This window comes from Pseudomonas libanensis (assembly GCF_001439685.1).
Lineage (GTDB): Bacteria > Pseudomonadota > Gammaproteobacteria > Pseudomonadales > Pseudomonadaceae > Aquipseudomonas > Aquipseudomonas libanensis.
This window is the reverse complement of sequence record NZ_JYLH01000026.1, coordinates 1-40,480: the sequence shown is the minus strand read 5'-3', so window position 1 is coordinate 40,480 and position 40,480 is coordinate 1. Positions and strand designations below refer to the sequence as shown.

Annotated in this window: 44 protein-coding genes and 3 pseudogenes; 27 read left to right on the top strand and 20 right to left on the bottom strand. The window is 57.5% G+C overall.

From position 1 onward, the window contains the following. Positions 1 to 513: 513 nt before the first annotated feature. The 4 genes from TU73_RS27045 (at position 514) to gbdR (ending at position 5,743) form a co-directional block, all read left to right on the top strand. Positions 514 to 2,244 carry an OPT family oligopeptide transporter gene (locus tag TU73_RS27045; protein ID WP_057014726.1) on the top strand — a complete coding sequence of 577 codons (1,731 nt, stop codon included), beginning with the start codon at positions 514 to 516 and terminating at the stop codon, positions 2,242 to 2,244. Between the two features lie 105 nt (positions 2,245 to 2,349). Further along, entirely contained in the window at positions 2,350 to 3,150 is an 801-nt protein-coding gene (locus TU73_RS27040; protein ID WP_231984776.1) for a BPL-N domain-containing protein, read from the top strand. 78 nt (positions 3,151 to 3,228) lie between these two features. Beyond that, positions 3,229 to 4,635 (top strand): amino acid permease, encoded by a 1,407-nt coding sequence (locus TU73_RS27035; protein ID WP_057014725.1) that lies wholly within the window; start codon positions 3,229 to 3,231, stop codon positions 4,633 to 4,635. Positions 4,636 to 4,657: 22 nt separating this feature from the next. Then, positions 4,658 to 5,743, top strand: a complete 1,086-nt coding sequence (gbdR, locus tag TU73_RS27030) for a choline metabolism transcriptional regulator GbdR (RefSeq protein ID WP_057014724.1) — start codon at positions 4,658 to 4,660, stop codon at positions 5,741 to 5,743. A 98-nt stretch (positions 5,744 to 5,841) separates the two neighbouring features. On the opposite strand, the gene TU73_RS27025 is transcribed toward gbdR, so the two are convergent. Both TU73_RS27025 and TU73_RS27020 read right to left on the bottom strand, forming a co-directional pair. Beyond that, positions 5,842 to 6,210 (bottom strand): cupin domain-containing protein, encoded by a 369-nt coding sequence (locus tag TU73_RS27025; protein ID WP_057014723.1) that lies wholly within the window; start codon positions 6,208 to 6,210, stop codon positions 5,842 to 5,844. 74 nt (positions 6,211 to 6,284) lie between these two features. Beyond that, positions 6,285 to 8,051: a S8/S53 family peptidase gene (locus TU73_RS27020; protein WP_057014722.1), complete on the bottom strand. Its 1,767-nt coding sequence runs from the start codon at positions 8,049 to 8,051 to the stop codon at positions 6,285 to 6,287. A 133-nt stretch (positions 8,052 to 8,184) separates the two neighbouring features. Here TU73_RS27020 and TU73_RS27015 point away from each other — a divergent pair, with 133 nt between their 5' ends. Both TU73_RS27015 and TU73_RS27010 read left to right on the top strand, forming a co-directional pair. Beyond that, on the top strand, positions 8,185 to 9,645 hold the full coding sequence (locus tag TU73_RS27015) for an MFS transporter (RefSeq protein WP_057014728.1): 1,461 nt from the start codon (positions 8,185 to 8,187) through the stop codon (positions 9,643 to 9,645). Positions 9,646 to 9,742: 97 nt separating this feature from the next. Further along, the gene (locus TU73_RS27010; protein WP_057014721.1) at positions 9,743 to 10,462 is read left to right on the top strand and encodes a class I SAM-dependent methyltransferase; all 720 of its coding nucleotides are present in this window, start codon (positions 9,743 to 9,745) and stop codon (positions 10,460 to 10,462) included. A 10-nt stretch (positions 10,463 to 10,472) separates the two neighbouring features. Here TU73_RS27010 and TU73_RS27005 read toward each other — a convergent pair whose 3' ends face one another. The 4 genes from TU73_RS27005 to TU73_RS26990 are packed head-to-tail and all read right to left on the bottom strand — an operon-like array spanning position 10,473 to position 12,031. Continuing rightward, positions 10,473 to 10,838 (bottom strand): hypothetical protein, encoded by a 366-nt coding sequence (locus tag TU73_RS27005; RefSeq protein WP_057014720.1) that lies wholly within the window; start codon positions 10,836 to 10,838, stop codon positions 10,473 to 10,475. Between the two features lie 16 nt (positions 10,839 to 10,854). Beyond that, the gene (locus TU73_RS27000) at positions 10,855 to 11,154 is read right to left on the bottom strand and encodes an META domain-containing protein (RefSeq protein ID WP_057014719.1); all 300 of its coding nucleotides are present in this window, start codon (positions 11,152 to 11,154) and stop codon (positions 10,855 to 10,857) included. A gap of 46 nt (positions 11,155 to 11,200) precedes the next feature. Beyond that, positions 11,201 to 11,455 (bottom strand): hypothetical protein, encoded by a 255-nt coding sequence (locus TU73_RS26995; protein WP_057014718.1) that lies wholly within the window; start codon positions 11,453 to 11,455, stop codon positions 11,201 to 11,203. Positions 11,456 to 11,488: 33 nt separating this feature from the next. Further along, on the bottom strand, positions 11,489 to 12,031 hold the full coding sequence (locus tag TU73_RS26990) for a GNAT family N-acetyltransferase (RefSeq protein ID WP_057014717.1): 543 nt from the start codon (positions 12,029 to 12,031) through the stop codon (positions 11,489 to 11,491). Between the two features lie 161 nt (positions 12,032 to 12,192). On the opposite strand from TU73_RS26990, the gene TU73_RS26985 reads away from it, so the two are divergent. Continuing rightward, positions 12,193 to 12,426, top strand: a complete 234-nt coding sequence (locus TU73_RS26985; RefSeq protein ID WP_057014716.1) for a hypothetical protein — start codon at positions 12,193 to 12,195, stop codon at positions 12,424 to 12,426. Positions 12,427 to 12,542: 116 nt separating this feature from the next. On the opposite strand, the gene TU73_RS26980 is transcribed toward TU73_RS26985, so the two are convergent. After that, on the bottom strand, positions 12,543 to 12,887 hold the full coding sequence (locus TU73_RS26980) for a winged helix-turn-helix transcriptional regulator (RefSeq protein ID WP_057014715.1): 345 nt from the start codon (positions 12,885 to 12,887) through the stop codon (positions 12,543 to 12,545). Positions 12,888 to 13,029: 142 nt separating this feature from the next. On the opposite strand from TU73_RS26980, the gene TU73_RS26975 reads away from it, so the two are divergent. Continuing rightward, complete coding sequence (locus tag TU73_RS26975; RefSeq protein ID WP_057014714.1) at positions 13,030 to 14,013, top strand: NADPH:quinone reductase; 984 nt, start codon at positions 13,030 to 13,032, stop codon at positions 14,011 to 14,013. Positions 14,014 to 14,139: 126 nt separating this feature from the next. Here TU73_RS26975 and TU73_RS26970 read toward each other — a convergent pair whose 3' ends face one another. Together TU73_RS26970 and TU73_RS26965 are read right to left on the bottom strand one after the other, a co-directional pair. Then, entirely contained in the window at positions 14,140 to 14,943 is an 804-nt protein-coding gene (locus TU73_RS26970; protein WP_057014713.1) for an NAD(P)H-dependent oxidoreductase, read from the bottom strand. Continuing rightward, entirely contained in the window at positions 14,940 to 15,866 is a 927-nt protein-coding gene (locus tag TU73_RS26965) for a DMT family transporter (RefSeq protein ID WP_231984838.1), read from the bottom strand. Before TU73_RS26965 ends, TU73_RS26970 begins: the two co-directional genes overlap by 4 nt. A 180-nt stretch (positions 15,867 to 16,046) precedes the next feature. Here TU73_RS26965 and TU73_RS26960 point away from each other — a divergent pair, with 180 nt between their 5' ends. Then, on the top strand, positions 16,047 to 16,970 hold the full coding sequence (locus TU73_RS26960; protein WP_057014711.1) for a LysR substrate-binding domain-containing protein: 924 nt from the start codon (positions 16,047 to 16,049) through the stop codon (positions 16,968 to 16,970). Between the two features lie 105 nt (positions 16,971 to 17,075). Here TU73_RS26960 and TU73_RS26955 read toward each other — a convergent pair whose 3' ends face one another. After that, positions 17,076 to 17,771 (bottom strand): DUF1963 domain-containing protein, encoded by a 696-nt coding sequence (locus TU73_RS26955; protein ID WP_057014710.1) that lies wholly within the window; start codon positions 17,769 to 17,771, stop codon positions 17,076 to 17,078. A gap of 583 nt (positions 17,772 to 18,354) precedes the next feature. On the opposite strand from TU73_RS26955, the gene TU73_RS26950 reads away from it, so the two are divergent. The 4 genes from TU73_RS26950 to fabI all read left to right on the top strand — a co-directional run bounded on the left by TU73_RS26950 (position 18,355) and on the right by fabI (position 22,352). Continuing rightward, a complete protein-coding gene (locus TU73_RS26950) occupies positions 18,355 to 19,887 on the top strand; it encodes a hypothetical protein (protein ID WP_057014709.1) in 1,533 nt (510 codons plus the stop codon). A gap of 180 nt (positions 19,888 to 20,067) precedes the next feature. After that, positions 20,068 to 20,535, top strand: a complete 468-nt coding sequence (locus TU73_RS26945) for a hypothetical protein (protein WP_057014708.1) — start codon at positions 20,068 to 20,070, stop codon at positions 20,533 to 20,535. Further along, the gene (locus TU73_RS26940) at positions 20,532 to 20,927 is read left to right on the top strand and encodes a DUF6678 family protein (protein ID WP_057014707.1); all 396 of its coding nucleotides are present in this window, start codon (positions 20,532 to 20,534) and stop codon (positions 20,925 to 20,927) included. The genes TU73_RS26945 and TU73_RS26940 overlap by 4 nt, the downstream gene beginning before the upstream one ends. A 630-nt stretch (positions 20,928 to 21,557) precedes the next feature. Beyond that, the gene (fabI, locus tag TU73_RS26935) at positions 21,558 to 22,352 is read left to right on the top strand and encodes an enoyl-ACP reductase FabI (protein ID WP_057014706.1); all 795 of its coding nucleotides are present in this window, start codon (positions 21,558 to 21,560) and stop codon (positions 22,350 to 22,352) included. Between the two features lie 168 nt (positions 22,353 to 22,520). On the opposite strand, the gene TU73_RS26930 is transcribed toward fabI, so the two are convergent. The 3 genes from TU73_RS26930 to TU73_RS26925 form a co-directional block, all read right to left on the bottom strand. Further along, entirely contained in the window at positions 22,521 to 23,336 is an 816-nt protein-coding gene (locus tag TU73_RS26930) for a hypothetical protein (RefSeq protein WP_057014705.1), read from the bottom strand. 69 nt (positions 23,337 to 23,405) lie between these two features. Then, a complete protein-coding gene (locus TU73_RS28820) occupies positions 23,406 to 23,900 on the bottom strand; it encodes a hypothetical protein (protein ID WP_231984778.1) in 495 nt (164 codons plus the stop codon). Between the two features lie 397 nt (positions 23,901 to 24,297). Next, the gene (locus TU73_RS26925; protein WP_057014704.1) at positions 24,298 to 24,780 is read right to left on the bottom strand and encodes a GNAT family N-acetyltransferase; all 483 of its coding nucleotides are present in this window, start codon (positions 24,778 to 24,780) and stop codon (positions 24,298 to 24,300) included. A 417-nt stretch (positions 24,781 to 25,197) separates the two neighbouring features. Here TU73_RS26925 and TU73_RS28810 point away from each other — a divergent pair, with 417 nt between their 5' ends. The 4 genes from TU73_RS28810 (at position 25,198) to TU73_RS26915 (ending at position 27,574) form a co-directional block, all read left to right on the top strand. Continuing rightward, positions 25,198 to 25,599 (top strand): GFA family protein, encoded by a 402-nt coding sequence (locus tag TU73_RS28810; RefSeq protein ID WP_082642681.1) that lies wholly within the window; start codon positions 25,198 to 25,200, stop codon positions 25,597 to 25,599. Between the two features lie 277 nt (positions 25,600 to 25,876). Next, on the top strand, positions 25,877 to 26,518 hold the full coding sequence (locus TU73_RS26920; protein WP_057014703.1) for a hypothetical protein: 642 nt from the start codon (positions 25,877 to 25,879) through the stop codon (positions 26,516 to 26,518). A 229-nt stretch (positions 26,519 to 26,747) separates the two neighbouring features. Further along, positions 26,748 to 26,894, top strand: coding sequence for a hypothetical protein (locus tag TU73_RS29080; protein ID WP_156382957.1), 147 nt, complete (start codon positions 26,748 to 26,750; stop codon positions 26,892 to 26,894). After that, on the top strand, positions 26,840 to 27,574 hold the full coding sequence (locus tag TU73_RS26915; protein WP_342342198.1) for a GNAT family N-acetyltransferase: 735 nt from the start codon (positions 26,840 to 26,842) through the stop codon (positions 27,572 to 27,574). Before TU73_RS29080 ends, TU73_RS26915 begins: the two co-directional genes overlap by 55 nt. Positions 27,575 to 27,772: 198 nt before the next feature. Here TU73_RS26915 and TU73_RS29075 read toward each other — a convergent pair whose 3' ends face one another. The 3 genes from TU73_RS29075 to TU73_RS26905 are packed head-to-tail and all read right to left on the bottom strand — an operon-like array spanning position 27,773 to position 29,379. Continuing rightward, positions 27,773 to 27,946, bottom strand: coding sequence for a hypothetical protein (locus TU73_RS29075; protein WP_156421261.1), 174 nt, complete (start codon positions 27,944 to 27,946; stop codon positions 27,773 to 27,775). Positions 27,947 to 27,993: 47 nt separating this feature from the next. Continuing rightward, on the bottom strand, positions 27,994 to 28,629 hold the full coding sequence (locus TU73_RS26910; RefSeq protein WP_057014701.1) for a hypothetical protein: 636 nt from the start codon (positions 28,627 to 28,629) through the stop codon (positions 27,994 to 27,996). Between the two features lie 12 nt (positions 28,630 to 28,641). Continuing rightward, positions 28,642 to 29,379, bottom strand: coding sequence for a HupE/UreJ family protein (locus TU73_RS26905; protein WP_057014700.1), 738 nt, complete (start codon positions 29,377 to 29,379; stop codon positions 28,642 to 28,644). A 513-nt stretch (positions 29,380 to 29,892) separates the two neighbouring features. Between TU73_RS26905 and TU73_RS26900 the strand changes: the two genes are divergently transcribed. The 4 genes and pseudogenes from TU73_RS26900 to TU73_RS28800 all read left to right on the top strand — a co-directional run. Then, on the top strand, positions 29,893 to 30,186 hold the full coding sequence (locus TU73_RS26900) for a metal-sensing transcriptional repressor (protein WP_057014699.1): 294 nt from the start codon (positions 29,893 to 29,895) through the stop codon (positions 30,184 to 30,186). Between the two features lie 7 nt (positions 30,187 to 30,193). Then, positions 30,194 to 31,330, top strand: coding sequence for a nickel/cobalt efflux protein RcnA (locus TU73_RS26895; RefSeq protein WP_057014698.1), 1,137 nt, complete (start codon positions 30,194 to 30,196; stop codon positions 31,328 to 31,330). 12 nt (positions 31,331 to 31,342) lie between these two features. Further along, positions 31,343 to 31,549 (top strand): annotated as a pseudogene (locus TU73_RS29455) (YqaA family protein); the annotation flags it as partial. 113 nt (positions 31,550 to 31,662) lie between these two features. Next, a pseudogene (locus tag TU73_RS28800) lies at positions 31,663 to 31,842 on the top strand (TraX family protein); the annotation flags it as partial. A 40-nt stretch (positions 31,843 to 31,882) separates the two neighbouring features. Here TU73_RS28800 and TU73_RS26885 read toward each other — a convergent pair. From TU73_RS26885 to TU73_RS26875, 3 genes and pseudogenes are all read right to left on the bottom strand, one after another. Then, positions 31,883 to 32,848 (bottom strand): annotated as a pseudogene (locus TU73_RS26885) (MFS transporter); the annotation flags it as partial. 533 nt (positions 32,849 to 33,381) lie between these two features. After that, positions 33,382 to 34,101: an SDR family NAD(P)-dependent oxidoreductase gene (locus tag TU73_RS26880; protein ID WP_057014697.1), complete on the bottom strand. Its 720-nt coding sequence runs from the start codon at positions 34,099 to 34,101 to the stop codon at positions 33,382 to 33,384. A gap of 254 nt (positions 34,102 to 34,355) precedes the next feature. Next, positions 34,356 to 34,589, bottom strand: a complete 234-nt coding sequence (locus TU73_RS26875; protein ID WP_057014696.1) for a DUF6124 family protein — start codon at positions 34,587 to 34,589, stop codon at positions 34,356 to 34,358. A gap of 493 nt (positions 34,590 to 35,082) precedes the next feature. Here TU73_RS26875 and TU73_RS26870 point away from each other — a divergent pair, with 493 nt between their 5' ends. The 3 genes from TU73_RS26870 to TU73_RS26860 all read left to right on the top strand — a co-directional run bounded on the left by TU73_RS26870 (position 35,083) and on the right by TU73_RS26860 (position 37,073). Then, a complete protein-coding gene (locus TU73_RS26870) occupies positions 35,083 to 35,685 on the top strand; it encodes a hypothetical protein (protein WP_057014695.1) in 603 nt (200 codons plus the stop codon). A 65-nt stretch (positions 35,686 to 35,750) separates the two neighbouring features. After that, a complete protein-coding gene (locus tag TU73_RS26865; protein ID WP_057014694.1) occupies positions 35,751 to 36,272 on the top strand; it encodes a DUF2846 domain-containing protein in 522 nt (173 codons plus the stop codon). A gap of 228 nt (positions 36,273 to 36,500) precedes the next feature. Next, positions 36,501 to 37,073 carry a nucleotidyltransferase family protein gene (locus tag TU73_RS26860; RefSeq protein WP_057014693.1) on the top strand — a complete coding sequence of 191 codons (573 nt, stop codon included), beginning with the start codon at positions 36,501 to 36,503 and terminating at the stop codon, positions 37,071 to 37,073. Here the strand turns inward: TU73_RS26860 and chrA are convergent. Next, on the bottom strand, positions 37,062 to 38,261 hold the full coding sequence (gene chrA, locus TU73_RS26855) for a chromate efflux transporter (protein WP_057014727.1): 1,200 nt from the start codon (positions 38,259 to 38,261) through the stop codon (positions 37,062 to 37,064). The two genes, TU73_RS26860 and chrA, sit on opposite strands and share 12 nt — an antisense overlap. Before the next feature lie 173 nt (positions 38,262 to 38,434). Between chrA and tspO the strand changes: the two genes are divergently transcribed. From tspO to TU73_RS26840, 3 genes are read left to right on the top strand one after another with little or no spacing between them, the layout of a single operon-like run. After that, positions 38,435 to 38,875 carry a tryptophan-rich sensory protein TspO gene (gene tspO, locus TU73_RS26850; protein ID WP_057014692.1) on the top strand — a complete coding sequence of 147 codons (441 nt, stop codon included), beginning with the start codon at positions 38,435 to 38,437 and terminating at the stop codon, positions 38,873 to 38,875. After that, positions 38,875 to 39,804 (top strand): alpha/beta hydrolase fold domain-containing protein, encoded by a 930-nt coding sequence (locus TU73_RS26845; RefSeq protein ID WP_057014691.1) that lies wholly within the window; start codon positions 38,875 to 38,877, stop codon positions 39,802 to 39,804. Before tspO ends, TU73_RS26845 begins: the two co-directional genes overlap by 1 nt. Further along, complete coding sequence (locus TU73_RS26840) at positions 39,794 to 40,285, top strand: GNAT family N-acetyltransferase (protein WP_057014690.1); 492 nt, start codon at positions 39,794 to 39,796, stop codon at positions 40,283 to 40,285. Before TU73_RS26845 ends, TU73_RS26840 begins: the two co-directional genes overlap by 11 nt. The last annotated feature ends 195 nt before the right edge of the window (positions 40,286 to 40,480 follow it).

Sequence of the window (40,480 nt, the reverse complement as noted above, 5' to 3'; positions counted from 1 at the left end):
GAAGCAGCATCTTGAGCAATGCGGCTTTACGTTCGGGTGAATAGTACTTCACAAGCTGTCTCTTTCCGCCCTCGGTATGCTTTTGGGGGTAAACCAGGAGAGGCGACAACTATCCTGACACCGGGGGCCCCACCACTCGGCACCTCGCCGAGGCTCGGTGTGCCCGTAATCCGACAGGGATTTGGGGGGCCGCCGCCACGCGCCATCCATGGCGCGGGGCGGCTAAACCGGCATCCCTGCCGGTTTACCCCCCAAATCCCTGTCGAATTCCGGCCAGCGTGGTTTAACGGGGCGCCTAAGATCAAGATCAAAAGCAGATCAAGATCAAGAGCGGCTCGCTTCGCATCGTGGTTACTGATAGTTGCTACGTCAGAGTTGTGTAGATACCCATGGCTATCGGGGGCAAGCCCCCTCCCACATTTACATCCTTAGACCCAGGTACGGCAGGTGAACCTTCGAGTCTCCCAGCGCTCACTTAAAAGGCGGCACTGGTTTTTCTCGAAAGGAATCTGCATGCACTCCACCTCGGCAACCGCCCCCGTAGAACGCGAACTGAGCCTGCGGGCGGTCATCACCGGGATCTTACTGGGGATCCTGCTGACCCCCTCCAATGTTTACGCAGGCTTGAAGATCGGCTGGTCGTTCAATATGTCGATCATCGCCCTGCTGATCGGCTACGGAATCTGGCAGGGCCTGGTCCGGCGTTCCGGCGAGCACCTGCCGTGGACCCTGCACGAAAGCAATATCAACCAGACCGTAGCCTCGGCCGCCGCGTCGATCATCTCCGGTGGGCTGGTCGCGCCCATCCCGGCTTATACCTTGCTCACAGGCAACCAACTGGCCGCGCTGCCGATGATCGCCTGGGTGTTTTCGGTGAGCTTCCTGGGGATCTGGATCGCGTGGTACCTGCGGCCTTCATTGCTCAATGACAAGGCACTGAAATTTCCCGAAGGTATGGCCACCCTGGAGACCCTGCTGCACATCTACAACCACGGCCGCGAAGCCGCAACGCGCTTGAAAGTGCTGCTCGGCGCGGCGTTGTTGTCGGGGCTGGTCAAGTGGGTGGATACCTTTATGTGGGCCTTCCCGCGTTGGTCGCCAAGTGCCCAGTTGGAGCGCCTGACCTTCACCGCAGACCCTTCGCTGCTGTTGCTGGGGTTTGGCGGCATTATCGGCATTCGCGTGGGCCTGACCCTGCTGCTCGGCGCTTTGCTGGCATGGGGTGGGCTGGGCCCGTGGCTGTTGGCGAACGGGCTGGTGAGCCTGCCAGCCGGCAGCAGCGGCCCGCAGTTTGCGGTGTTGGTGGAATGGCTGTTGTGGCCGGGGGTGAGCCTGATGGTGTGTTCCACCCTGGCGTCCCTGGCGATTCGCCTGTGGGCATTGCACCGCTCAACCCGGGCCGCTGGCGGTACGCCGTGGACGGTTCCCAAACCTGGGCCTGCCGCCGGCTTTGCCCTGGCGATCGTGCTGGTGGTGAGCCTGCAGGCGTTGCTGTTCGGCATCAACCTGGGGATGGCGCTGCTGACCATTCCCCTTGCGATCTGCCTGGCCGCTGTGGCGGCGCGGGTAGTGGGGGCCACTGGCATTCCACCGATTGGCGCCATCGGGCAACTGTCCCAGCTCAGTTTTGGTATCGTTGCGCCCGGCCAGGTGCCGATCAACCTGATGAGCGCCAACACCGCCGGCGGTTCGGCGGGGCAATGCACCGACTTGATGAATGACTTCAAAGTGGGCAAGGCGATTGGCGCCACACCGCACAAGCAAGTGATTGCCCAGATCCTGGGGATTTTCGTCGGCAGCATCGTCGGCGTGTTCGCTTACCTGGCGTTGATTCCCGACCCTCAAGCCATGCTGCTCACCGAAGAGTGGCCGGCCCCAGCGGTCGCCACCTGGAAAGCCGTGGCCCAGACCCTGACCCATGGCCTGGATTCATTGTCGCCGAGCATCCGCTGGGCCATCGGCATTGCCAGCCTGTTCGGCGTACTGCTGGGCCTGCTCGACAGCATGCTACCGGCCCATCGCGCTCGCTATCTGCCGAGCGCGGCAGCCTTGGGCCTGGCCTTTGTCCTGCCCGCCTCGGTGTCGCTGATGATGGCCCTGGGCGCGGTGATCACCTGGGCGGTGAGTTGTCGCTGGCCGAGCGTGACGCAACGCTTCGCGATCACAGCGGCGGCGGGGCTGATCGCCGGTGAGAGCATTACCGGCGTGGGCGCGTCGTTGTGGCAGATGCTGGGAAATGGATGAATGGCCCACGTGAATTTACAACTCTTCACCACTTCAAAAGGCTCACGGTTATAGGCTTGGCGCTGCGACGTCTGGATCAAACCAACTGACCGTTGAGCCTACCCCATGAAACTGCCCGCCATCGCTGCCACGTTGCTCGCCTTCGCTACGCTGCATCCGTTACCCGTACACGGCGCAACTCCCATCACCCATGTCGCCATCTACCGTGGCCCTGCGGGTTGCGCGGACTGCTCGGAAAACGTGAAAACCGCCTTGCAGCGTCTCAACCCGAATTACCAGATCGACTTCGTCGGCGCCGACGAACCCATCGACATCACCCCACACACCCTGGCCCGCTACGACCTCTACGTACAACCCGGCGGCGGCCAGGACATCCCCGGCGCCCTCGACAGTCTCGGTGATGAGCGTGCCGAGGCCATCCGCGACTATGTCGCCAAGGGTGACCGCTACCTCGGTCTGTGCATGGGGGCCTACCTGGCAGATGACGATAACCTCGGGCTCATCCCGCAGTCACTCGACACCGAAGCCGGCCGCCCCGGTTTTGAAGTGACCGGTATCGACGACGCTGCTGTGCGGGTGACGTGGGACGGCCAGGCTGATCATGTGTTCTATCAGGACGGCCCGTACTTTCCCAAGGCCAGTGCCGCCGCGCCCTACAAGACCCTCGCCACTTACCGCAATGGCGATGTAGCAGCGGCGCGCTATGCCTACCAGAAAGGCGTTGTGGTGCTGAGCGGGCCGCATCCGGAAGCCGGCCAGGAGTGGTTCGAGAATGCCGATATCCCACTGGACAAGATGCCGCGTGGGGAGCTGTTTGGCTCGCTCATACGCAGCGTTCAAGAGTTAGGCGTGACGCTCGGTAAACCCGTGCACCGCCATGACCAATGTCGATATCAGACTCGATGATGGCGTAACCAGGCTACTTGTACCGGGCCCCGCGCACTTAAGGTGAGGGTCATTGGCCGCCTGAGCACAACAAAAACAATGATTAGCCTGACTCCCAACGATTCCAACGGTCAGCTGGCGCAAGGCTTCAAGCCCCGCCACGTGACCATGTTGTCCATCGCCGGCATTATCGGCGCGGGGCTGTTTGTCGGCTCCGGACACGCCATCGCCGCCGCCGGGCCGGCGGTGTTGCTGGCGTATCTGTTCTCCGGCCTGCTGGTGGTGCTGGTGATGCGTATGCTCGGGGAAATGGCGGTGGCACGCCCCGACACCGGCTCGTTTTCCACCTACGCCGACCAGGCCATCGGCCGTTGGGCCGGGTTCACCATCGGTTGGTTGTACTGGTGGTTTTGGGTGCTGGTGATCCCCATTGAAGCGCTGGCCGCCGGGCATGTGCTCAACCAGTGGTTCCCCCAGATCGATGCCTGGCTGTTCGCCTTGCTCTCGATCATCCTGCTGGTGATCACCAACCTGTTCAGCGTCGCCAAATACGGCGAGTTCGAGTTCTGGTTCGCGATGGCCAAAGTGATTGCCATCGTCGGCTTTATTGGCCTGGGTTTCAGCGTGCTGATGGGCTGGATCCCGGATCGTGAAGCCAGCGGCTTGAGTCGCTTGATGGAGGAGCACGGTGGTTTTGCCCCCAACGGCCTGTCGGCGGTGGTGGGCGCGTTCATCACCATCATGTTCAGTTTCATCGGCACCGAAGCGGTGACCATCGCCGCAGCGGAATCGAGCAACCCGGCGCAGAACATCGCCAAGGCCACACGCTCGGTGATCTGGCGCATCGGTGTGTTCTACCTGTTGTCGATCTCCATCGTTATTTCCGTGGTGCCCTGGAACGACCCGCTGCTGGCGTCCGTGGGCTCCTATCAGCGCGCACTGGAGCTGATGAATATCCCCAATGCCAAGTTCATGGTCGACGTGGTGGTGTTGATTGCGGTGGCCAGTTGCATGAACTCCTCGATCTACATTTCCTCGCGCATGCTGTTCTCCCTGGGCAAACGCGGCGATGCGCCACGCGCGCTGAAAATCACCTCGGCGGCGGGTGTGCCCAGGGCGGCGGTGATCGCCAGCACTATCATCGGCGCGGGCATCACGCTGCTGAGCTATTTCATGCCGGCGGGGTTGTTCCAATTCTTGCTCGCCAGCTCCGGGGCCATTGCGTTGTTGGTGTACCTGGTGATCGCGATCTCGCAACTGCGCATGCGTCGGTTGCTGCTTCGACAGAACATCGAGTTGACCTTCCGCATGTGGCTGTTTCCCTGGCTGACTTACCTGGTGATCGTGTTCATCTGCCTGGCGTTGGGGGTGATGATGGTGACGCCGGAACATCGCACCGAAGTGTCTTCGACCATTGGCCTGGCGTTGGTGATTTCCTTCATCGGCCTGGTCACGGCGCGCCAGCACAATCGGGCGACCAAGCCGGTTGCGCTGGAACAGTCCTGAACCCGCGTGGAGAATCGCCGTGATGGACGCTGACGCGCCGGTTTGCCAGACCATCGGCTTTTTGCTGCTGGACCAATTCACGCTGATATCGCTGTCGTGTGCGGTCGAGCCGCTGCGCATGGCCAACCAATTGGCCGGCGAAGAACTCTACCGTTGGCAGACCCTGAGCCTCGACGGCCGGCCGGTGTGGGCCAGCGATGGCGTGTCGGTCACACCGGACGCGTGTGCGTTGGATCAACGTGGCTTCGACGCGGTGATCGTGTGCGGTGGCATCGGCATTCAGCAGGTTATCAGCCCTGCCCACATTGCCTGGCTGCGCAGCCAGGCGCGCTTGTATTGCAAGCGCCTCGGTGCGGTGTGCACCGGCAGTTGGGCGCTGGCCCAGGCGGGTTTGCTCGACGGTTTCCAGTGCAGCGTGCATTGGGAGCTGATGGCGTCGATGCAGGAGGCGTTCAGCCGCGTGCGGGTCAGCTCCAGCGTCTTCACCCTCGATGGCAACCGCTTTACCAGCTCCGGCGGCACCGCCCCGCTGGATATGATGCTGCACCTGATCGGCCGCGACCACGGGCATGAGCTATCGGCGGCGATTTCGCAGATGTTCGTGTACGAGCGCATTCGCAATGAACGCGACCACCAACGCGTACCGCTCAAACACCTGCTTGGCACCCAACAGCCGAAGCTGCAGGAAGTGGTGGCCTTGATGGAAGCCAACCTGGAAGAGCCCATCGACCTCGACGACCTGGCGGCCTATGTGCAAGTGTCCCGCCGCCAGTTGGAGCGCATGTTCCAGAAGTACCTGTACTGCACGCCGTCGCGCTACTACCTCAAGCTGCGCCTGACCCGTGCGCGCCAATTACTGATGCAGACGCCGATTTCGATCGTCGAGCTGGCGGTGATCTGTGGCTTCGTGTCCACGCCGCACTTCTCCAAGTGCTACCGGGATTTTTTCGGCGTGGCGCCCAGTGACGAACGCTTGGACATGCGCCTGCACCCGCCCGCCGCAGTGCGGCCGGTGACGCCATCCCCAGTACCGGAACGGCCCAAGAACACGTTGGAGCAAGCGCGCGACGAGCCGACATTTGCGAGTGTGCAGGTTCTAAGGCGATAAGGCGGCGGTGATAGGTATAGACACAACCTCGGGTACGCCCCTCCCACAGAGCCCAGCGGCCTACTCAAAGTTATCTAGATACCCATGCGCCTCAACGCTCAAATCCACTGGTCATTCAAAGCCGTACGCTCACCACCCTCATGCCCGGTATTCAGGACGCCCCTGGGCTCGATCATCATCAGCTTGGCTTCTCCCTCGGCTGCCGTTCTGTGCTCAATGCCGCGCGGCACCACATACAACTCACCCGGCGCCACGTACACAGGGCCTTCCGGAAGGTCGATGCGCAGCGTGCCTTCGAGCACCAGGAAGGCCTCGTCGGTTTCCGGGTGCGAGTGCCAGATGAATTCGCCTTCGATGCGCACCACCTTGAACTGGTAGTCGTTCATTTCGGCGACCACCCTTGGGCTCCATTGCTGGTCGATGAGCGAGGCCTTTTGTGCGAGATTTACAGGCTGTGATTGAGTCATGCGGGATCTTCCTGTCGATGAGAAGGCCAGACTACCCAGGCAAGCGGTCAGCAGGCTTGTACGATCCTGCAACCTCAGCGCACCCGCGTACGACTCTGCACCGCCAGGTCCAACGCCTTTTGCATATCCAGCCGTGCCGAACGACCCACGTCCTTGTCATTGAGTTGGTAGCTGCGCTCTGACGGCAGGATGGGCGCGGTGAGGTCCTGGGCATCGCTGCGTTCGAAATCATGCTTGTCGCCAATCGCCATGGCGCTGCGGCGTAGCAGCATGCGCAGTTGTTCGGGTTCCAGTTGCGGGTTGATCGACAGCATCGCTGCCAGCAGGCCTGCGACCATCGGTGTGGCGTAGGAGGTGCCGCAATGCACCGCGCCTTCCTCGTCGGCCGTGGCAGTGGCAGTGGAGGCATGGGCGCAGGCGGCGGCGGTGATGTCCACGCGCATGTCGACATTCGAAGAGCTGCGTGTGACGGCGTAAGCCGGGTCTTTAACGGCAATGCCGGTGCGCTGGTTGCGCTGGTGTGCGCCGACCACCAGCAATTGTTCGGTGATGAAGGAGGAGGGCAGGCGGTAGTCGTCACTGCCCGAAAACGCCGAGCCATTGCCGGCGGAGTTCACCACGATCACGTCGGGATGCTCCTTGCGCAGCCACAGGAAAAACTCTTCGAGCAATTCTTCATAGCCGCTCATGGCGATGCCCGAGCGCACCAGGGAATCGACGTCGTTGCCATTGACGTCCTTGGTGCCGACGCGATGAATGCCCCAGCTCCAATTGAGCACGCGCACGCCGTCTTCCACCAGGTTGACTGACGCGGCGATGTTGGCGGTAATGCCGGCATCAGAGTTGCGGTCGACAATCACCTCGAAGCCGCCGCTGGCCTTGTCCAACCCGCGCAGAAAGCCGCTATTGCCGCCATTATTCCAGCCTGCCGCGAGTATGCCGGCGACCGTGGTGCCATGGCTGTCCGGCGCCTGCGTATCGCGGGCATACACGCAGGTGCGCTTGGGCGAGCAGGGGCCGAGGTAGTCGACAAAATCCGCGGTGTCGAAATCCACCCCGCGTTCGATCACGCCGATGCGCACCGGTTGCGGCGCTATAGGCGTGTGCCGCCCGGGGATGCGTCGCTGGTAGTAAGCCACGGCGTCAAGAAAGCGGTTGGCGGCCCACTCGTCAGAGTCTGGCGCCGGCTTGTTTGGCTTTTCAGGGCGGGCCTGTTCGGCTTCTTCGGCTGCGGACTCTTCGATGACCACCGCATCCACGCTGGTCTCGCTGCCCAGGCGCAGCACCAGTGCATCGCGTTGCACCAGGTCCTTGGCCGGCAGGCGCAGTTGGTAGACGTTCAGCGGCGCAATGCTGCCCACTACGGTTGCGCCGTACTTGCGCGCCAGGCGCTCGGCTTCCTGGCGACCTTCGTGGTCTTCTTCAATCAATACGCTGACCAGGTCGACATAGGTGGTCAACCCATCCATGTTCCTGGCGACTTCACTTGGCCCGGCGGCGACCACCTGGCTGTGGCGCAGGCTTAGCCATGCGGCGTTGCTGGCGCGCGGGCCGTCTTCCAGCCACAGCGGGCCGCTCTGGTAGGCGGCGCTGTCCAGGTGCAGGCGTAACTGGTTGCCGTCGTGCTGGACGGCCTTCGCTGGCAATGCCTGGCCCGCCAGTTTCAGCCGCGGGGTGGCAGCGCCGAGGCCGCGCACGGTCAGGCACCAGTGCTGCTGACGGTTGTCCAGCAGGTCGCCACACCGCGTGAGGTTTTCCAGGCGCAATGGCTCCTGGGCTGCGGCATACGAGCTGGCAGTCAAGGTGAACAAGCTGAGGAGGGCGGCGCAGCGTAACGACATGAGCAGGGTTCCTTGCCTTTATGGCCTGCTGTTCCGACTGTATCAGGGCCTGCTTCGTTCAGCCTGCGCAACTGAACTCCCACTGCGCGGGCTGACTCATAACGAAGGAGCAGTGCACAGGATGGATGTGGCAATGACCCGACAACAGGCACTCAAAAGCGAAATGGGCACGGTCTTCGAAACCGACCTGCCCGCACGTCTCGATCGCCTGCCCTGGGGCCGCTTCCACACTTTGCTGGTGTTTGCCCTGGGCATCACCTGGCTGCTCGACGGCCTGGAAGTGACCCTGGCCGGCTCGGTCTCTGGCGCCTTGAAGAACAGCCCCGAGCTGCGCATGAGCAACTTCGATATCGGCCTGGCCGGCGGCGTCTACATCGCCGGCGCCGTGCTTGGGGCCCTGCTGTTTGGCTGGCTCACCGACCGCCTGGGCCGGCGCAAGCTGTTCTTTATCACCCTGTGGCTGTACATCGGCGCCACCGCCGCCACGGCATTTTCCTTCAGCCTGGAAACTTTCCTGCTGTTCCGCTTCCTGACCGGCATGGGCATCGGTGGCGAGTACACCGCGATCAACTCGACCATCCAGGAATTCACCCCGGCGCGCTTTCGTGGCTGGGTCGACCTCACCATCAACGGCACGTTCTGGCTCGGCGCGGCCCTCGGTGCCGGCGGCGCGATTGTGCTGCTCGACCCTCAAGTGGTCGGCGGCGACCTTGGCTGGCGCCTGTGCTTCGGCATCGGCGCCGCCCTGGGCTTGATCATCCTGGTGATGCGCCTGTGGCTGCCGGAGAGCCCGCGTTGGCTGATGATCCATGGCCGGCACGACGAAGCCCGGCGCATCGTCGAAGGCATCGAAGCGCGCCTGCGTGACACCGGCCACACGCTGCCCGCCGTCACTGGCCCGGCGCTACGCCTGCATGCCCGCGACCACACGCCCCTGGGCGAGATCTTCCACACTCTGTTCGTCAGCTACCGTCGCCGCGCCCTGGTCGGCATGACCCTGCTCACCGCCCAGGCGTTCTTCTACAACGCGATCTTCTTCACTTACGCCCTGGTGCTCACGGACTTCTACCAAGTCCCTGCCGAAAAAGTCGGCTGGTACGTGCTGCCACTGGCCCTCGGCAACTTCTGCGGCCCGCTGCTGCTGGGGCGCTTGTTCGACGTGATCGGCCGCCGCGTGATGATCAGCATGACCTACGCCATCTCCGGCGTGCTGTTGGCGTTGAGCGGCTACGCGTTCCAACAAGGCTGGTTCGATGTGACCCAGCAGGCGCTGGCATGGATGGTGATCTTCTTCTTCGCCTCGGCGGCGGCGAGCTCGGCGTATTTGACCGTGGCGGAAACCTTCCCGCTGGAGATACGCGCACTGGCGATTGCGGTGTTTTATGCCTTCGGCACCGGGCTGGGCGGGATTATCGGCCCGACGTTGTTCGGGCAACTCATACAGACCCAGCAACGCGGGAGTTTGCTGATTGGGTATTTGATCGGCGCAGGGTTGATGTGCGCGGCGGCGCTGGTGCAGGCGGTGTGGGGCGTGGCGGCGGAACGCAAGGCGCTGGAAACGGTGGCGCGGCCGTTGTCACAGGCTGAGGATTGAGGAGTGTATTCCCCATGGGAATGCAGCACATAAAATTAATGAATTTTTCTTATCTCTGTGGGTGACGTAAGTTGCTTCAAGGCCACGGAGAACCGCCTTGAACTCGACCCCATCCAACCCTGCTGAAAAATTCGATACCTCAAGAGCCAGTGAATACGCACGCCAGAGCCGTATCGCCCTGGCGGGGTATGACGCTTGCCAGGATCTGGCAGCCTGCATGCTGGCGGCAAGCCTTGGCGATGCGCCCTCGGCCAACATACTCGTGGTTGGCGCGGGCGGTACGGGGCAGGAGATCATTGCCATGGCCGGGCTCGAGCCGGGCTGGCGCTTCATGGCCGTTGATCCCTCCCAGCCGATGCTGGAAGCGGCAAGGCAGCAGTTGCAAGTAAACCACTTGCTTGAAAGAACCACCTTGCATCTTGGGCCGCTCGAAGACCTGCCAGCAGATGCGTCATACGACGCCGCCACCTTGATCGGTGTACTCCACCATCTGGAGGGGGATGAGGCCAAGCGCCAGATTCTGCAATCGATCCGGGCGCATCTCAAACCGGGCGCACCGCTGATTGTCGCGGGCAATCAATATGCTTATGCCAGCCAACCGTTACTGCTGGCGGCCTGGGGGCAACGGTGGCGCCAGCATGGAGCCAGCGGGGACGAAGTAAAGGCCAAGCTCGGCAAAATCCTCCAAGGCGCCGACCCTCCACATTCCGAAGCGGCGGTTCAGAAACTGTTGCACGATGCCGGGTTTGGCGACGCGACGCGTTTCTTCAGCAGCCTTTTCTGGGGGGCCTGGTTGACGTGTAAAACGGGGGAGTGAAAGGCCGATTTCAGATCGCCCGCACATTGGCCAATCGCCGGCGCCAATCGCCGCCATGCTGATGGTGGCATTCTTCTTCGGAGTCGAAACTGACGCAACGGGCCATGTGCGTGACCTGCACGCCTGCGTCATTCAGCGCGACGGTGGTCAGCTCGTGCATGCGTGCGTCAGCCCCGGTGGAGAGCGCGTGCTCCTTGCTCGCACGGCTGTCGAACACCCAGGTCACGCGCAGGCTTTGGGGGAAGGCGCGGTAGTCGACGGTGTGGGTCAACCAGTCGAAGCCCGGGATTTCAGCTTTCGCGATTTCGCAGGCTTCGGTCAGGGTTGCGATGAGACGACGTTCAATCCGTGCGTGATCGCGTGAGGCAGGCGGCATAAAGGCTCCAACGGGCTTATGGTTTGTCGCCCTCGCAAATGGCTTTCAGGCCCAGAACGGTGGTAGGGGTCGGGCCCAGATGAGAGGTTGTGCTCACCAGCATATTGGCGCCGGCGTCACCTTCCAAGCGATAAGGTTTGCCATTGCAGACCTTTGCGGCTTTCTGGTTGATATTTTCCAGCAGGCCTTCCCTGGAGTTGAAGATGCTGCCATGGCTGCTGATCATGTATTCACCCGGGGCAACTTCATTGGCGCCGGTGAATGTGCAGCCGCTCAAGGCCAGGGTGATGCATCCAAGCGAGAGTAATTTTTTCAAGTCCGGGAATCCTGGGAGTGGGTTGGGGCGTCAGGCGATAGGCTGATCAGAGCGAGGGTTGTTGCAACGAGGGGCGCAAACGTTGCCACTCATTCCAGCAATCCTCGGCAACGATGTCCGGGTAACCCCGCTCTTGTTCCATCGCCAGCGCGGTGGAGAAGGTTACCGCAATGCAGGTGGCTTGGTCGCGGATATCGCAAACTTCGACTTCGCTGAGGGGGGCGCCTTTTTTCGATTCGGCGGCTGTCAGCACGGCGGCGAGGGCGGGGACAAAAACCAGGCAGAGGGGCTCAGTGGGCATCGGCTTTTTTCCTGAGTGGGGTGGGTGGCGCGCTTATTGTTCAGGGTTGATCAGTGATCTCAGCGTATGGTCCTCCCAGGCGCCAGCAATTTTCAAATAGGCTCGCGCATAACCTTCCTTTTCAAACCCCAGCGATTCCAGAAGGCGTTCACTTCGCACATTGCGGGGTAAATGATTGGCCATGATCCGGTGAAGGCCCAGTTGCTCAAAACAGTGGCGGTTGGTGGCTTGAAGGGTCTTTTTCATCAGACCGCGACCCTGGGCAGATTCCGCCAGCGAGAAGCCGAGATGACAGGCCTGAAAAACCCCCTTTACGATGTTCGAGTAGTTACACCGCGCTAGAACCTCTCCGCTCTCGGACTCAAGCAAAAGGAAAAACAGAGCGTTGCCAGCTTGCATACTGTTTACCTGCTGCTCGACCCTGGCCCTGGCGCTGCCCGTAGTGAAATATTCCTCGTCCCTGAGCGGCTCCCAGGGTTGCAGATGCCTGCGGTTGACGCGTTCGTAACGGCTGATCCTCTCGAAATCGTCGCATGACAATGGCCGAAGGCAGTAGCCCTCAACGCAATACTCCATAAACCCCTCCAGATTTATCAATGCCCCGACACTGATTGCGTAGCCGCGAAGAATAGCGCCGCTGCGTGTAAAGCGACCCCTTTTAAGGCAAACAGGTCTACCATGCCAACCCCGGCAGTGGTTCCACTCGCTCCCGAACTCAATTTTTCAAGGTAGCGATAATGTCCATCGACCAGATCTCCCTCCCCAAAGGCGTCGGCCCTCATGCCGCCAAGCTGCTTGACGCTATTACTGGCGCCTCCACCCATGAAGAACTTAACCGTGCTGGCGGAAAAGCCGAGGGTTTTGTGCTGGGTTTGGAGTCCACCAAGGCGATCAAAAGCCAAATTGCCGAGTCGCTGTATGTGGCTTATGACGATGCGGCGAGCAATCGGGCCAGTGAGCTGAAAGGCTAATGCAAGTCAGTCCATGGCTGCGGTAATGAGGGCGTCCTTGTTGGGCGAATAACCAAAGACAGCCTGGACTGCCTAAGCACACAACGTATAAACCCTAATGCCATTGCTCGCAGCGCTTATCCATCCTCTTTGCGGGTCTTGCTCTCCAGGTAGTGTTCGCCCCAGGACTTCATCGCTTCCAGTATCGGAGTCAGTGTGCTTCCGAGCGCCGTCAGCGTGTACTCCACCCGTGGAGGCACTTCGGCAAATACTTCACGGCTGACAATGCCGCTTGCCTCAAGCTCGCGCAGCTGCAACGTCAACGAGCGCTGCGTGACCCCACCGATCAGCTTTTTCAGTTCGCCGAAACGCTTGGTTCCGCTCAGCAGGTAGTGAATGATCAACGGCTTCCATTTGCCGCCCGCGATGTGGACGGTGATTTCGACCGTGCATCGGTATTGATCGAGCTTGTCACGCGCCATGACGCTGCCTCAGGCCAGATAAAGACTCAATAGTATATTTTTTACCCTTATGTATAAAGAGTGTGCCTACTTGTAAAAAATATACTGGATTTCGATAATCGTGCCTTACGCAAGCATGCCTTCCACGCCGGAGAACAGATCCATGAAAGCCGCTTTTTATGAGCGTCAAGGCCCTGCACATGAGGTGTTTTGCGTCGCCGAAATCCCTGATCCCCAGCCCGGCCCCGGAGAAGTCCGAGTGCGGGTGCACGTGTCGGGACTGAACCCAACCGACCTCAAGGCCCGCACCGGGTTCTCCTGCGCGATGCCGTTCTCGCGGATCATTCCGCACCAGGACGGCGCGGGCGTCATTGACGCCGTGGGCGATCCGCAAGAGGCTGGTCGGGTAGGCCAGCGGGTATGGATCTATGAAGCGCAATACGGCAGGCCGACAGGAACCGCGGCCGGCTATGTCGTGGTGCCGTCGGCGCAGGCTGTGCCACTGCCTGATAACGTATCTTTCGAGGTCGGCGCATCACTCGGCATCCCGGCCTTGACTGCTCATCGTTGTCTGTTCGCCGATGGCGACATCCGGGGTAGGAATGTACTGGTGCAAGGCGGAGCCGGCGTGGTCGGCACTGCCGCCATCCTCCTGGCAAAGTGGGCGGGCGCGTGGGTAGCGGCCACCGTCAGGAATGAAGAGCAGGCCGCCGTCGCTCGGGCGGCGGGGGCGGATCTAGTGTTGGACCGTCTAAATGAAGATGTTGCCGCGGTAGTCAAGGCACGCACGGGCAACATGGGTGTGGACCGCATCGTCGACGTTAACGTGAAGACGAACCTGGATATAGACATTGCATGCCTGGCGCCTGGGGGTGTCATCAGTTCCTACGCGATGACACATGCCACCGATGCGCTCACGTTGCCGCTGTTAAGCGCGATGGTGCATGGATGCGTGCTGCGCTTCGTGTTTATTTATTCGGTACCGCTGGCGGCGAAAATCGACGCGATCAGGGACATCAACGCTTGCCTGGCCAGTGGCAACTATGTACCCCATATCGGGATGAGTGTGCCGCTGGAGAGGATCGCCGACGCGCACCTCGCTCTTGAATCGGCATCCGTTATAGGCAAGGTACTCGTCGCTTTGTGAGCGCGGTCTGAAAATCGGGGCCAGACCACAATTTTATAACCGTGGTCTGTCCCCGCTCTCTCCATTTAAAACAAAGGTGGTCTGACCCCGTTTTTCCCGTTTTCAATGGTTTCTCTCCTGTCAGAGTTAGACTTTGGACTTGGAATGCCCTGAGAAATGGGATGCAGCCTGTTCAAAACTTTGTTCTGCACGTGGATTCCACTGCACGCCAGAGCGGGCTTCAATCTCAGGTTTCAGCTGCTGGTTGTCGTCATAGTCTTCGCGGGGGTGAAAAAATAGCGGCTGTACCGCGTCCAAGCTTCGTAAGTAATCGGCATATGAGCTCAGATATTGCTGCCGTTCGTCATCGCTGAGCTGCGCCGGCATCCACGCAGCAAACGGGGGAAGAACTGTGAAACCTGTATAAGCCAGGATGCCGTTATGGATGGGCCAAAGTACGTGATGCAAGTCGCCATCAATGCCAGCAGGTGTATAAAGACTGCTGGCGGTGCCTGTGGTCAGACAGAGCATGGCCCTCTTTCCTTTGAGTAGGCCTGATCCATACTTGTGCCCCGATGAGTACGCGAACCCGCGACTTAACACCCGGTCTACCCAGCCTTTCAGAATGGCCGGCATCGAAAACCACCACACAGGAAACTGAAAGATCACCAAGTCAGCCCACATGACCTTCGATTGCTCAGCCTTGACGTCGTAGGTCTGAGAATTGTTTGCGAACGCATGTTCCTGCTCGCGGGAAAGATCGAGATAGTCAGGATTCGCGCGACTATCCGGAAAGTCACCCACGCCCAGCTCAGCCTTCCAATTCATCCCGTAAAGATCGCTCACCTGAACCTGCTGACCGAGTTCGCGCAGCGTTTCGACAGCTACGTCCTTTAACGCAGCGTTGAAAGACCTTGGTTCTGGATGCGCTAACACTATTAACGTCTTCATAACTGCATCTTCTCCTTGGGATTTTTGGGTGTCGGGTAACTTCTTTCGTCTCCAGTCTGTTCAACCGCTTTGCTGAGATTCACCACGAGCAGGCCGACAATGGTCAAGCCTGCGCCCAGCAGAAATCCGAAGCTCGTCTGCTCTGCGAGCCACAGATATCCCATCAGTACGCCAAACAGCGGACTCATGAAAGCCAGCACTCCAAGGCGTGCAGCGAGATAGCGACGAAGCATCCAAAACCAGATCAAGTAGCTTGCCACCGACACAATTAGCGTCTGGAAAACCAGGCTGGCGACTGCGCCGGATGAAAAAGTCATCGAGCTTTGGCCTGCCAGCAGGCTCAAAGGCAGTAGAAAGAGAAAGGCACCTGCCAGTTGGTAAAACAGGGTCTGGGTTGCCGGCGCTTCACTAAGGCGAGTGGTACGCACCGCCACCGTCGTAAATCCCCAAGTAGCGCCCGCACACAAGCCCAGCAGGTCGCCCAGAAGGCTACTTGCGTTCGTGCTCTGAATGGCTGTCCCATCGCGTGGCATGAGAAAGGTGATGGCAATCCCTGCGAACGCTAGAGACATACCAAACCACTGAATCGCACTAAGACGTTCCTCCGGCAAGCGTATGTGAAGACCAATGGCGGCGAATAAGGGAGCCGTATAAAGGAAAACCGCCATATGCGAAGCACTTGTCCAGCGTAACCCTTGCGCGACGAACAGAAATTCACCAGCGAACAGAATGGCCACGACCAACCCGGAGCGGCACCAGACGCCTGATAACCACATTTCCCTCATGATCCATTTTCCGATCATCCAGACCAGGGCTGCAGCGACTCCGGAGCGAACAGCGACCTGCATGATAGGAGCTATGTCGCCCGCAACCGCCTTCATTGCCACTTGCTGGGCACCCCAAATGAGGCAGAGCAGCACCATCACCACAGTGGCAGCCCCGTCTGCTGACTTCCTCACTTATCGGCACCTTTTATCGTTGATGATTTATCGTCAAACCACGTTACCCGGACAATCGGCATTGGCTTTTCCTTTGAGAATCGAGATTAGTTCTGCGCTGTGGCGAAATTCGATTGTGGGAAAGTACGCAAGCCGCTACAAATCATGTGTTTTCGATCTATAGAAGAGAAAAACTACGTCATGAGAGCTGACACGCCCCTAAGGGCTATAGCTTGCTTCGACGCGGTTATGCGCACTGGCAGCGTCAATGCTGCTGCAAGCCAGTTGTTCGTAACGCCGGGAGCAGTAGGGCAACAGATCCGCAAACTGGAAGGTTGGCTAGGCACGCCATTGTTCGTACGCAGTGTGCGGAGGCTGCAACCAACGGCGCAAGCACGGAGCTACTGGGAGCAGGTGAAGCCGGCTCTTCGCCAGCTGGAGACAGCCAACCTAGCCGTCCGTGGTCTTAGAGACAGGCAGGTACGGTTAAGCCTGCCGCCGGCGTTCGCTGGCTCCTGGTTCGCAAAGCGGATGCCGTTGTTCACGGAGCGTCATCCAGAGGTGCACCTGCACCTGAGCGCATCCACCGATACCGTGGATTTTAATGACGCTACCTACGACCTGGCGGTGCGACATTTCGATGGATTTGGCGGTGATGTGAACGCAGAACTGCTATTGCCCGACGAGGTAAGGGTCTATTCCAGCCCGGCTTATCGCGAACGGCTCCAGTTGCATAGCCTTAATTGTCTGCCGGGAGCAACGTTGCTCTATACGACGTCTCATGCTCACTGGTCTCAATGGCTATCGTCGGTCGGTATGTCCCTCGATAGCTTCTCGAGCAGCCTCAAGTTCGATCAGTCTGAGCTGGCAATCGACGCGGCGCGCCGCGATCAAGGTTTGGTGCTCACCAGCCCTTGGCTGGTTGAGGAAGATGTACAAAGGGGCCTTCTCGTACCTGTCTTTGACTCTGTACTAAAGACGGGCAAGGGCTACTATTTGGTGCAGGCCAAAGATGTGGTGTTGGGTGAGGCAGCCCAGTTGTTGCGCCGGTGGCTTTGCGACGTAGCGCAGCGAGTTCAACAAAATTGATACTTGAAGCCGGTGCTTTTTATTTAACGTGAACGGCAGCATGGAAAAGGGGACGGATTTATTTCAAGGAGATGTCCCCTTTTCGTGCATTGAGCTCTCTAAACCTCAGTAAAAGTCATAATAAAGCGCCCATTCGCCGGTTTGGATGTGCTTCCAGAACATGAGGCTGCCGCTGTCGATCACATTCAGGCCAATCTTTGCGTCTGACGAAATTTGGAAAACAAATTCAAAACCTTCACCAGGATCCACCCCCGACTGGCAGAACGACGGGTAGCCGCCGATCTTGTGTTCGTAGGTGTGAGTGATCAGGTCGTAATAGCTCTGTATCTCGCCCGCACGTTCCAGTTTGAGTATTGCTTGTTCAACATCCGTCGGCACGCCACCGCCATCCCACAGCGGAAAGTCCTGCGGCACTGCCTGGGCTTTGAGCGGGAAGGCTTTGAGAAATGAGCCCTCCACCGGCAGCGCTTTGCGTATTAACACATCCTGCGGACCATATTCGCGGATCACCCAGTTATTGCCCATGGGCTCAAAATGCTCAGGAAACGGATTTGAGATAAAAACCGTCAGGACACGAATCCCTTTCAGTAGCGGGCTGGTGAAGGGAAGGGCGGGCAGGTAAAACTGTGCATAGGGGAGCAGCTGTTGCCCTGCCTGATTGGTGGGCACGCCTTCGTCGGGGCGGAACAGGAAGACGTTGCCCAGCCAGCTTTCTTCGTCGGTGCCAAGAGGACGAAAGCCGCCGGCACTGAATTTTATGGCGGGGCGTGCCAGGCGTTGCTTGATTTCTGAAGTGTTCATGGAAATGGTGCGTTTCCTTTTTTGTTATCCAGCGTAAACGCTATAGCAGGTGGCCTTGTATGCCGTTCTCGGGCGACTAGTGGACCTAGTGTAGATCTTCGTAACCGGCAGAAAACTGCCAAAAGCACACATTCGCTGCGGTCTATAGCCTTACCGGATTCGCGCCCATTGTATGTAGTTGTGTTTATTTTTGGAGCAAGGAGCACACCATGCCGTTCAACAATATGACCTTCCAAAGAACGGTTAGCCGCATCTGAGATTTAATTAGGCGAGGTGCGAGACTACCCCTCTTTCCCACTGTATTCGCTTTGGGGCGATTGCGACCGTTGGCAATCGGCAGCCTTCGCCCGTAAGAACCGACGGGAGAGTACACGCTAGTTATTTTCTAGTCCTGAGCCTGTTCGCCGAGGCATGCGAGTACCTTTCATCGTGCCTGTTAGCCACTTTGCTGCTGTCGAAAACGGAAAGTAATGCAGGTACTAGGTAGTGGCCCTGTGCTACTTTTATCGAAGGCCGCGCTTCACTTTGATAAAGCTGCCTTACTCCCCTGCTTCTACCTGCGATATTGGAACGGTGACACGCAATGGATGCCAGCATTCAGAAGATTGAACTCTACAGCCACACCCTCGAAACACCGCAGAGCAAGCTTGATACAAATCAGGTCAGGCAAGCATTTTCGACGATTGCCTCGACGTGGTCGCAGAAAATCAATGCCGGCTTTTACGATTTGTTTACTAACCTGGATGGCCTTTATGAAGACGGCGACGATCTGGCAGACAAGATCCGCGTCCAGGCAATAGGGCAAGGTATCAAACTCACCGTGGCCCACGGGATTTACGATATCGACGAAGAGCGCTTCTACGACGCGTTCATGCAGCGCTACGATTCATGGGATGAAGACTTCGGCGTATTGGCCGAGCAATACGAAGCCATTGTCGAGCGTTCAGCCGAGGTGGATGCGCATCGCACCAATCGTCGCCGTGGTCGTCGCCAATGGGTAGGTTATGGTTCAGAGAAGGCGGTATACGATGCCGACGCAAAAAACCTGATGTCCAATATTGGTCATGGGGTATTCAACCTGATGGCCAAAGGGGTCAGCGCACTCGGCGACTCGTTCAAGAAAGACGAAATTTTCAAGAGACCGGCAACGGTCAAGGCTTTCGCAGACGGTGCCAGCAATATCGTTAATGCGGCTTACCTTGCGACCCTCGACGCCATCAATGCCGATTCGCCCGGTAAGTTGCACAGCTATTCAAAGGACGAGATCAGAAAGTCCCAGGCGATTACCGAGAATATTGAAAAAGGCCTGATCCCCGAAGATGCCGTGCTGTTGTCCGCGGTCAAGGCGATCAGTGTTTATCCCTACAACGAGCGGATCTATCCGATCCTGCTACGGAAGTTTGGCGGTGATCAAGGGCGACTCGATGGGGTTGTGGAGTACTTCGGCATGGGCGGCCTGCTCAAGGAAAAGCAAGCGTTGATCCAGGAGCAACTGCGCCAGTGCGACCTCAGCACGGTGGAAAGTTTCAGTGCCAGTCGCCCGGCCATCGAGCGCTATGCGCAATTCATCAATTATGAACGTTTCGATGAACACTGTGAGCGAGTGATCGAGAAAATCGTGGCACGCGAGGCTCAGGCAAGCGCGCTGTCAACCGTTACGCCCGCGCTTTCAGTCGCAGCGACACACACCGGCTGCGCTTCGACCGTGGCGACCGCCGCACAAGGTTTCACGTCCAACGCAGATCACAAATTCTACGTGGCGCCGGACTTGCCGACGAAGAAGATCCTAGCTTTTGAATCCAAGAATGCGCTGAATATTGCCAAGGACGAAGTGGTGTTCTTCTTCGACGAGACGGTGTTCGGCTCTGGCGACAAGGGCGTATTGGTTGATCTCGAGTTCGTGTATGTGCGCCTGCAATTCAAGGAATCGCACCGCGTAGCACTTGCCGATATCGCCGACGTTACCATCAGCGGTCTGATGAATAAAAAGCTGACGTTGGTCAAGCGTGACGGAACCAAGGTGGATGTGGTTCTGACCCAAAGCAACAAGGGGGCAACCAGCCTAAGCGAAGCCCTTGTGGGGCTGGTACGGTTGAGAGGGGCGACCAGGAACTGATCTACCAAGCCAATGATCTCTTTTGGCCTGATACTTTCCGACTCTTGGGAAAAGGGGACGAATTTATTTCTAGGAAAATAAATCTGTCCTCTTTTCGGTCAAACTATTGCTACCCATGAGCGCATTAAAAATAGGCACAATAGCTCGCCAGGCTTGCTCTATTAACAGACGGATTCGTTCATGCATCACCGCATCCACGCCGCTTACCATCAAGCGGCCTTCTCCCGCAGCAGTTGCGCGTGGTTGACCATTGACGATGTGGCCATCGAGCAATGGTTGGCCTCCCACCTGAATGACGCCAGTGTCGCCCTGCTTGGGCTTTCCTTAATGTGGTTAATGGATGAGGAAGAAGATGCCCTCGCCAGGCGTCGCTTCATTCCCGGCGAGGACGGCAGCTCCACCCTTGTACCACTGCTGGTGTGCAGCGATGATATGGACTTCGACTGCACCGTGCTGATGGTCGAACAGGTTATCGACGGCGACACCGTGCATTGGCGGCGTTTCGGCTGGAGCGCTTCCGGCAAGCTGGAAGTGGGTATTTCTACTCGCTGGAACGCGGAAAACCAGCCGGGAAGCTTTTCCCTGGAGGAGTTCCGCGCAGCGCTGGAGACGTTCGACAAACTGCAGAAGGAACCGCCAAGTCAATGAGGAGCACGGATTTTAAGCAGCAACTTCCCGAGCCCGACGATGCTGCTAAAGTGAAGCTTCACAAGCTGTTGGCTGCCGGCACAATTTTGTCAGTGATGAATAAGACCAAATGGGCCGAGCTGATCGAGGCAATGCTTCGCTCACCGCAAATGCAACCAGAATTCAGACTGCACAGTGTTTTAGCGCCGAGCGGCTATTGCACAGACTGGGATGGCGATTGGCATTACCACGTCCATCCGGTAGCGGAAATCGAGTGGATCGAACTCAGAGCGGTTTCGCTCGATTGGTTGCTGTCCACACTGAGAAAACACAACCTTGCGTTTTCGATCGAAGGCCAAACGCCTCGTGTATGGGGCTACACCAGACTTGGCATGCAGCCTGTTTGGTGCTGAACTCAAGCGTTTTTAACGACGGCTTTCGGCCCAAGAGAGACTCACCACGAACAAGCCGGATTGGTCCCAGTAAACTGCGTACTTACCCAAGGCCACCCCTGTGGTTCGGCGCCCGCTGTTGCTCGATTATGATCGGCTATTTTTCGGAGCCGCTGTACGCGTCATACTTGGAAACCGTGCCTGCGCAATGTGCGTATGGAAACGAGTAAGTGGTTGGAGCCTTTAGAATCTTCTTCGAGGGCTAGCGCTCTTTTGGTCGAGCTCTGCCTGTCATGATGGGGCTTTCGGCCAAAAGGAGCCAGTCGGATGCCTCCAGGAAATCAGGGCCGATTCACTTCGTCGAAGTATTCGCAACCCGTCTTCATGACGAACTTTCACCCGTTGAACTGCCGTCGCGTGTAACTCTGTGAGCGTTTCCCGCGTCACATCAGCGTTGCAGCGCCCACCGCTCTGCGCTCCGAGGCTCCCTGATTTGGGATGCCAAGCACAGAGCACGGCAACCCGCCCACTGCTCCTCGAGTCTCGGTGGTTAAGTCACGGTGGGATTTCAAACGCAAAAAATGGCGTTGTTTAGAGCCTATTAAATGCGCACGACACATTATTGGAAAGTTAGACATCAAGGAGCTACACATGGGGTTTCTCACAGGCAAACGCGTTCTGATCGTCGGTGTAGCCAGTAAACTGTCAATAGCCTCCGGTATCGCGTCAGCCATGCATCGCGAGGGCGCCGAGCTTGCCTTCACCTACCAGAATGAAAAACTCAGAAGTCGAGTGGAAGAGTTCGCGACTGAATGGGGTTCAAGCCCTGAGCTGTGCTTCCCCTGCGATGTCGCCAGCGATGAGGACATCGCAGGGGTGTTTGAAAAGCTGGGACTCCAATGGGATGCACTGGATTGCATTGTCCATTCTGTAGGCTTCGCGCCAGGTGACCAACTGGATGGAGACTTCACAGAGGTCACCACACGTGACGGCTTCCGCATCGCCCACGACATCAGCGCATACAGTTTCGTAGCCTTGGCGAAAGCCGGTCGCTCAATGATGCAGGGCCGTAACGGTAGTCTTCTGACTTTGTCCTACTTGGGCGCAGAGCGAACTATGCCGAACTACAACGTCATGGGTATGGCCAAGGCTAGCCTGGAGGCAGGTGTGCGCTATCTGGCGGGTAGTCTTGGTCCGGACGGTACTCGGGTCAACGCAGTGTCGGCAGGCCCCATTCGTACCCTTGCAGCCACCGGTATAAAGAACTTCCGCAAGATGCTGGCAGCCAACGAAGCGCAAACTCCATTGCGACGGAATGTGACTATCGAAGAGGTCGGCAATGCTGGTGCCTTCCTTTGCTCCGACCTGGCATCTGGTATCAGCGGTGAAATCTTGTACGTGGACGGCGGTTTTAATACGACCGCTATGGGGAATGTAGACGATTAATCCAGCTGGGCGCCGTGGGGCGTTAGCGGATGTTGGCTTGATTGCTGCGTCTGAAATGGCAGCAATCGGCCATTAGCCGACATTCACGAAAGACGGCTTTCGACCCAGAGTGTGTAAAAACGCTTCGTCATTGATCCGTGCAGTGACACATTGGTTGCTTTGGACTGGTCAGACCGTCGAAAGAGCAATCGCTTTTTCTAAGATGGCCTGCAACATCTGCTCCGGTGATTGTGCCTTGTTGAAGACGCTCGATGACAATTTATCAGAGTCGTTTTCAGTCGACTGCCTGAGAAGGGCGAGCGGCCCCGATTGTTCTAACTGCTCTTGGTAAAGACTTTTTATACTGTCCCTAAAACCATCAGGGTATGCCGCTTTCTCGACCGCTGGAAGATCATCGAAATAGTCCATGATGCCTTTGAAGATTTCACTGTTGTCACCGCCGTTCGTTATATTGGCGTACAACTTGGAAAAATAGGTTTCATCCTGCTTACTAAGTTCCCCATAGGCGGCATATCGTTCTGCATCCGTATAGGTTCCTGAATCATCATAAACAATATTGCTTAGCCCGTTTCGGGCCATACCCTCAAATGGGTTTGGAAGTTTTTCCGGGGGGGCTTTAGAAAGCCCAATTGCGTAATCCAGTGACTGCTGACCTAACACCAAACGGGCAGGGTCGTCTGTTTTGGGAAGTAGGTCCTCATTATTAAGATTCCCGCCAGCAATCCGCTGCCCGAAACTGTACATATCGCTCTGACCTTTTGCATATTGTCCTTTTAAATCCCTATTGGACATAGAGGCTTGTTTATCATCAGCGCTACTTAATGCGTACAGTGCCCGTGCAGAATCGGAGATTGTGACGGTCTCCGTCGTCTTGAGGGGGGCATCCCCTGAAGGTAAATTTACAGGGTTGGACGAAGGAGGCTTCTCTTGTGTAGAAACCTTTGCCTGTGTGCTTGCTTGATACGATTTAATCGAAATATCCATGGTGATACTCCATGCGCTGGAGATAGATCGAGCGCTATCTCCAGCTAGGGTGCCTATACAAATGTCGGATTATTTGATTTCAAATTCGACAGTGTAGTTATAGGGAGGCGCCGATTGAATTGCTGTGATATTGGCGTTGCAAGTAGCCTTATCGGAACCAGTACTAGTGCCCATTTTAGTCCAGCTAGGGGTTTTAGTTGTTGGATTGACTTGGTGGCTTGCTGCAAAACGACATTTCTTATTGCCTGACGTATAGACGAATCGCATTCCTGAAACCGTATCCGCCACACTGGTCAGGGCAAATGTTGTCGTTGCAGACGGCAGAATCGTACTTGGGGTGGGGGCTACACTCCCTGAAAAGTACTCGAAAGTGTAGGCGGCTGGACCGGTCGTAGAGTTCTTCACCTTCACGGTGACGATTATGCCTGCCTGGGCAGATGCAATCATAGAAGCGAATAGAGTTGCTGCCCCGAACAGTTTAGCGAATCTCATAAATATCCCTTTAATTTGATAATCACTATGACTCTTGTCCTTGCGCGTCGTCTTGTATAGAAAAGACAGCAAGACTCAACCTCTATAACGGCAGGTGACCAGAATTCTTTAAGCCAAGGGTTGCCGTTTTTGACACGTCGGATGAATAAGGATTTCGCAACCTGCAGGAACTAACACATGTCCAGCCTGCAACCCTTCAATTTCAATAGCTTGCGCAGTGGTCCTGGTTGCCGCTACCGGCTATCACCATAGTGGTGAGGAACTGCGCAGCGAGAGTCCTTACTACTGCCGCTGACCCTGCCAGCAAATCTTCCGTTCACCCCAAAGGCGGGTCAGGACTATGAACTGATTCTGTTGGACGGTGACCAGTGCCTGGTCGCGTTGCAGCGCTTGAACCCGGCTGGCCAAGCTGAAAACGAGCCTGTTGAAAAGGCAGAGCTTTGCGTACGTTGAGGTGCATCATATCCAGCTAGCAAGCTGGGCCAATCGCCGGAATATGCTGACGAACATAATAATTGTCGAATTCACTGCTTTCGATGAACTGAAAGCCATGGCGGGTATAAAAGCGATTCGAAGCGCTTTCTTTGAGAGCACCCACTTTAATAGGAAGCGCAGCCGCATCCGCCTCTTTGAAAATCTGAGCGAGAACAGCAGACCCTACCCCTGATCCCTGCGCGCTCGGCCTTACATACAAATGATCGAGCAAGAGTTCATTGTGGTGATGTTTGACCACTACGAAACCCACCCTCTCTCCAGATGCCTTGATGTAGCGTGTGTTGCGAGCTTCAAAGCCGCTAAGAAACCGCTCCCGCGCACGGACCGGATCAAATCGCCCAACACGCTCCAGACTCTCGCGCATGGCCTCAATTCGAATGGCTACCAGATTATCCAAGTCGCTTTGTTGAGCGGGGACCAAAATGATGGGGGAATTTTGATTGGGTGCGACGGGCATATGGTGTGCTCCAACTACCATCCTGGGGGCTCAGTATAGAGAGCCTGATGCTGATGAAGCGACCCGCATGGTATGTTCACGGCATATATGGAGTAACGGTCCCAGGAAGGAAATTGCAATGCCAGTAGACACCCACCCAATCCGCATTCTCTCGCAACGCCTTAGCATTGAACCCTTCTGCGAGCAGGACGCTGCTGAGTCCCTTGTCTCACACCGTCTCTGACGCGCTACATGTCCTGGGAGGCGGGTAGCGGAAAAATATGATTCGGTTGTGTACCAGATACCGATGGTTTAACTCTGGGTATAGGGTTTGCCGATTGCTGCCCTTTACGAACGGCAGAAATCGGCCGGAAGTGGCTGGTCGACTGATTAAAGTGGGTCGGTTACGCTGACGTTTTTCGCATAATTGGAAAGCGTATGTCAGAGGTGTACCAAGGAAGCTGCTTATGCGCAGCCGTCAGTTACGAGCTATCCACCACGCCGAAAGCAGTAAGCCATTGTCATTGCCGCCAGTGCCGCAAAAGTCACGGGGCAGCATTCGCTTCGTACGGCAGCGTTCCCCGTAAGGCACTACGGATACTTTTCGGCGCCAACAGCATCAAAACCTATACATCTTCAGAGACGGTGTTACGCGAATTCTGCGCGCACTGTGGCTCGACATTGTTCTGGTCACGATCTCAAGGCGAATTTGCCGACTGGGTTTCGATAGCACTGGGCACGCTCGACACGCCCTTCATGCCTGGAAAGCAAAAACACGTTCATGTCGACTCCGCAGTTCACTGGTACATGCCATCCAAATCATGCTCCCGGATTGGCTGAATGCTTCGAGTCATTTTCAGTTGGTCATGACAGGCAGAAAACGGCCAAAAGCGGACAGGTACGCAGGGTGGGCAGCTCTTCCTTGACGCCTGGCGGCGTCTACAGAAGAAGGGACGATTCAGTTCATCATCAGCCTGATTTAAAAGGCAGTTCGCCGAGAGAAGTTTCGTGTGCCTTGATTCCCGAATGTGGATGAATAAGACTCCATCCATTATCTGAGGTCGAACCAACGACCGAAGTTGCCGAAGTGGGATTACTTTCGAGCAAGGGGCCGGCGATGCAGCAAAAAACGTTCGAAATAGTGCGAACAGATAAAATCCACGAAATTGTTTCGCCAACCGTAGAGTCACTTTTACAGCCGTTAGGGTTCGAAGTTCAGGGCCCGTTATCCTGGCTTCGTAGCGTCAATGCTCCCATTCGCCAACTCTTTCGACTTGAGCAGTGGAAAGGCGGGGCACTAGCGCCGTCATGGGCTCTGTCACTGGACTTCGTTCCCCATCTTTCCGGCAATGAAATCAAATGGCATAGGACGTCAAAATCAGCACGACCTGATCTGACTTTCGATGTGCGAGATCGAGCGTTTGATATCTCATACAGCTACGGACCTGATGTCATAGCAACCAGCGCACCCAATATCCTCCGGGCCGCCATTCCAAAAGCTGAATCGTTTTGGAACGAGGCTCGTTCGATAGACGACCTGCCTGGTGCTTTCGAGCGGGTTAAGCAGCATTTGTCGACTGGTGGCCTGGGTTTCTACAACTACATACAACATCCTCTAGCATACGCGTTTGTATTGGCCATGAACGGCAAGCCCGACACAGCCGAAGAAGAGTTTCAACGCTATTCACAGCGTCTTTCAGAGGCAGCTCGAAAAAAACTCCGCAAGCTATTCATTGATGCAGGAGGTCACCTTGCCTAAGCGAGTACGACTTTTTCAACCGGGAAAGGGGACGGATTTATTTCTAGGAAATCTGTTCCCTATTCGCCATGGCTGAAAAGAAAATCGACGCCGCTTTCGCCCAGCTCCGCGATCAACCCGACGATGTGTAGGAAAAATCTGAACCAGATTTAAGCGCTGTGTGGACGGGCGACCTGCCGCGTAGCACGTACTATGCTCAAGGCGAGCAATGTCGCTCAAGGAGAACCTCATGAAACTACATATCGTTCTTTTTTCTGCTTTGCTGGCTTTAGGCTTCGGCACCAATGCGCTAGCCGTAGGCAAAAATCCTTTCAATGAGCCATGTCGTGCAGACGACGGCTGCACTATCCCGTACATTCATTGGGAACAGGGGTAAGTACCGCCGGGCAACGCAGTATTTACTGTGTTGCCCGGCTCATGACGGAAAAGGGGGCGGATTTATGTCTAGGGAAAATAAATCTGTCCCCTTTTCGGTCCAAGCGACCCGCATGGTATTTTCACGGGATAAATGGAGTAACGGACCCCAGGAAGGAAATTGCAATGCCAGTAGACCCCCACCCAATCCGCATTCTCTCGCAACGCCTTAGCATTGAGCCCTTCTGCGAGCAGGACGCTGCTGACTCCTTCCCTTGTATCACTGCGTCTCTGACTCGCTACATGTCCTGGGAACCGCCTGCCTCTCCAGAGGAGTACGCGCAAGTCTGGAGGCAGTGGCTGCCTGCGATAGCGGATGGTAGCGATATCGTGTTCACGATCAGGGAGCTGGCGAATGCCCGTTTTACCGGCTTGGTCGGGCTGCACCGTACCGGCAGTGAAGCACCGGAGTTGGGCATCTGGATCCGTGAAGATAAACACGGGTTGGGCTTTGGTGGTGAAGCGGTGCGGGCGGTTGTTCAGTGGGCTAGCCAGCGGGTGGCGGCAAAGCACTTCATCTATCCTGTTGCGACGCAGAACCGTGCGAGTCGACGTATTGCCGAAGCGTTGGGGGGAGTCGTCATTGAGAGGCGGATGGCGGAGAAATATGATTCGGTTGTGTACCGGATACCGGTGATTTAAGCCGGTTTATTATGTTAGTTGGATGCCTTCTCTTGGTCGAGGGAGGTCTCTCGTGACAGGCAGGTATCGGCCAATAGCAGGCGGTCGATTTCGTCTGCTAGCGACCCAAAGCAGTCATTTGTTCGCAAGATTTGAAGCCGGTATTTCTCGGCGTGCATAAAAAACGAGGCCGCAAATTCGGCCTCGTTTTTTTGGAGGTTACTCGTGTGAATGTCCGTGCTCAGCGCTCTCGGAAGTTGCGCCTTTCTCACCAACGCCGCAGGCCGTCATCAGGCCAGGAAGCAGATCAGGAGCATCGAGCGAATCAGCGTGGTTGGGGTTTTCATGGGAAGGCTCTTCAAAAAATGGATGAGATAAATTATCTGCGGCCATGCTGATTGCCGAACTTTCGGCAGTAGGACAGCCCTCGCTGCTTCGGATTACCGTTTGACGGCCAAGTAATCGCCGGTCGTTTTTAGTGCGATGGTCACGTCGTTATTGCTGCGGTTACGCCAAAACCAGCCGTGGGTGCCGTCAAAAATGGCGGTGAATTCACCTTTGTCATTTTTGACCTGCTTGCCCTTGTTGTAGCTATGGAAATAACCCTTCTCACCGTTGTAGGGTTCGCCATGGGTATCGAAGTTCACAGGCCCGCCAACCGCAGTCCATTCATAGCTGACAGACTTGCCCTTCAAGACTTCGAGCTTTATTTCCGTCCCTTCACCTGGCTTGAGCGTGACGCTCAGTTGATTCGTTTTCAAAGCTGAAGTGAGTGTGGGCGCCAGCTGAGCAACAGGTTCCACAATAGGCTGGACTTGCGCAACCTGAGGAGCTGGAGCAACTGGTTGAGGTGGTGCGGCGTCCGCTAAAGCTTCCTGGGCAAGGATGATTTTAAGTTCGCCCATCTGGGTCAGTCCCAGCGCACGGCCCACACCGGTAGGATCAACGGCATATTCCGAAGGCATAACCACGGTCACCAGCAAGCCGACCGCAGTCAGTAGGGCAATAACAGTGGAGCGCACCAGTTTGCGAGTGCTTGGCAGTTCATTAACAGTGGGAAGTGGAGTATTGAACATGGTCAGAATTCCTTACGCGGAGAGAAACAGGCCGGTGAACTGGTAACCCATCAGCAGGAAACCGGCACTCATCATGGCGACGTTGGCGGTATAGGCGTGGCGCCAGAAACTGCCGGTGCGCCGCCAATACCCCATCAGAATGAGAATCGTGCTGAGGGCGAGCAACTGGCCGATCTCAACACCCACGTTGAAGGCGACCAGATTCGGAATCAGGCCATCAGGTGAGATCTCGTACTCCTGGATCTTCGTCGCCAGACCAAAACCGTGGAGCAAGCCGAAGATCAGCGTGGCCACTTTGGTGTTGGGTTGGAAACCGAACCAGCGCTGGAATGCGCCCAGGTTGTCGAGCGCCTTGTACACCACCGAGAAGCCGATGATGGCGTCGATGATGTACGAGCTGACGCTGACCTCTGTAAGTACGCCAAGCAGCAGCGTGACCGAATGGCCTACAGCGAACAGCGTGACATACAGCCCCACGTCTTTCAGGCGATAGAGGAAGAAGATCACCCCGAACAAAAACAGCAGGTGGTCGTATCCGGTCATCATGTGCTTGGCGCCCATGTAAATGAAGGGCAGCAACATAACGCCGGAGCTTTCCTGAATGAAGCCCTTGTCGCCTTCTGCAACAGCGTGAGCCATCGCCTCGGGCATCCCCAGGAAAAGTGCAGCGACAAGTAAAAACAACAGCAATACGGGGCGGTGCAAAGGCGCAGTAAACGCGCCGATGCCGCTCATCGAGTACGAATGCATATATCAATCCTACGTTGCAGAGATCGAAGGCCGCAGTGCGACCAAGGTCAAGATGCGAACGAAGGACGGGGTGGACGCTCGATCAAGAATATCGGCGGCAGGGGAATAGAGTCTCGAAGTGCATCGACCCGGATGGATAACATCGGGGATGTCGCCAGCATCAACGCGGCTGTAAGTTGCGGTGTTTCGTGCTGGTGATCAGGGGTCAATGGCGAATGGTAGTGATCTGAAAGACTCGAGTAGCTGGATGAAGCCTCTTCGCCGTGGGAGTGATGGGCGTCTTGCGTGATCTCCCAGGCTGGCTGTTTTGACGCCACTGATAACGAATAGGTATGCCCGGCCCAAGCCACCAACATGGCGAGAGCAAGCGCGATTACCACCGTAGTTGTCAGTGTTCTGCTGAACATGGCGTTAGGGTTTCAACTCGGTTTATAGGGCTTTTACGCGTTTGACCGCATCCCCCTAGGGGGGATAGGATGCCAGCGTAATTCATTGAGGCCTGAGGCTCAAGTCATGAGTGAGCAAGAACACAGCCATCCCCACACCCACCAAAGTCATGAGGCGATCATCAAACGTCTCAAACGGGCGGACGGGCATTTACGCGGCATCATCACCATGATCGAAGAGGGTCGTGAGTGCGTGGACATCGCCCAGCAGCTGCATGCGGTTGAAAAAGCAGTGTGCCAAGCCAAACGTACGCTCATCCAGGATCACATTGATCATTGCCTGGAAGATACCGTTTCGGCGCTAGGCAATGGCGAGCGCGCACCGCTGGAAGCCTTCAAGCAAATCACCAAGTACCTCTAGGTCTGACATGCCCAATTTCGCTGAACTGCTGCAACAAGGCGGGGCTCACGCCTGGCTGTATTTCCCGAGCGCTATCTTGCTTGGTGCTTTGCATGGCCTTGAGCCCGGACATTCAAAAACCATGATGGCGGCGTTCATCGTGGCCATCCGTGGCTCGGTCAAACAGGCTGTTTTGTTGGGACTGGCCGCGACGCTGTCGCACACCGCAGTGGTCTGGTTGGTCGCCATCGGTGGCATGTACTTGGGCAAAGGCTTGGACGCCCAAACCACCGAGCCGTATTTCCAGCTCGCATCTGCTGCACTGATCATCATGATTGCGCTATGGATGCTCTGGCGTACCTGGCGCGGTGAGCAGATGTTCAAGTTCGAGCAAGGTGATGATCACCACCACGGCGAGCACGACCATGGTCATCATGATGAGACCCATCGAATCGATACTGGTCATGGCCGTGTCGAACTGTCGATTTTCGAAGAAGGCATGCCACCGCACTGGCGCCTGAAGACACTGACCGGACACGCCTGGGCAGCCTCAGATGTTCGCCTGATGACGACGCGTCAGGACGGTAGCACCCAATCGTTCTCTTTCGTTGAGCGCGAAGGCTTCCTGGAATCGACGGTCGATATTCCGGAACCACATGAGTTCAGTGCTCGCTTGAGTCTTGGGCATGCAGGTCACTCCCATGATTACGATCTCCAGTATCAGGAACACGATCACGGGCATGCTCATTCCGAATTGGAAGGCTTAGAGTTGTCGATTGATGGCTACCAGGATGCGCATGAACGTGCGCATGCCAACGATATCCGCAAGCGCTTCACCAATCGCGAGGTCACCACGGGCCAGATCGTTATGTTCGGCCTGACTGGCGGTCTGATTCCTTGTCCGGCAGCCATTACCGTTCTGTTGCTATGTCTTCAGGTTAAAGAAGTCGCGCTGGGAGGCATGCTTGTCCTGTGTTTCAGCATAGGATTGGCGCTCACCTTGGTCACTGTAGGTGCTGCGGCGGCAATTGGTGCTAAGCAGGCCTCCAACCTTTGGCCTTGGCTGGGCACCGTGGCTCGTCGTGCTCCGTACCTGTCCAGCGTGCTGATCATTGGTGTTGGTCTGTACGTGGGCTTCCATGGCTGGATCGGCCTGAACGCCTGAGGCAAGTTTTTCGTGTTTGAACTCACAAGCTACATTGGGCTGTTCGTGGCGGCATTCGGTGCCGCCATGTTATTGCCGATGCACTCTGAAGCCGTGCGGGTCGGGATGCTGCTCTCCGACCGGTACGTCGTTTCTACGCTCTTGGCAGTCGCCACTTTTGGCAACGTGCTTGGCTCCGAACTGAACTGGCTTCTGGGCCGTTCTGTTGACCTCCGTCACACTTGGGTGGGCATGACGATGCCTACTATCCCGCTTTCCCCACTCAAGAGCCGAAGCAGTAGCCTGGACCTGATCAAATGGCTAGCGATGTTGACCATGGTTATCGATCACTAGCGCTGGACTTGGAAGTCTATTCATTGCTGGCTTTGAGCACCGCGTTCGCTGCGCCGCTGATCGGACTCTGGCTACTGCGTCAGACCTTCACCTTCAAGGTCTGGCCGGTGCGGCAATGGGGATATTGGTTCTATCCGGGCCACCTCGCCGCTTTGCAAGCGCTACGGTTGCTGGTCTGAATACCGGTCACCAGCTTTAGCAAATCTTAGGAGCTCACGATCATCTGTTGGGCCATCGGCGATGCTGATCATCGATCACGTATGGATGTTCGTGATCCACACCGTCCTGGCCGTCGACGTGCGCGTGATCGCCAGGCAGATTCTCATGGGTGTGTTTGATCGACTCCTGGTCATGAACTGGGCGCCAGATCACGATGCTGACCAGTAGTGCACTGCCTGCCACCACGGCGAGGCCAACAAACGACGCCGTGAGGCTGATGTTGGCTCCCAGCCATCCCGCCAGTGGATAAGTAATCAACCAGCAAGCGTGGGACAGCGCAAATTGGGCGGCAAACAACGCCGGGCGATCTTCTGCATGTGCCGAGCGACGCAACAGGCGACCGCTCGGAGTCTGGGCCAGCGAATAGCCCACCCCGAGCACCATCCACAGCGGCAGCAGGAAGTTGTAGGTGGTCAGGTTGATACCGACGGCCAAGCCTGCGACCAGTATTCCTCCACCAAACAACATGGCCGTTCGGTCTTTGATATTTTTCAGCAGGCGAGGCAAGACCAGGGCCGAGATCATGGAACCACCACCAAACGCAGCCAGAGCCAATGCCGTTGAGCTTTGGGGCAGAGCGAAGCGCGACTGAACCAGTACCACGGTGTTGACGATGACCATGGCACTGGCGGCCGCTACCGTCAGGTTGAGAGCCAGCAACCCTCGCAGGCGGGGCGTCGCTAGGAATATGCGCAGGCCACGGGTAGTTCGTTCATAGATGCTGCGTCGTGGTACTTGCTTCGCCTTTGGCAACAACACCGTGGCAACTAGGGCGGCAGAAGCGAGGAAGCCGATGACCGTGCCGGCGAAAAGGTTGTGGAAGCTGATCACGGTCAGCAGTGCGGCAGCGAGCATTGGGCTCGCAACACTTTCAAGATCGTAGGCCAGGCGCGATAACGACAGCGCACGCGTGTAGTCGTCTTCATCAGGCAGGATGTCTGGAATGGTCGCTTGGAACGTTGGAGAAGGAAAAAAGGGGTCAGACCACATTTAAAACAAAGGTGATCTGACCACGTTTTTCCCCCGTTGTGTACCGGATAGCGGTGGTTTAGCTCTGGGTATCAGGTTTGCGATTGCTGTCCTTCGCGAACGGCAGGAATCGGCCAAAAGCTGACGCTCAGCAACAACAATATCGTGGTCTGACCCTGATTGCTCTGTCTTCATTAAGCGTTTCCAATCATGTAAAAGTGCACGCTAACTTAGATTGAGGTTTTGTGAAAGGCAGGCTGGAGCCTGCGCTAATGCAATCTGACCTTCACCGTAAACTCTGGTTGCCATGCCTTGAGAATGGCTCAAACCGACGGTCCGCGCCTGGCCGAAGGCTGCTGCTCACTAGCTACTGTTTTCGACCTGTCGAGGTCGTTGATGAGGCCCGAACTTAGCCAAACACCGTTCTGCCAACAGGGTTTTGCAACATTGGTGTGACAGTGTAAGCATCAATATAGACGTAAGCCGAGCGTAGTTTTTTGTCATCTTCTGGCTTAGGGATTGGCCCGTCATCAGAAGCGCTCATCGAATATCGCGGGCAAAGTGAGCTCCTTGACGAAGCTTGCTGAAGACAGGCTCAAGGCCATGCGGACTACCTGTACGACGTCATGCACGGGAATTGAGTTGCCTTCACCGCGTTGCTCGGCAATCACCCTCGGGGTGCTCATTGGATCTTCGGTATTCAGATAGCCCAAGTTTAAACAGGTCACTCCCAGGCGTTGCTGCCTGTACCCTTCGCGTAGTGCATCGGCAATACCACGCAACGCGAACTTGGAGGCTCCAAAGGTGACTTCTGGTCGTCCACTTTGCGGCAAGCCAGAAGTCGAGCCGGTCAATATGATCCTTGGGTTAGCACTTCTGAGCAGAACTGGAAGCAGCCGCTTTATCAGCACTATCGTCGAAGTGATATTACAGCTGACGATAGCCTCCACTTGGTCGTCGTTGTCAGCCAGGAAGTTGTATGCGGGATCAAAGGCAAACTCTTCCCATATTCCTAAATTGTAGATCAGCGTATCAAGCCCGCCATCCACTACGGCCTGCTCGATTATCTGAGCAGCCTGTGCGGGTTCACCAAGGTCTGCTTCCACCCAACGCACAACGATACCGGCGTTATGTGTAAGGTTTTTGGGACGGGTGCGAGAGACACCAATCAAGGTGTCCCCATGCTCGCCCAATCCGTCAATCAGGGCTCTGCCCAACCCCTTGCTTGCCCCGACTACCATGGTTTTCATTATTGTCTCCTTGACCTAAATGCTGACCGCGGGGCGTGTATGCAAGCAGACGATTCATGGCTTAGCAACAAAGAGACTGTTTCCTGATATTCGTAGGAAAACGCTGATGATCATTTTGGTAGGGCGGAAGCGGATGTAGAGCGACCGTCCGCTAATGGCCGAAAGCGGCCATCAAGCACTAAATCACCGAGTCGTTGCATGTGGCTTACGACGACGCGGCGAGTCATCGGTCTAATAAGTTGAAGAACTGATCATCAGCCAGGGCAGGGCACTTCGCGGTCAAGAAGTCTGGCGGTGAGGAGTACGCCCAGTTCGCTCAGTTGGTGTATGGCCAGGGCGACGTCGCGATGTTTGCCGTTGAGGTCTTCGGACAGGTCGAGCAGCAGGGTGCTGACGCTGGTGAAGGTTTCGTAGCTGTTGGTGATGAGGCTTTCGTTGCTGGCGTTGGGGGCAACGTTGAAGAGGGCATTTGAATCTGCTTTTGACATGAGTAGACATCCTGAGTGATGCCACCCCTTTCCGCTACTAAACAGTGGGTGGCAGCTGTACGCAGGTTAGTAGACCGGTGGATATCTAAAGCCGGCGCGCCCGAAGACGCCCTACGCACAGCCACCATCAAGCACAGACGCGCTGTCTGACTGATGAAACTCATGCACTAATAGATACCCAAGCTCAGGCTACTAAACCCGATCACTGAACAATTCAGCGACCGAACCACCTTAGAGACGGCCACCCCAGCGCACAAGCCGGCGGATTCTGACGCACGCGTAGGCAATGGAGCAAGCCGCGGTGAGGGAATCGGATTTTGCCTTCAGGCGGTGCCCTGCGGCGAGGGGTGGGCCAAGAGTGGGTTGTTATCAACGTGCGGGTAGCTGGACAATAGGCCCGGCCGAGCCAACAACGAAGCACCAGGCGTGCGAACTTTCGGTTCGCACGGCTGGGCTCTACAAACTGCAAGATTACTGATCGGAAAGAAGACCAATGCTAGGGAAAGTCAGCAGTAAACATCTCGTCTGGGGCGCGGTCGCGCTCTGCGCAACCCTTCTGTCCGGGTGCGCTACGTCACGCTACGACGGCAAGCACGCACCGGACCCGAGTAAGGCGATCATCGTGGGTTCGATTGGTGAGAGTTTTCCGATGATGCAGCCCCATGGGCTGGTGGTTGAAATCGACCAACAGGGCGCACCCGGCACCGCAATACGGCTGACGACGCTGGGCAATGAAGATGATCAGCCGTCACCCTCTGTGCTGGGCCATTACTTCATGTATGAAGTGCCGCCGGGTGAGTATGAGTACACGCAGTGGCATTACGTGTATTACGCGGGAAAATCGATGCCGCGCCCTGTGCCTGCGGTTTTCTCGGTGAAGGCCGGGGAAACCCTCTATATCGGCGATCTGCGCGTCGATGCACTGCGCTTTTGCCTGTCCAACGTGGACAACGCCGAGGACACGGTGCAGGCGCTCAAGCGCAAGTACCCGATGCTCAAGGACCGCAACATCGTGAATCTGACGCCGAAGAGCGGTTTTGCGCCTTGGCCGAGTTCTGATGCCGCTGACTTCGGTAAAGGGCTGTGCACGATCTGAATCCGGTATCGGTGACAGTCATCGAACCCGACGCCCATTGATCCACGTTCAAGGAATTTCATGCCATGAAGCGCTGTACGCTACTCTGGGTCGGCCTGTTCGCAGCCCTGGCCTCACTGACCGGCTGCATCAGCGGTCCAGACCTCAAAGGCCAACCGTTCTTCACGTCACCGGCAGAGCCCCGTGCGGATGAGGCCACGGTGTACTTCTATCGCACGGCGGCCAGCATCGGTAACGGGGTGGCCCCGACCATTCAGGTCGATGGCCGCACTGTCGGCAGCTTGCCTTCCGGTAGTTTTTTCAAGGCCGGCATTCCCGCCGGCAAACACAGCGTTGCCTCCACCTCGCCACCGATCATCAGCGGTATGGTGAACAAGCGTTTCGATATCAACGTCGAGAATGGCAAGGTGTATTACATCGCAGACCAACTCAGCATCTCTGACTACACGGATGGGCAGACCTTGGGTGAAGTCGACGGCCGTCGTTTCAGCGGAACAATGTTTTACTCGCGCTACGCGCTTGTGCCTGCCGAAGAAGCGCTGCGTTCTATCAAGTGGTGCCAGGAGTTGCCGGCCACCGCACGGTAATCACGCGTCCCACTTCATCAACAGCCAGCTTGCCGAGTCTTTGTACGTGGCTTAGGACGGCGCGGCGAGTGGCCGAGCTATTGAGTGAAGGGGGAATCATCAGCCCGAGCAGGGCGCTTCGCGGTCCAGGAGCCTGGCGTACCGTTTGCGTTTTTCGCGAGCAGGCTCGCTCCTACAGGAGTGACATGTTGGGGTGGTATGGTTGCGCCAGACTATGGAGGACTGAACATGACATTGACTGTCGACACCTTGCTCGAATTGGCCATGGCTAACCCGATCAATGCCCAAATCACAGCGCGCCTGCCGGACCTTGGCGTGCAGCAGTGCATGCTCACGGCGGGTTGCCTGTTCCAGGCGGTGTGGAATCATCAGGCGAATCTGCCGGCTGATCAGGGCGTGAAGGACTACGATGTTTTTTACTTCGACACGGATCTGTCCTACGAGGCGGAGGACGCGGTGATTCGTGCGGCGCAGGGGCTGTTCCAGGACCTGGGGGTGAATGTGGAGCTCAGGAATCAGGCGCGGGTGCACCTTTGGTACCCTGAGCGATTCGGCCGGCCCTATCCGCAATTGCACTCGGCCAGGCAGGGGGTCGATCGTTACTTGGTGGCGGGCACTTGCATCGCGTTGGATATCACCACCGGCGCGGTGTATGCGCCTTATGGGCTGGAGGATGTGGAGGAGGGCGTGCTGCGCATCAACCCACTGCATCCCGAACCGCAACTGTTTTTGCACAAGGCCAGAAGTTATCAGGCGCGCTGGCCCTGGCTCAGGATCGTCGAGCCAGGCTTAGCCGATTAAGCCGCCCACCACACCGCAACCTATCACCACCAGCCAGGGCGGCAGTTTCCAGACCATCAGCGCGACCAATGCGAGCACGGCCAGGGCAAAGTCATACCCGCTGAAAATCGCGCTGGTCCACACCGGCCGGTACAGCGCCGCCAGCAACAGCCCAACCACCGCCGCATTCACCCCGGCCAGTGCCGCCTGGGTGCGCGGGCTTGTGCGCAGGCTGGCCCAGAAGGGCAAGGCACCGCAGATCAGCAGGAACGACGGAGCGAAGATCGCCAGCAGGGCGACCATGCCGCCGAGCCAACCGCTGGGGGCGTGGGTCATCGAGGCGCCGAGGAAGGCGGCGAAGGTGAACAGCGGGCCGGGCACGGCTTGGGTGGCGCCATAGCCGGCGAGGAACACGTCATTGCTCACCCACTGCGGCGGCACCACTTCGGCTTGCAGCAGCGGCAGCACCACGTGACCGCCGCCGAACACCAGGGCGCCGGTGCGGTAGAAGGCGTCCACCAGGGCGAGGACGGGGTTGGGCAGCCCGTCGGCCAGGATTGGCAAGCCCACCAATAGCACCACGAACAGCACCAGCCACATGGCCCCGGCGCGGCGGCTGATGGCGATGGGCAGGCTGTCGGGCTCGGTATGGGTTTGGGGCTTGAACAGCAGCAGGCCGGCCACGCCTGCGGCTGCGATCACCCCGACCTGGCTCCAGGCGGACGGCGCCAGCAGTACGATGCATGCGGCGATCAGCATCAGCGTGAGCTTCACGGCCCCTCGGCATAGGTTGCGCGCCATGCCCCATACGGCCTGGGCGACGACGGCCACGGCGACGACTTTGAGGCCATGCAAGGCGCCACCGGGGATGGCGGTGCCGTAATGCGAGAGGCCGACGGCAAAGAGAATTAAGGCGATGGCCGACGGCAAGGTAAACCCGGCCCAGGCCGCTGCGGCGCCGCCGTAGCCTGCGCGGGACAAGCCCAGGGCAATGCCGACCTGGCTGCTGGCCGGGCCGGGGAGGAACTGGCACAAGGCGACCAGTTCGGCGTAGCTGCGCTCGCTCAACCACTGCCGCCGAGTGACGAACGCTTCGCGGAAATAGCCCAGGTGCGCAATCGGCCCGCCGAAGGAGGTCAGGCCCAGGCGCAGGAAGATCAGGAACACCGACCAGGGGCTGTCAGGGTGATCGGTAGATGAGTTGGCCAAGGTCGGGTGCTCTGCTGGTAGGGTAGGCGTAGCCGGTATTTTGCAGACCATACCCAATTTTCATGACGCGCAGAAGAGACGGCGTTTTTGACCTATTCATTGAATTTATCGGTGGTGGCTTGAGTCATTCAAGCATAGCGTTGCTTTCACCCACCCGACCTCAAGGACTGATCATGACCTTCTTTATCTTCCTCCTGGCCTGCGCCGCCGCCGCCAGTACCGGTGTGATCTTCAAGCCCGGCGCCTGGTACGAATCCCTGGTCAAGCCCAGCTTTACTCCGCCCAATTGGCTGTTCCCGGTGGCATGGACAATCATCTATCTGCTGCTGGCCTGGGCCGGTTACCGCTTGAGCCTGATCCCCGACAGCCAAATGGTGCTGGCGCTGTGGGCGGCGCAGATTGCCCTGAACACCTTGTGGACACCGGTGTTCTTCGGCGCCCACCGACTGCTGGCCGGGATGGTGATTATCGTGCTGCTGTGGCTCACCGTGGCGGCGATGGTGGTGCTGGCCGTGCGCCTGGACCTGATCACCGGTTTGATCCTGTTCCCTTATCTCGCCTGGTTGTGCGTAGCCGCGGCGTTGAACTTCTCGATCTTGCGCAACAATCGCTGATGGCTTACCAACATTGGCCCGCCAGCGAGCCCGAACTGGCCCAGATGCGCCGCTTCAATCAGAAACTCGCGTGGATGCCGCGCTTTAAAATCCGCAACCCTGTCACACCGCGTTTGATCCAGGCGCTGTTGCGCGTCAGTCAAACGTTGAAGCAAGCGCCCGTGGCAGAGCGCAAAAAGGTGGGCTCGGTGCCGGTGCGCATCCTGCGGCCCAGCGGCAAGCCCAAAGGCGTGGTGCTGGATATCCACGGCGGCGGCTGGGTGATCGGCAATGCGCAGATGGATGACGACCTTAACCTCGGCATGGTCAACGCTTGCGACGTGGCGGTGGTGTCGGTGGATTATCGGCTGGCGGTGGACACGCCGATAGAAGGGCTGCTGGAAGACTGTCTAACCGCTGCAGGCTGGCTTCTGGGGGATTGCCCGGAGTTTGCCGAGCTGCCGGTGTTTATCGTCGGCGAGTCGGCCGGTGGGCACTTGGCGGCGGCCACGTTGTTGGCGCTCAAGCAATGGCCCGAGTTGCTCGAACGGGTAAGCGGCGCGGTGTTGTATTACGGCGTCTACGACCTGACCGGCACGCCGAGCGTGCGCACGGCGGGGCCGGATACCCTGTTGCTGGATGGTCCGGGCATGGTTGAGGCGCTGCGCCTGCTGACGCCGGGCATCACCGACGAGGCGCGCCGACAGCCGCCGTTGTCGCCGTTGTACGGGGATTTCGCGGGGTTGCCGCCAGCGCTGATGTTCGTGGGCGAGTTGGACCCGCTCAAAGACGACACGCTGCTGATCGCCGAGCGGTGGAGTGGGGCAGAAGCGCATCTGCTGCCGGAGGCGGCCCATGGGTTCATTCATTTTCCGGTGGCGATGGCAGGCAACGTGTTGGCGTACAGTCGCCAGTGGATCACGAGCCGAATCCTTGGCTATGGGCGCTAGCATCCAGGCCGTGACGGCCGCTGACATTCCCGAAGTGCGGCGCTTCGTTTTGCAGGCGCGTGATGAGCTGTTCCCAAAGCTCAGCGCAACCGGGATGCCGGATGACCTGGCGCAGTTCGAAGCTATTTACCTGCAGGGCGACGGGCAGTTTCTGATTGCTCGTGCCGAAGACCGGATCGTTGCGGCGGTGGGTTACCTACCGTACGACGGGCGCTTTGCACAGTTGAACTACCAGGGCTGCAAGACGGTGGAAGTGGTGCGCCTTTACGTACATCCGGCATTTCGTCGCTGCGGTCTGGCGGCTGAGCTATACCGTTCGCTGGAGGCACTGGCGCGGGCGGACGGGGTGGAAGTGGTTTACCTGCATACCCACCCGTTTCTAACCGGGGCGATTGATTTCTGGATCCGGCAAGGATTCGAGGTGGTGGATGTGGAAGCTGACCCGGTATGGCAGACCACCCATATGCACCGGCCTCTGTAGATCAAATGTGGGAGGGGGCTTGCCCCCGATGGCGGTGGGTCAGCCCCAGGTGTATTCACCGACATTCCCTCATCGGGGCATAGGTATCTACACAACTCTGTAGCGCTCAACGGTAACCACGATGCGAAGCGAGCCGCTCTTGATCTTGATCTCAGGCGCCCCGTTAAACCACGCTGGCCGGAATTCGACAGGGAT

What these genes read in the sequence shown, in the direction of transcription:
- TU73_RS26900 (WP_057014699.1), top strand. Translation starts at nt 29,893, where the DNA reads ATGAGTGAGCAAGAACACAGCCATCCCCACACCCACCAAAGTCATGAG.
- TU73_RS26860 (WP_057014693.1), top strand. Translation starts at nt 36,501, where the DNA reads ATGACATTGACTGTCGACACCTTGCTCGAATTGGCCATGGCTAACCCG.
- TU73_RS26910 (WP_057014701.1), bottom strand. Translation starts at nt 28,629, where the DNA reads ATGTTCAATACTCCACTTCCCACTGTTAATGAACTGCCAAGCACTCGC.
- TU73_RS26880 (WP_057014697.1), bottom strand. Translation starts at nt 34,101, where the DNA reads ATGAAAACCATGGTAGTCGGGGCAAGCAAGGGGTTGGGCAGAGCCCTG.
- TU73_RS27035 (WP_057014725.1), top strand. Translation starts at nt 3,229, where the DNA reads ATGATTAGCCTGACTCCCAACGATTCCAACGGTCAGCTGGCGCAAGGC.
- TU73_RS26870 (WP_057014695.1), top strand. Translation starts at nt 35,083, where the DNA reads ATGCTAGGGAAAGTCAGCAGTAAACATCTCGTCTGGGGCGCGGTCGCG.
- TU73_RS26955 (WP_057014710.1), bottom strand. Translation starts at nt 17,771, where the DNA reads ATGAACACTTCAGAAATCAAGCAACGCCTGGCACGCCCCGCCATAAAA.
- TU73_RS26965 (WP_231984838.1), bottom strand. Translation starts at nt 15,866, where the DNA reads ATGGTGCTGCTCTGCCTCATTTGGGGTGCCCAGCAAGTGGCAATGAAG.
- TU73_RS26895 (WP_057014698.1), top strand. Translation starts at nt 30,194, where the DNA reads ATGCCCAATTTCGCTGAACTGCTGCAACAAGGCGGGGCTCACGCCTGG.
- fabI (WP_057014706.1), top strand. Translation starts at nt 21,558, where the DNA reads ATGGGGTTTCTCACAGGCAAACGCGTTCTGATCGTCGGTGTAGCCAGT.
- TU73_RS26945 (WP_057014708.1), top strand. Translation starts at nt 20,068, where the DNA reads ATGCATCACCGCATCCACGCCGCTTACCATCAAGCGGCCTTCTCCCGC.
- TU73_RS26975 (WP_057014714.1), top strand. Translation starts at nt 13,030, where the DNA reads ATGAAAGCCGCTTTTTATGAGCGTCAAGGCCCTGCACATGAGGTGTTT.
- TU73_RS27020 (WP_057014722.1), bottom strand. Translation starts at nt 8,051, where the DNA reads ATGTCGTTACGCTGCGCCGCCCTCCTCAGCTTGTTCACCTTGACTGCC.
- TU73_RS26920 (WP_057014703.1), top strand. Translation starts at nt 25,877, where the DNA reads ATGCAGCAAAAAACGTTCGAAATAGTGCGAACAGATAAAATCCACGAA.
- TU73_RS26915 (WP_342342198.1), top strand. Translation starts at nt 26,840, where the DNA reads ATGTCGTGCAGACGACGGCTGCACTATCCCGTACATTCATTGGGAACA.
- TU73_RS29080 (WP_156382957.1), top strand. Translation starts at nt 26,748, where the DNA reads ATGAAACTACATATCGTTCTTTTTTCTGCTTTGCTGGCTTTAGGCTTC.
- gbdR (WP_057014724.1), top strand. Translation starts at nt 4,658, where the DNA reads ATGGACGCTGACGCGCCGGTTTGCCAGACCATCGGCTTTTTGCTGCTG.
- TU73_RS26980 (WP_057014715.1), bottom strand. Translation starts at nt 12,887, where the DNA reads ATGGCGCGTGACAAGCTCGATCAATACCGATGCACGGTCGAAATCACC.
- TU73_RS27025 (WP_057014723.1), bottom strand. Translation starts at nt 6,210, where the DNA reads ATGACTCAATCACAGCCTGTAAATCTCGCACAAAAGGCCTCGCTCATC.
- TU73_RS26840 (WP_057014690.1), top strand. Translation starts at nt 39,794, where the DNA reads ATGGGCGCTAGCATCCAGGCCGTGACGGCCGCTGACATTCCCGAAGTG.
- TU73_RS26995 (WP_057014718.1), bottom strand. Translation starts at nt 11,455, where the DNA reads ATGCCCACTGAGCCCCTCTGCCTGGTTTTTGTCCCCGCCCTCGCCGCC.
- TU73_RS27040 (WP_231984776.1), top strand. Translation starts at nt 2,350, where the DNA reads ATGAAACTGCCCGCCATCGCTGCCACGTTGCTCGCCTTCGCTACGCTG.
- TU73_RS26930 (WP_057014705.1), bottom strand. Translation starts at nt 23,336, where the DNA reads ATGGATATTTCGATTAAATCGTATCAAGCAAGCACACAGGCAAAGGTT.
- TU73_RS28810 (WP_082642681.1), top strand. Translation starts at nt 25,198, where the DNA reads ATGTCAGAGGTGTACCAAGGAAGCTGCTTATGCGCAGCCGTCAGTTAC.
- TU73_RS26875 (WP_057014696.1), bottom strand. Translation starts at nt 34,589, where the DNA reads ATGTCAAAAGCAGATTCAAATGCCCTCTTCAACGTTGCCCCCAACGCC.
- TU73_RS26845 (WP_057014691.1), top strand. Translation starts at nt 38,875, where the DNA reads ATGGCTTACCAACATTGGCCCGCCAGCGAGCCCGAACTGGCCCAGATG.
- TU73_RS26970 (WP_057014713.1), bottom strand. Translation starts at nt 14,943, where the DNA reads ATGAAGACGTTAATAGTGTTAGCGCATCCAGAACCAAGGTCTTTCAAC.
- tspO (WP_057014692.1), top strand. Translation starts at nt 38,435, where the DNA reads ATGACCTTCTTTATCTTCCTCCTGGCCTGCGCCGCCGCCGCCAGTACC.
- TU73_RS27015 (WP_057014728.1), top strand. Translation starts at nt 8,185, where the DNA reads ATGACCCGACAACAGGCACTCAAAAGCGAAATGGGCACGGTCTTCGAA.
- TU73_RS26865 (WP_057014694.1), top strand. Translation starts at nt 35,751, where the DNA reads ATGAAGCGCTGTACGCTACTCTGGGTCGGCCTGTTCGCAGCCCTGGCC.
- TU73_RS26985 (WP_057014716.1), top strand. Translation starts at nt 12,193, where the DNA reads ATGTCCATCGACCAGATCTCCCTCCCCAAAGGCGTCGGCCCTCATGCC.
- TU73_RS26960 (WP_057014711.1), top strand. Translation starts at nt 16,047, where the DNA reads ATGTGTTTTCGATCTATAGAAGAGAAAAACTACGTCATGAGAGCTGAC.
- TU73_RS26950 (WP_057014709.1), top strand. Translation starts at nt 18,355, where the DNA reads ATGGATGCCAGCATTCAGAAGATTGAACTCTACAGCCACACCCTCGAA.
- TU73_RS26905 (WP_057014700.1), bottom strand. Translation starts at nt 29,379, where the DNA reads ATGCATTCGTACTCGATGAGCGGCATCGGCGCGTTTACTGCGCCTTTG.
- TU73_RS27005 (WP_057014720.1), bottom strand. Translation starts at nt 10,838, where the DNA reads ATGCCGCCTGCCTCACGCGATCACGCACGGATTGAACGTCGTCTCATC.
- TU73_RS26925 (WP_057014704.1), bottom strand. Translation starts at nt 24,780, where the DNA reads ATGCCCGTCGCACCCAATCAAAATTCCCCCATCATTTTGGTCCCCGCT.
- TU73_RS26990 (WP_057014717.1), bottom strand. Translation starts at nt 12,031, where the DNA reads ATGGAGTATTGCGTTGAGGGCTACTGCCTTCGGCCATTGTCATGCGAC.
- TU73_RS29075 (WP_156421261.1), bottom strand. Translation starts at nt 27,946, where the DNA reads ATGGCCGCAGATAATTTATCTCATCCATTTTTTGAAGAGCCTTCCCAT.
- TU73_RS26940 (WP_057014707.1), top strand. Translation starts at nt 20,532, where the DNA reads ATGAGGAGCACGGATTTTAAGCAGCAACTTCCCGAGCCCGACGATGCT.
- TU73_RS27045 (WP_057014726.1), top strand. Translation starts at nt 514, where the DNA reads ATGCACTCCACCTCGGCAACCGCCCCCGTAGAACGCGAACTGAGCCTG.